The following is a 54,073-nucleotide window of genomic DNA, read 5'->3' as shown; positions in this document are numbered from 1 at the left end:
AACAGCAACTCGAAGCCTCTGGTGCATAGGTTGATCTTGGTCGACAACCCTTCTACCAGGGGCTTCTTTCTTTGTCGATCAGATGCCGCACGCCGTACCGCTTCCATGACCTGCGGCTTCAGGTTGAAAAAGGCTCAGTACTGGGAGCAGCAGGGCCACTACATCGAGGGTGTCTCTCCGAACGGCCTCAACATTTCAGGCCGTTCCCGTCCCGACGACTTCCTGCTTTCCCTTGCGTCCACCGGGCCCGACGACAACGTCGTATTGAGTTTGGGAGCCTCGTCGTACTGCATATGGCCGAACGGGACGCCCGAGCCCTCCTCCACTTCCTGACCCGTCGAGCGGGCCTGGTGGGTCGAGGTCGACTTCGCCGAGCGGTTCGTTGCGGGCGTCGCCGACCTCGGCACGCGCGGCGCCGGTCAGGCGACTTCCGGTGGCGTGCCCGCGCGGCCCGTAGCGGGTTGGATGAGGTTGAAGACCGTGTGAGGATCGTGCCCGCCGAAGAGCAGTGAGATCACGATCGCGGCCATGGCCTCCAAATGGTGCGCATGACGCAGGTCGCCGACCGGCAGCGGTTCGCACCCCAGGTCGGTGATCAGGCGTTTGGCCCTCTCGCAGGCGGCGGCGTGGTCACCGCAGTAGGGCACGACCAGGCGGCGGCCGTCGAACACAGGCGGGCGCATCTCCCAGACCCGGGCGTGGCACAGGTTGAACGCCTTGACCACGTGGCCGCCGGTGGCCCGCGCGATGTCCTGTGCCATCGACCGGCCCGCATCGGTGACCAGCGTGAAGTGCGCTGTCTCGACCGGGTTGTTGCAGTCGATGATCGCCTTGCTGCGCAGTCCATCGCCGATCCCGGTCAGCACGCTCGCAATGTCCTGGTGAAGGACCGCGATCAGAGCCACCTCGGCGAACTCCGCGACCTCGGCGACATCGCCGGCGCGGGCGCCCCACCTGTCGGCCAGGGCCCTCGCCTTGGCCGGCGTCCTGCCCGTGATCATCAACTCGTGGCCGGCGGCGGCCCACTGGGTACCGAGTGCGTCGGCCATCGCCCCGGCGCCGAAGATTCCAATTCTCATGGCCAGGACGGTAGGGAGACGTGGGGAACCCCTCGGTGCCTCACACGGTGTCAGCCGTCGTCGCCCCCTAGCTCGTCGGCGTGTTTCTCGGCCCACCGGGCGAGCACCGAAACCGGCTCCAGCAGGCTCCGCCCGAGGCCGGTCAGCCGGTATTCCACGCCTGGCGGTGCGGTGGCCAGCGGCCGCCGTTCGACGAGGCGTCCGCGCTCCAGCCTGCGCAGGGTCTGGGTCAGCACCTTGTTGCTGATTCCGCCGATCCGGTCGCGCAGGTCGCTGTAGCGCAGCGGGCCGGGCCCCAGGCCGTACACCACGACGACCGACCAGGTGTCGGCGATCAGCTCCAGTGTGGTGCGAGCGGGACAGTCGGCCAGGAACACGTCGAACTCACTCAAGCGCTGCTCCACGGGGGCGTCGTCACGACCTCAGTGTGCCGCGCTTCGGGCGACGCGAGCCCGCCGGAGGTCGCGTGGGCCGTCGCCGGGGTGCGGGCGGTGAGAGAAAGGCGCCACGAACGAGAAGGGCGAGGGCACGGACTGAAGCTCGGCCATGAGCCTTGTGAGGGCTATTTATTACGTGGCACGATATACCGTGGCACGTAATAAGGATGGTGAGCGGATGGACCTTGATGGACTCGGGCGATTCGCCGATCCGGCGGTGCTGATCCTGAGCAGTCTGGCCGGTGGCGACAAACACGGATACGCGCTGCTGCGCGACATCGAGGAGTTCGCCGGTGTGAGGCTGGGACCCGGCACCCTGTACGGCGCGCTGACCCGGTTGGAGCAGCGGGGGCTGGTCCAGCCGCTGGCGGCGGAGCAGCGCCGCCGCCCCTACCGGATGACCGAGGCCGGGACCGCCGCGTTGCGGGAGTATCTCCAGCATGCCCGTGCCGTGACCGAGATCGGCCTGTTCCGTCTGGCGACGGACACATGAACGGCGGGACACGCGGGCGCCTGCTGCTCTTCCTGGCCGGGCTCTATCCCCGCTGGTGGCGACGGCGCTACGGCGAGGAGTTCACCGACCTGGTCACCGAGCTGGCCGACGACCGCGGGCAACGTACTTTCCCCCTGGCCCTCGACCTCGTCGCGGGCCTGATCGATGCCTACCTGGTCAGGAGACATGTGATGACAGTGTTCTCAGCCGACGGCGCCTTACGTCGGGGAGCCGGTGACGGACTTCTCGTCGGCGGTCTCGTCGCGATCGTGGCCTTCCTCACCAACGTGCTGTTCCCCGGCGGCCCCGACGACAGTGACGGGGATCTCGGCAACGAGATCCTGATCCTGGGGATGTATCTGCTCATCGGGATCCTGCTGGCCGTGATCGGAGGGCGTGGCCGTCGCCGTGCGAACACCAGGAACGCCGGGGCCAAGAGCGGGGCGGTGGCGGGACTGGTCATCGGCGTCACGATCACGGTGACGTTCCTCGCCATCGACAACCTGTTCTTCGGCCTGGTCAGCCAGCAGCACGACAAGGTCGTGGCGTTCGCCTCCAGTGGCTGGTCCTCCATGCGTTCGTACATGAACGTCAGTCTCCTGACAGGGGCGGCCGTCCTCCTTCCCGTCCTCACCGTCGTCGGCGGGGTGCTCGGGTTCCTCGGTGGTCGGGTCGCCTCACGCGGGCGCGAGCTGTCCGTCTGACCGTGTCCCGGTCACTCGTGCGAGCTCCGAGTACGGCCGCATGCCAGGAAGCGAGCGGCAGTCGTCATCACCGGTCCGCCTTCACCACGTCCGTCTCCCCGCATCGATCAGCTTGGCGGCGTCTCGTCAGGAACTGATGACCTGTTTCACCCGTGTTGAGGCGCTGCTGGTGCCGGTCGTGTGAAGCGGGCGCCGTGAGGCGGTGTCCGGGCCGATCGATGACAGCGGCCGGACACCGCCTCACGGTCCGCTCAGGCGGGGGTGCTGGTGATGACGGCGAAGCGGGCGCCGTGGGGGTCGGAGAGGATGGCGAAGCGGCCGACATCGGGGATGTCCGTCGCGGGAACGAGGACGACGCCGCCGAGCTCCTGGGCCAGGGCGACGGTCGCGTCGGCGTCGGGGACCTCGAAGTAGGGCAGCCAGTGCGGCCTGTCGCCCTCCTGGAGAGGCATGAGGCCACCCTGGTCGGCGTTCTCCCCCTCGGCGGCCGAGAACATGATGTAGGTCGCGTCGCCGAACGGCATGTCCCGAGTCTTCCAGTCGAAGACCGACTGGTAGAAGGAGCGGACGGCGTCCGGGTTCGGGACGTACAGCTCGGTCCAGGCCAGCGAGCCGGGGGCGGTGACGAGGTCCAGGCCCGTGGTCGTGCCGGGCTGCCAGACGGCGAACTCGGCGCCGCCGGGGTCGGTGAACCCGGCCATCCTGCCGTTGGTGAAGACGTCGAACGGTGTGAAGCGCACGGTGCCACCCGCCTGCTCGACGGCCTTCGTGGTGGCGTCGGCGTCGGCGGTCTGGAAGTAGAGCGTCCAGGCGGAGGTCGCCCCCTCGTCGAGCGGCCCGACGGCGGCGACCGTCTTACCGTCGAACTGGAAGAAGCCGTAGCCTCCCGCCTCGGGGCCGGCCGACTGGAAGCTCCAGCCGAACAGGGGGCCGTAGAAGGCGGTCGCGGCCTCGATGTCGGGCGATCCCAGGTCGATCCAGTTGGGGGCGCCGGAGACGTAGTCGGTGGTGAGCATGACGTGCTCCTGGAGAGGTTCGTGTGATCGGTGGCTCGCCGTCCGGGCTGGGGTGTCTCCAGAGGAGACGTCACCCGTCGGGCTGTCCGCTCAGCGTGGCAGGGCCCACCGACAATTTCCGGTCACCGAGGTATCGGGATCCGGACAGTCCGGTGACCGGGCTGTCCGGCGAGTCGTGCCGTGTGCGACCGGCCCGCGTTCCGTCTCACGCTGTCTCACGCCGTCTCGTGCCGTCTCGTGCCGTCTCACGCCGTTTCCCCCGGCCGTCCGCCGTCCGGGTCTCATTCGCCCATCCGCCGTCCGGCCGGCTCGCCCGGGGAACGCGAGCCGGCCGGAGGGGAACCGCGCAGGGGCGCGGTCGTCCAAGGGGCCGGCGCGCGAAGCTCCTGGACGGCAGGGGTGCTCTTGATCGAGACTCCGTTCGCCGGGAACTCCGCGCGCCGTACAACCGATCACTCTCGCCGGGCCGTCTCACCGTCGAGCCCGGGGGCGGGCCGGAGAGGGGGCCACGGCCCGTGTGGTGCCGAAGAACGGTGCACCCTCATGGAGGCGAGAGCGACGAGGCCGGGCTCAGCCGGTCAGCAGCCGCTGTACCAGCCGTGCGACTGGCCGTTGTCGTTGGCGCCGGCGTTGTAGCTGATCTTCTGGCCGGGGCCGATGCAGAGGTTCTGGGAACCCTGCTGGAAGTTCAGCGAGTAGACCCTGACCCAGGCCGGCACGCCGGGGCCCTGGATGCCGTTGTTGGACCAGGAGGAGTCCTCATTCCAGATGAAGCTCGGCCAGATGGAGTCGCTGCCGGCCCAGGTGGCGCCCGCGCCGTCGTAGTTGGCGTCGACCCACGCACAGAAGTAGCCCCTGGCGCAGTTGCCCGTGCCGGCGGAGGCGGCGTTCGGCGCGGAGACCACCAGTGCTCCGGCGAGTGCCGCGACGGAGGCGGCCAGAACCTTCATACGCATCTTCATGTTGATCTGTTCCTTTCTCGGTGATTTCGTGTCCGGCTGGACCGAGGGGGACGGGCGCGCATTGCGCCGTGATCAGCCGTTTGCCAGCGCCTGCGCACGGGAGAGTGCGGAGCGCTGCATGGCGCGATATCTGTTCACCGTTCCGGAGTGCTTCTCGAACACCTCCCTGGTGTAGGTTTCCTGCACCTCCCGGCCCACTGTGCTCAGCTGCGTGGAATTCACGCACCGAGCTTCCGTGACCGCGAGTTTCCGTTCCAGGCGCGTCGCCGCAGCCTCCGTCAGCCGCGCCTTCTCGGCGACGAAGGCGGCTCGGAACGCCTGGATGCTTTCGGTCGGATGACCGGCGTCCGCCATACACCGGGCCCACTGCTGCTGCCGGGCTTTGAATCGTGGGTCGGCGAGCACTTTCGGCATCACTTCGGCCTTCAGGTTGCCTGTGATGGTCTGGTTGTTGAACCATGTGCGGAAATCGCCGTACAGCTTTTCCTGGGCGTCCGCCTGGCAGCCTTCCGCGCTGGCGCTTATGGTGTGTCCCGACGGCAGCCTGACCGCGACACGTCGCGATTTCGCGTCGCCGTAGAGAGCTTTCATGAATTCCGACTGACGTGCCGTGGAAAGGCTTTCGAAGTAGCGGGCGTTGGGGTTTTTCTCCTGCTTCAGATCGCCCTCCTGCACGTCCGGCTGGGCGAATCCATGTGCTTTCGCCCACGCGATGTCGTCCACGCCGAAGACGAAATGGCGACTGTCGGCTTCGCCGGCGGCCGCCGGGGGCGTTCCGGTGTCGAAACGGAAGCCGTGAGCCTCCATGCACCGGCCCGTCAGCACGAGTTCCGTCTGGGCGAGACGGGCTGTTTCGGCCGCCGAGAGTGGGGCGACGGCACGCTCAGCGGAGCCGCCCGCGCAGCCGGCCGCCGACAGCGCGGCGACCGCCAGGCAGGCGGCTGAGGCCAGCAGCCGGGCGCGCCCGGTGAAATCCGCACCGCTTGCCCCGGCTTTCGGGGCGCGTAGGCATCGCTGCGTGAGCATGGGGTGAAACCCTTTCTTGGCCCGGCTCCTGCGGCCGTCGCCCGGGTCGCTTCCCGGCGTTTCGGTTCGAGTCGCCTCCGCCGGTGCCGGCGGCGTCCGCCACGGCGGTGGACGGACTCCTTCATAGCCGCCGGTTTTTGTTCACGGTCGGAGCGTCAGCGCCGTATAAACAACTGCGGACAACCAGGCCGACCGGACAACGCCGAACAACTAAACCGAACAACCGTGCAGGGCCTTGAGGGAGAAGAGCGCTTCCCCGTCACGAGGCGGCGTGCGCCGCCTTCAGCCGGTTGACGAACTCGCACGCGAAGTGCCACCGATGCCCGACGAAGACATGCTCGGGGGCGCCGGCAGGGAACTGTATGGTCAGCTGGACGCACAGCCCCCGCGGACCGTCCCGAACGCGTGCATGATGCGCGTTATCTCGGTGCCGTCGCCCAGCCTGCCCGTTGCGCCGATGCGGACGGGGTAATCCTCGTGGCCCTCGTCCGCGATGTCGACGCCTTCGTGGAAGTTGAGGAAGAAGCGGAGCGGTCCCGAGCCGATGACCTCGACCGTCCCGTTCTCCGAGTGGGCGAGACAGCGGTCAGGATCGCCTCCGCCGGTGAGCCCGGCGATCCCGCCTCGGCTGAACCGCTGCCGCCCTGTGCCGTGGATCCGGTACGGCGTACCGCCTCACCACGTTTCTCCAGCATGGATGCCCCCGGGGCGGGGAGGAAATGCGGAACGGTCCCTCGTGGTGTTCTCCGGATGTTCTCTGCGGGGCTCGCTCCGGTGATGGGGTCGGCGATAACCAAGCCGACATCGCACGACCGCCCCAGGGCATGGGGGGCAGCGCGGGGAGCCCTCCAGCCGCCGGGCCGGGCTGTGAACCGCGAACCACCCGGTTTCGGCCGGGAATCCCGGCCTTTCTGGGGCCGGGAGGATGTCAATCGAGAAGACGGAGAAACGATGGGGGGACGTGGTCGGTGAGCCAGACGCCGTTGGCGCTGAGCCGGAACTCGTGCCCGGCGGCGCGCATCGCGGCGGCGTCCACGACGAGGACGACCGGGACGCCTCTACGGGCTCCGACGCGGGTGGCTGTCTCCCGATCGGGGGAGAGATGGACGTGGTGGCGGTTCATCGGCCGCAGCCCCTCGGCGCGGATCGCCGCCACGTTCCGGGCCACGGTGCCGTGATAGAGGAAAGTGGGCGGCTCGGCCACCGGGAGATCGAGGTCGACGGCCACCGAGTGGCCCTGACTGGCCCGGATGCGGTCTCCGTCGATCACGTATCTCCGCTTGTCGTTGTCCGCCACGACCCGCTCGAGCTCGGCGCGGGAGACGGGGAAGCCGTGCGCGGCGGCGGCGGCCAGAAGTGTGTCGATCCCGACCCAGCCGTGGGCGTCCAGCGTGATCCCGATCCGCTCCGGCTGGTGCCGCAGATGCTTGGCGAGGTATTTGGAGATCCGCACCATGCGCCGCTCGTCCATCACGTCCTCCCCGCCGCGACCGGGCGGCTCTGACATTCGGGTCACCGGATTCGGTTCCCGGAATTCCGCGAATTGTCGCGCGTCGGCGCGGCGGGGGCCAACATGTTTTCCCTCCCGGCCAGCGCCTCCAGGGCCGTTCGCCGCCCCATGAAATCACGTGTCAGGTACAGAACGGTCACCGTGGGGCTCCGCGCCGAACTCCGGGACGCCGTCTTTCGTCGGAAGAGGCATGACACGTCATCGCGTTCGCGTTCTCGCCGCCCTCGTGCTCCCCACCGTCATGCTCGCCGCCGGATGCGGCGCAACCTCCCCTCCTGAGGACGCCGCCGTGTCCGCGGCCTCGGGAGGGCCGGGCCCGGCAGGCGCGGCAGGAGAACCACGGCAATCGGGGTTACAGGCGGGGAGCGTCGATGACAACGCGGTGTTCTCCGACTATCTCCGCTACCGCAAGGAGTTCGCCGGTCGCGGCCTGCCCGTGCACGACGTCGACGTGAGTGGGCGCCGGATCGTCACCGTCGTCGACCGGAACACGAGGCCGGTGTTCGGCGCCGTCGTTCGCGCGGGCGACCAGGAGATGCGAACCCACGCCGACGGGCGGGCGATGTTGCTCACGCGTCCGTCCGGCGAGATCACCGTCACCTACGGCGGGACCACGGCCGTCGCCAAGGGCGATCCGCCGCAGGCGGTGCTCCCAATCGTCCGCCCGGAGGGGCGCGCGAAGCTTCAGGTGCTCTTCCTCATCGACACGACCAGCTCGATGAGCGATGAGATCGACCGGTTGAAGTCGAGCGTGGACTCGGTGGCCGAGCGCATCGGCAAGCTGGAGTCGAATCCCGAACTCCAGGTCGGCATGACGCTCTACCGGGACCGGGGTGACGCCTACCTCACCCGGACCACCGACTTCACCTCTGACGTGGGAGCCTTCCGCCGGGCTCTGGTCGAGGTCGGCGCCGATGGCGGGGGCGACGGCCCCGAGGACCTGAGCACCGCCCTGCACGAGGCTCTGAACAAGCCCTCCTGGGACAACGGCGCCGTCAAGCTCGTGTTCCTCATCGCCGACGCGCCGCCCCACCTCGACTACCAGGACGCGCCGGACTACGCCGCCGACGCGCTCCAGGCCGCCCAGCGCGGGATCAAGGTCGAGCCGATCGCCTCCTCCGGGCTCGACGAGCAGGGCGAGTACGTGTTCCGGCAGCTCGCTCAGCTCACGATGGGACGTTTCACCTTCCTCACCTACGGTGCAGGCGGTGCAGGCGGTGCCTCCCCGGGAGGCGGCAACCAGTATCACGTCTCCGAGTACGCCGTCCTCGCGCTGGACGACCTGGTCGTGCGGCTGGTGAGCGATGAGCTACGTCGCCTCTCCTAGCCGGACAGGGGCGCATCCGTGAGGGAAAACGCGAATCGCGGGTCAGAGGCATGCGCTCTGACCCGCGACAGGTGATGGTGGACGATACAGGGATTGAACCTGTGACCTCTTCCGTGTCAGGGAAGCGCTCTCCCGCTGAGCTAATCGTCCTCATGAAACACGAGAGGTGGAGACGGGATTTGAACCCGTGTACACGGCTTTGCAGGCCGTTGCCTCGCCTCTCGGCCACTCCACCGGAGTGAGAGCCCGAAGACCCTTCGAGCGGAAGACGGGATTCGAACCCGCGACCCTCACCTTGGCAAGGTGATGCTCTACCACTGAGCCACTTCCGCGTGTTTTCGCCGGGTGTTTCCCCTGCGGCAACGAGAGAACTCTAGCGGGTTTTCCGGATGCTTGCGTAACCGCTGTCAGCCGGGCCGGTGAAGCCTCCTGGCCACGCCGCGCTCAACGGCGGGCAGGGTGAGGAAGATCTCCAGGATGCGGGTGAGACGGTGCACCTCGACGCGGTGGAAGGCGGGACCGTCCGCACGGGCCAGCAACAGGGTCAGGGCCAGCGGCGGGAGCGGGGCGGTGATCACGTGAAGACCGGAGTCGAAGGTGGCCGCCGTCGGGCGGCCCGGGGTTTCCCGGGGGAAGGGGACCTCGGAAGGGGCACGCCAGCTGGAGTGGACGAGCGCGCGTGGATCGTCCTCGGTTCCCACCGCCGCCCAGTCGGCGCTGAACAGCACCGGCATGGAGTCGATCAGTGTGGCCAGCGCGCGGTCTCCCGCCGTGGTGATGTATTTGAGGATCTCCAGCTCGGGATAGGTGCCCGGCGCCTCACGCGTGCCCCACACGCCCTCAACGGTCACCCCGGGCACGCTCGCAAGGCTGTCAGCCAGAAGCTCCCTCGGAGAGGAGTCCGGCCAGAAGACGGTGACGTCGTCGATCGCCTGACCCCCGCCGCGCTCCAGTACGACGATCTGGGTGATGTCGGCCCCGGCGGTGCCGAGGGCACGGGTGACGTTTCCCAGCGACCCCGGCTGGTCGGGCAGTGCGATCCGCACTCGCAGGAGCATCCACGTCCTCCGCTGTCACGTGTGACGTACGCCAGGGTCACCCTATCCGCGGATGATTCGTCCCACCGAGCCCGGTGCGGTAAAAACACCAGGTGGAGTCGTTGAAACTGGGATCGCTCGAGGTCTGGCCACCGGTGGTTCTCGCACCCATGGCCGGGATCACCAACGCGCCCTTCCGTACCCTTTGCCGGGAGCAGGGCGGAGGGCTGTTCGTCTGCGAGATGATCACCACGCGGGCACTGGTCGAGCGCAACGCCAAGACGCTCAAGATGATCCGGTTCGACCCGGCTGAGAAGCCCCGCAGCATCCAGCTCTACGGCGTCGACCCGGTGACCGTCGGAAGGGCCGTCCGCATGATCGCCGAGGAGGACCTGGCCGATCACGTGGACCTCAACTTCGGCTGCCCCGTGCCCAAGGTGACCAGGCGGGGCGGTGGGTCCGCTCTGCCGTACAAGCGGAACCTGCTGCGGGCCATCCTGCGTGAAGCGGTGCGCAACGCGGGCACGCTGCCGGTGACGATGAAGATGCGCAAGGGGATCGACGACGACCACCTCACCTATCTGGACGCGGGGCGGATCGCCGTCGAGGAGGGGATCTCGGCGGTCGCGCTACACGGTCGTACGGCGGTGCAGCACTACGGCGGGACCGCCGACTGGCAGGCCATCGCACGGCTCAAGGAGGCGGTGACCGAGATCCCGGTGCTCGGCAACGGCGATATCTGGAGCGCCGCCGACGCGCTGCGGATGATGGCGCAGACCGGATGCGACGGCGTCGTCGTCGGCAGGGGCTGCCTCGGGCGTCCCTGGCTGTTCGCGGACCTGGCGGCGGCGTGCGCCCTCGGAAGAGGCGACGGGGAGAGCGACGGGGCCGGCGACGGCCGGCTCGCCAGGCCGACGCTGGGCCAGGTCGCCGCGACGATGGACCGGCACGCCACGCTGCTGGCCGAGTGCTTCGGCAGCGAGCAGCACGCCGTGGCCGACTTCCGCAAACACGTCGGCTGGTACCTCAAGGGCTTCACCGTCGGCGCCGACCTTCGCCGCCGCCTGGCCACCTCGGAGACCCTCACGGGCCTCAGGGAGGGCCTCGCGGAACTGGACCCCCTGCAACCCTGGCCGGAGGGTGTCGACGCGCCGAGAGGCAAAACCCACCCGCGTGACCGCGTTCACCTGCCCGCCGGGTGGCTGGACGACCCCTACGAGGTCGTCGTCCCCGGCGCCGACGCCGAGCTGGAGACCTCGGGCGGCTGACAGCGCCCCGGACCCTGCCGCGTGTTTCCCGGCAGGGGCTCCGGCGCCGGTTTCCTGCCGGGACTCGCGCCGCCCGCCTCTCGCGCGGGTCTCCGCCGTCCAGCTCTCGGCCGCTCGCTTGTCCGGCGTTTTGCGAAGGTCATCAGAGGTCAATATCGGAGCGTCGATGACGCGGGACGGCCGCCCCGATAACCATCCTGATCTTGACCGGTCTCACCTCGTGACGGAATCGCAGGTCGACGAGGTGCGGATCGGTGAACGCGCCCGGAGAGGGAACCCGGGCCGCGGGTCAGGACGGTTCTCGCGAAGGGGAAGACCACATGAAGCTTTTTGCGCGTGTCGGGCGGTGGCTGGCCGTGGCCGCCGTCCTGCCGGTCGCCGGAGCGGTGCTCGCCGCGCCCGCCGACGCCGGGGCGGTGGCGCCGGGACGGCCTGAGGATCCGGTGACGACCGGCGCTCCATCCCGGAACGCCCCTCCGACCTTCTGCCTGGACGCGCATCTGGCCGACGTTGGCTGGCAGGGATGGCGCTGCGCGACCGGCTCGTGGGTCACCGCCGGCACGACCGGGCAGAGCCGCGCCATGGAGGCACTCAGGATCCGGTTCACCAACGCCGGTTTCATGTGCGCGGAGGCGCACCTGGCGGGCATCGGCTGGCAGGGGTGGCGCTGCGGATACGCGGGCGACGTCATCGAGGTGGGAACCACCGGCCAGGCGCGCAGGATGGAGGCCCTGCGGATCTACACGTCCACGGCCAACATCTGCCTGGACGCGCACCTGGCCGACATCGGCTGGCAGGGGGGAACCTGCGCGGTGGCGCCGGGATCGGTCGAACGCGGCACCACGGGGGAGTCCAGGCGGATGGAGGCCGTCTCCGTCCTGGCCTGGTAGGGCGAGGACGCGGACTCCCGCCGTACCGGCGCGGGGCGGGTCTCCGGGGCCAGCCGTCCTCCAGAACCATGTGCCGCCCCCCGGACCCGGCAGCGGGATCGCGTCCTCGTCCTGTCGAGGGCGCGGCGGCGTGTCAGCCCCTCGGGTCGACCGGTCCGCCGCTGCGCCAGTAGACGTTGTTCTCCCGGCTCAGCAGCCCGTCGTCGACCAGGTAGCGGCGCAGCGCCGCATAGTCGTCGTGGAAGGCGCGCAGCGCGACGTCCACCTCCTTCTCCGGGTAGCGGATCCCGGGTTCGAAGACCTGGACGATGTAGTTGAGCACGACCAGCTGCTTCTCTCGTCTAGTGGGGATCGCCCTGAGCCGCCCCTCGACGAGGAAGGCCTGCAGGACCTTCTCCTCGGGGGAGACCGAGGGGGTGGCGGGTCTGGCCGTGGCGTGCAGCAGCTCACGGAACCGTTCCCGCCGCACCTCCCAGCGCCCTTCCTCACCCCGTACGGCGAGCCCGCCGCGTTCCAGCCGGTCAAGCGCCCGCCGTACGGCTTCCCTGCCGAGCCCTGACTCCTCGGGACCACCGGCCAGGACCAGCGCGGACAGCACACGCAGGGTGTCCTCCTGGTAGAGCAGGCCCAGCACCTGCCTGATCTGATCGTCGCTCATGCCCTCATTCTTGTCGGTCCCATCTGATACCTCTGCCTGATGAACAGTCGTGGAGTGAGCCCCGAGGAGTTCCTGCGGATCGCGTCGGGGCTTCCGGAGGTCCAGCTGGCCCAGCACAGCGAGGAGTGGGTCGGGCTCAGGGTCAGGGGCAAGGGGTTCGGCTACCTGTCGGAGGCCAAGCAGAGCGCGCAGCTCAAGGCGACCCTGGCCGAGCGGGCGGCGATGGTCGGGGAGAACCCGGAGGTCTACGGGCTCTCCTGGACCAGCGGTCAGTTCGGCTGGGTGGAGGTTCAGCTGGCGAAGGTCGATCCGGAGGAGCTGGTCGAGGTGGTCACCGAGGCCTGGTGCCTGACCGCCCCGCGCCGCCTGGCCGCCGACTACGAGGCGCGCCTCGGCCTCGCCCCGCTGGCCGGAGACCTCACGGACGACTGAGGCGCCGAAACACGATCACAACCTGTTCAGGCCGATGACGTGGACCACGGCGCGGCCCTCCTCGTCCGAGGCGGCCAGGTCGACCTGGGCGTCGATGCCCCAGTCGCCGTCGCCCGCCGGGTCGGCGATGACCTGGCGGACCCGCCAGAGCTCCTTCTCCTCCTCGATGCGGAGCAGGCCGGGGCCGCGGGCGTCGGGGCCGGTGCCGATCTCTTCGTGGTCGTCGTAGTAGGCGTCGAGCGCGGCACCCCAGTCGACGTCGGGGGCCAGCTCGGCCAGCTCCTCCTCCCTCTCGATCGCGGCCAGCTCGACCAGCCGGAACATCGCGTTGCGGACCAGCACCCTGAAGGCGCGGCTGTTGGCGGTGACCGGCTTGGTCTTCTCCTCCAGGGAGGGCGCCTCCAGCTCGCCGGTCGGGTTCTGCAGCTGCTCCCACTCGTCGAGGAGGCTCGAGTCGACCTGGCGGACCAGCTCGCCGAGCCACTCGATGAGGTCGATGAGATCCTCGGTCTTGAGGTGCTCGGGGATGGTTCGCGACAGGGTGCGGTAGGCGTCGGCGAGATAGCGCAGGACGGTGCCCTCCGACCTGGCCAGCTCGTAGAACTGGACATAGTCGGCGAAGGTCATCGCCCGCTCGAACATGTCCCTGACGACCGACTTGGGGCTGACGGTGTAGTCGCCGACCCAGGGGTGGCCGCGGCGGTAGGTCTCGTAGGCGCCCAGCAACAGGTCGGCGAGCGGCATCGGGTAGGTGACCTCGTTGAGGAGCTCCATCCGCTCCTCGTACTCGATGCCGTCGGCCTTCATCTGCGCGACGGCCTCTCCGCGCGCCTTGTTGAGCTGCGCCGACAGGATCTGCCTCGGGTCGTCGAGGATGGACTCGATGATCGAGACCATGTCCAGGGCGTAGGCGGGCGACTCCATGTCCAGCAGCTCGAGGGTCGCGAGCGCGAAGGTGGACAGCGCCTGGTTCAGTGCGAAGTCCTCCTGCAGGTCAACGGTCAGCCGGGCCATCCGGCCCTGCTCGTCCGGCTCGGCCAGCTTCTCGACCACGCCGCCCGCCAGCAGCGAGCGGTAGATCGCGATGGCCTGGCTGATGTGCCGCCGCTGCGACTTGCGCTCCTCGTGGTTGTCGGTGAGCAGGTGCCTCATCGCGGCGTAGCAGTCGCCGGGGCGGTTGATCACCGCAAGGAGCATCGCGTTGCTGACCTTGAACCGGGAGGTCAGCGGTTCGGGCTCGGCGCTCTGCAGCTTCTCGAAGGTCTCCTCGCTCCAGCCGACGAATCCCTCCGGCGGCTTCTTACGGGCGTAGCCGCGCCGCCGCTTGGGGTCGTCGCCGATCTTCGCCAGTGCCCGCTCGTTCTCTACGACGTGCTCGGGGGCCTGACAGGCGACGTAGCCGATGGTGTCGAAGCCCGCCCTGCCCGCCCGTCCGGCGATCTGGTGGAACTCGCGGGCGCGCAGCCGCCGTACCTTGTTGCCGTCGTACTTGCTCAACGCGGTGAACAGCACGGTCCTGATCGGCACGTTGACGCCGACGCCGAGGGTGTCCGTGCCGCAGATGACCTTCAGCAGGCCCGCCTGGGCGAGCCGCTCGACCAGCCTGCGGTACTTGGGGAGCATTCCCGCGTGGTGGACGCCGATGCCGTGCCGTACGAGGCGTGACAGGGCGCGGCCGAAGCGCGTGGTGAAGCGGAAGTTGCCGATCATGGCGGAGATGGCCTCCTTCTCCGCCTTGGTCGACATGTTGATGCTCATCAGCGCCTGTGCCCGCTCCATGGCCGCGGCCTGGGTGAAGTGCACCACGTAGACCGGGTACTGGTTGGTGGTGAGCATCTCCTCCAGGGTCTCGTGGAGGGGGGTGAGCCGGTAGGAGTAGACCAGGGGGACCGGGCGCTCGGCGTTCTTGACCACCGCCGTCGGCCTGTCGGTGCGGCGGGTGAGGTCCTGCTCGAACCTGGTGACGTCGCCCAGCGTCGCCGACATCAGGATGAACTGCACATTGGGCAGTTCGAGTAGCGGCACCTGCCAGGCCCAGCCCCGGTCGGGCTCGGCGTAGAAGTGGAACTCGTCCATCACGACCTGGCCGATGTCGGCCTGGGCGCCGTCGCGGAGCGCGACGTTGGCGAGGATCTCCGCGGTGCAGCAGATGATCGGGGCGCCGGGGTTCACGCTGGCGTCCCCGGTCATCATGCCGACGTTCTCGGTGCCGAACACCGCGCACAGGTCGAAGAACTTCTCCGAGACCAGGGCCTTGATCGGCGCGGTGTAGAAGGTGCGCACGTCCCGGGTGAGCGCGGTGAAGTGCGCTCCGGCCGCGACCAGGCTCTTCCCCGAGCCGGTCGGGGTCGCCAGGATCAGGTTGTTCCCCGAGACGACCTCGATCAGCGCCTCCTCCTGAGCGGGATAGAGGGTGAGCCCCCGCTCGGCGTTCCATCCGACGAAGGCGTCGAAGATGGTGTCGGGGTCGGCGTCGATCTCTTCTGGCAGGCGATCTACAAGGCTCACGGTTCAATACTGCCGAAGAACTGGAGGTGGTCGGACCGGCTCGGGCGATGGAGGGGGTTACATCGTGAGGAAAATACCGAACCTGCAGTCACTGAATCCTGTCAAATCACACTAAAAGATGATGAAGTGGACGGGGCGGGGGCAGGAGGGTACGACCGGCCCAGAACCAGACCCGTCAGGAGCATGCCCACTCCGGCCAGGGGCAACGGTCCGGGAACGAAGCCCATCACCGTGAAGATCAGCAGGCCCGCCCCGGCGAGCGCCGTGGCCACCACGATTCTGGCCATCCCTCCCCGGTACGGCGAGGCGGCAGAAGGTGCCTCGAACCGGGCGAAGAGCCGCAGCAGCGGCCACAGCGCCAGGGTGAGCATGAGCAGCCAGTGCGGCCACCCGGAAAGCCAGGCCGACGTCCCCGGCTCGGGAGTCGAGACGCCGAGGCCGACCACGACCACCGCGGTCACCACGAACAGCGCGCTCATGTGCCAGAGGTAGACGGTCATCATCTTGGTACCGGCCCAGCGGAGCGTTCTGGCGACCCCGGGCCACCGCGCGAACTCCGTGATCCACGGGCGCAGTGCCATGGCCAGCCCGATCTGGCCGATGCCGACCGCCAGCAGGGCGACCGTCGGCGGCGCCATGTTCGAAACGGCCGCGCCCGGCATCCCGATCATGCTGCCCGGATACGGGCCGAAGGCCACCAGCGCCGCGGCCGTGCCGTACCCGGCGAGCGCCAGGGTCCAGGGGCGGCCGAGGCGGCCGTCGGCGTAGAGGAAGCCGAGCTGGTGCACCGCGAGCCAGACCAGCCCGATGTTGAGGAACCCGGCGACCTCGAGCCCGGTGGCGAAGCGCACGACGTCGACGACGACGGCCCCGGCGGCCAGCGCCACGGGCACGCGCCAGCCGTACACCGTGTTGAGCCTGAGCATCCGCGGAGTCACCGCGACCACGACCAGGTAGATCGCCAGGAACCACAGCAGCTGCCCGGCCAGGCGCGAGGCCGTGTCCACCGGCTGCTGCGGTATGCCCAGTGCCAGCAGCAGGTGGGGCAACGGGATCCAGACGGCGGCCAGCGGCACCACCGGCAGGGCCAGGCGGCGCAGCCGTACCGCCAGCCAGGCGGGGATCGTCTCGCCGCGCCGTACCGAGCCGCGCCAGCTGATCGCGTTGGCCGCGCCTCCCGCGAAGAACACCAGCGGCATCACCTGGCTGATCCAGGTGATCGCCCATGCCCAGCCCGTCGACAGTGCGTTCCCCGTGGAGATCCGTCCTTCGGCGAAGGACAGCACCGGCATGCTCCAGTGCTGCAGTACGACCAAAGCCATGCCGAAAACGCGCAGCAGGTCGATGAACGGGTCGCGTCCCGGTGGTGGCGGCGCGGTGCGGGCCGCGGAGCGGGTGACGAGGACGGTCACGGGGATCTCGATTCTTAACGGAGGGGAGCGTGCTACGACCCTCCCGCGCCGCCCCTGGCCGGCGCAGTAACGCCCGCATCCGTCTTGCCTTCACCATCACCCCCCTCCCGGGGGTAGGGACAGCCCTACCCCCGGACGCGGGTGCACAGGGTCGATCCGCACCTCCGGCGCTCATACCGTTGGCGTCATGAGAACCGTCTTGCGCCGCATCGGCACCGACACCAGATACCTGCTCGTCGGTTTCCCCGTGTCCGTCATCTTCTTCTCCCTGGCGTTGACGGGTTTCGCCGCGGGCATCGGGACCGTGGTCGTCTGGATCGGCGTGCCGATCCTCGCGACCACACTGCTGGTGGCGCGGGGCATGGCCGACGTGGAACGGCGGATGCTGCCCGAGGTGCTCGGCCGCCCCGTGCCCCACCCCCGCTACAGGCCCGCGCCGGAGAACGCGGGGTGGTTCCGCCGCATGGTGAACCCGCTGACCAGCGGGCAGTCGTGGCTCGACCTGCTCTACGGCATCGTGGCCTTCCCGATCTCCGTCGTGACGTTCGTCGTCGCGGTGGTCTGGTGGGCCGGGACGATCCTCGGCCTGACCTATCCGATCTACGGGTGGATCGTCGCCCGGATCCCGGACAACCACGGTCTCGCCGAGCTGCTCGGGTTCGGCGACAGCGTCCTGATGGAGGTGGTGTTCAACACCGTCATCGGCCTGCTGTTCGCCCTCACCCTGCCGGTGATGCTCCGCGGTGCCGCGCTGATCCAGGCCGGTCTCGGCCGCGCAATGCTGACCGGTGTCGCCGAGCTGCACGAGCGGATCGACGACCTGGCCCAGGGCAGGGCCGCGGCGGTCTCCGCGGAGGCGAACGCCCTGCGCCGCCTCGAGCGTGACATCCACGACGGGCCGCAGCAGCGCCTGGTCTCCCTGGCCATGGACCTGTCGCGGGCCCAGCGTCAGCTCAAGCGCGACCCGCAGGCGGTCGAGGAGATGCTCAGCCAGGCCATCACCTCGACCAGGGAAACCCTGGACGAGCTGCGCGCCCTCTCCCGGGGTATCGCCCCGCCCATCCTGACCGACCGAGGCCTGGCCCCCGCGCTCGCGGCGCTGGCCGGCCGCTGCACGATCCCGGTCGAGCTCGACATCCAGACGACCGGTCGTTTCGCCGCCGCGATCGAGAACACCGTCTACTTCGTGGTGGCCGAGTCCCTGACCAACGTGGCCAAGCACAGCCACGCGACCATCTGCACGGTGACCCTGAGCAAGGCCGGTGGCGTCCTGTTGCTCACCATCGGGGATGATGGGGTCGGCGGTGCGCACACCGCCAAGGGACATGGCCTGTCCGGTCTCGTCGACCGTCTGAAGGCGGTCGACGGATCGCTGGCGGTGGATTCACCGATGGGCGGGCCGACGGTGATCGTAGCGGAGGTTCCGTGCGGGTAGTCGTGGCCGACGACGCGGTTCTGATCAGGGAGGGCCTGATCAGGCTGCTCGAGGAGTTCGGGTGCGAGGTGGTCGCCGCCGTCGGCGACGGCGACCGCCTGGTCGAGGCCGTCGTCGAGCACAGGCCGGACGTCTCGGTGGTGGACGTCCGGATGCCGCCGAGCTTCACCGACGAGGGCCTGCGGGCGGCGGTCGAGGCGCGTAGGCGGGTGCCGGGCGCCCCGGTGCTGATCCTGTCCCAGTACGTGGAGGTGTCCTATGCGGACGATCTGCTCGCCGACGCCAGAGGCGCGGTCGGCTACCTGCTCAAGGACCGGGTGGTCGACGTCGACGACTTCCTGGGAGGCCTGCGCACGGTCGCGGCGGGCGGTACGGTCTTCGACCCGCAGGTGGTGGCGCAGCTGATGGTACGGCGCCGCCGCGACGACCCGCTCGCCCAGCTCACCCCGCGAGAGCGCGAGGTCCTCGGCCTGATGGCGGAGGGCAGGTCCAACCCGGCCATCGGGCGCCAGCTCGTGATCAGCGACGGCGCGGTCGAAAAGCACATCCGCAGCATCTTCGCCAAGCTCGGCCTGTACGCCGAGGACGGCGACCAGCATCGCCGCGTCCTCGCCGTCCTCGCCTACCTGCGCTCCTGAGGCCCGTCCCGCCCGCCTGCGCCTCCGAGGCCCAGGTCAGGCGTTTCCGAGGCGACACGAAGATCCGTTTTCCGGTCGCCGCGGAGGGCGAGATCGCCCGATCCTCACCGCCTACGCCCTGTCCCAGAGGGCGGCTGCTGCCTCGGCGCAGGCCACATCCTGGGCCACGGTTCCGCCGCTGACGCCGACGGCGCCCACGATCCGGCCGCTCTCACCCTGCTCCCTGAGCGGAATCCCGCCACCGAAGCACACGTAACGGTCTCCGGCGAGGCCGTACAGCGCCCCGCCGGGCGCGACCAGTGGCGCGAGGTCGGCGGTGGACATCCGGTGCGCGACCGAGGTGTAGGCCTTGCCTGAGGCGAGGTCCGGGCCTGAGATCTCCGCGTCGTCCATCCGCTGGAAGGCGACCAGGTGCCCGCCCGCATCGACCACGGCCACCGAGACGAGAGTCCCCTCCCGTACGGCCTGTTTCACCGCGGCCTCACACATGCGCAGCGCGAGTTCGAGGTTCACCGGGCTCCTCACTCACCCTCGACACATCCGAAGTGGACAATCTGCTTTGTATCCATGCCGGGAGGCGGGATGCAAGATCCCACGGTGGATCGGAAGTCCCAAGCGCTCATACGGAGGATCCATGCAGGCCCACGACCTGTCCGCAGGAGGCGACGTGCTGGCTCGCGTACACGGCACCGCTCGTGACGCGGTCCGTCTTCACGGCCTGCCGGACGCGGAGGTCACGCTGATCAACGTGTCGGAGAACGCCACCTACCGGGTCGACGACCCGGCCACCGGGAGGCGGTTCATCCTGCGGGTGCACCGGTTGGGCTACCACTCGACCCCGGCGATCCTGTCCGAGCTGGCCTGGCTGGAGGCGCTCAGGTGCGAGGCCGGAGTCAGGACCCCCGAGGTGCTCCCGGCCCCCGGAGGGCGGCGGGTGCTGACCGTCCCGGGCGCGCAGCCCCGCGACTGTGTGATGTTCGAGTTCCTGCCCGGTGTGGAACCGCCGCGGAACCGGCTTGTGCCCGGGTTCGAGCGGCTCGGCGCGCTCACCGCCCGGATGCACCGGCACGCGCGCGGCTGGCGGCCCCCGTCCTGGTTCACCCGCTTCCGCTGGGACCACGACGCCGCTCTCGGCGCCGAGTCGCGCTGGGGCCGCTGGCGAGACGGGGCAGGTGTGGACCGGGAGGCCCTCGCCGTACTCGAACGGCTCGACAAGGAGTTGCGGGAACGGCTGCACCGGTTCGGCCGCGGCCCTGGGCGCTACGGCCTGATCCATGCCGATCTGCGCCTGGCCAACCTGCTGGTGACGGACGACAGGGCGCCCAGCGTGATCGACTTCGACGACTGCGGCTTCGGCTGGTACCTCTACGACCTGGCGGCGGCGGTCAGCTTCATCGAGCACGACCCCCGGGTCCCGGAGATGGTCGACTCGTGGCTGCGGGGCTACCGCGCGGTGCTCGACCTGCCGTCCGAGGACGAGGCCGAGATCTGGACGTTCATCATGTTCCGCCGCCTGCTGCTGGTCGCCTGGATCGGCACGCACACCGGCGTGGACATCGCCGCCGAGCTCGGCGCGGGGTACACGGAGGGCACCTGCGAGCTCGCGGAGCGCTATCTGTCCGGAGCCCTCCGGCGGCCCTGACGTCCTCGGGTCAGCTCAGGCAGCGCTCGCATCCCTCGCCTTCGGCGTGCTCGCCGTACTCGCCGAAGACGAGTTGGTCGGGCGCGATCAGGTTGACCCCGTGGATGAAGTTCGCGCAGATCTCGGGGACGCCGGTGACGATCCTGACGACCGCGTTCGCGACCAGGTGGCCGGAGATCCCGGCCGAGGCGGCCGTCACACCGGGGCCGCCGAGGTCGACGGACAGACCCCGGGAGTCGGCGTGCAGGGGAGACTCCCGGGACCTGCGCCGTTCCTGCGCCCCGATGACGCACTCGTAGCAGAGTCCGCGGCCGGGCAGGAAGACGCCCACGGTGACGAAGGGGCCGTTGTAGCCTCCGCCGACCCACGGCAGTCCCGCGGCCGCGCACGCCCTGCTCGTCCACACCCTGATCCCGCCGGGCCCGCTTGGCTCGTCGGCGCACAGCGCCACGACGTCGTAACCGGCCAGGAGCCCGGCCAGGTCCTCCTGGGACGTGGTGCGCGCCCTCTCGCCGGTGACCCGCACGTCGGAGTTGAGGGCGCGGAGCCGTTCCAGGGCGGCCTCGGCCTTCGGCCTGCCCACGTCCCGCTCCGAGTAGAGGACCTGCCGGTTGAGGTTCGACAGCTCGACCAGGTCGGCGTCGACGCAGTGCAGGGTCCCGACACCCGAGGCCACCAGAGCCTGCGCCGCCGTCGCCCCCGTCCCGCCGAGGCCGAGCAGGAGGACCCGGGCCCTGCGCAGGCGGAGCTGGGCCTCCCAGCCGTGTTCCCTCGGGGTGAGGTCCGCCCAGCGGAAGAACGCGTGGCTTCGGCTGTAGCGCTCCCGTTCACGCGGGGTCAGCTCGTCGGGTACGGTCGCGCCCGCGTCCTCGACATGGCCGGACCGCATCAGCTCACCGACCAGCTCGGCCGCCTCGGAGGGGGGAACGCCGGTCAGGCGTTCGGCGATCTCCTCAGGGGTGCGGGTGCCGTCCATCGCCCGCAGCGCCTCCCACACCAGGCCGTCCGGGTCCTCGATCTCCTCCGCCACGCCGTAGATCTGGCCGCCGATCCGGATCCTGCCGTCCGCGAGCCGGTAGGCGGCGTGTTCCCTCTTCACTCTTGGCAGCCGCACGGCGTCTCCTGGGCCGGTCCGGTGTCACGGGGGCACCGGACCGGCGAAACCCTCGGCGTCAGTTGCCGCTGGAGTTGCTGGCGACGTTGCCGGCCATCTCAATCTTGCCGAGCTTGCGGATGCGGATCCTGGTCTTGGTCTCGGCAGTAACCTCGGTGGGCTGCTGGCTCTTGTCGTTTCCGGCCATCACGCACTCCATCCGAATCGGTGGTGCTGGTCTTTCCTTCGAGCTGTCCCGCCTTACTGATGATCATAATGGGAGGCGAAGGAAACGACTTCAACCCTTTCTTCGGCATTAGTGGGATTTGGACGGTATTTACTTCTGAAGTATGTCGTGCCTGAAGTGAGGAGCGCCGTCAATGGCAGGGCGACGCCCGCGAGGCCGGACAGCACAAGCACCGGCACGACCCCCAGCGCCGAGGCCGCGGGACCGGTCAGGACCAGGCCGAGAGGGGTCAGCGCCGAGGCGGCGATCCAGTCCAGCGAGACGACACGGGCCAGCCGCTCTGCGGGCACCTCGCGCTGGAGCGAGACCACCCACTGCACGGCGAAGATCTCGAGCCCGAACCCGGCCAGGGCGAAGCAGGAGTAGACGGCCCACGGGGCCTGCGAAAGGCAGAGGGCCGGTGGCACCAGCCCGTACGCCATCAGCCCCGCGATCGCCGCGAGGCCGGCCCGCCGGGGCTTCCAGGCCATGCTGACGACCCCTCCCGCGAGGCCGCCGACCGACAGCAGGGCGAGGCTGGTCCCGTAGAAGGCGGAACCGCCGAAGTCCTCCCTGGCCAGGACGGGGAGCAGGACCTGGCTCGGAGCGATCGTGAGCATCGACTGCAGGGCGGTCACCACGATGATCGTGCCGATCCAGCGCCGCCGCCAGACCTCACGCACGCCCTCGGCGATCTCCAGCCAGGCCGAGGCGCGGGCCGTGCGGGCCACCACCGGCTCCTTTAGGGGGAGCAGGACACACAGGCTGACCACGAAGGCCCCCAGGGCCGCCAGGAAGGCCGTCCTGACCGGGGCGGCCGACACGAGGAACGCGCCCAGGCCGGGGCCGGCGATCGCGCCGACGCGCCACGAGACGGCGTTCAGCGCCGCGCCCGCGGGCCGCTGCTCCGGGGTGAGCACAGACCCCAGGCACGCCTGGAAGGCGGGGCGGAAGAACGACTCGGCCGCGCCGGCGAGGAAGACCATCCCGCCGAGCACCCAGGCCGACGTCACGCCCGACAGGCCGACCACGACCACGCAGCACAGGAACGCCTGGGAGGCGAGCATGACGTGCCGCCTGGGCAGCCGGTCGGCCCACACGCCGCCGAAGAGCCCGAAGAGGACCAGGGCGGCCCAGCGCGAGGCGAGCACCATGCCGACCGCCGTGGCGTCGCCGTCCGCGTCCAGCAGCGAGACGACCACCGCGACGGGGAAGATCTGGTCTCCGGCGACGGAGGCGATCAGACTTATCCAAAGAGTCCGGAATTGGCGGTTACCCATCACCGAGCCGGCGAGCCACTGCCGTGTCAAACTTCGGAGGGCGCTCATGCTGGTGAATGATGCGCTATTTCCCCGGGGGTAACAAGGTTGTCAAGGGTGGTGTAGCGCCCCCCGGATCTCATCGTCGTCGGGGGAGAGGTCCAGCGCCCGCGTGAGATCGGCCACCGCCTCCTCCTCACGCCCCGCGGCGCGCAGCGCCATCGCCCGGTTGAACAGCAGCACCGGGTCCGCGCCCGGCTCGAGGGCGCGGGTGAGGTCGGCGACCGCACCCTCAGGATCGCCTGTCTCGAAGGCCAGCATCCCCCGGCTGGCCCAGGCCGCCGCCAGTGATGGGGAGATCTCCAGCGCCCTGTCGAAGGCCGCTCCGGCCCGCTCGGGGCGGCCCTCCGCCATCTCGACCTGGCCGAGCGCGCACAGCAGATACGGGTTGAGCGGGTCGAGGGCGAGCCCCGCCTCCGTGTCCGCCCTGGCCCTGCCGTACTCGCCGAGCGCGACCAGCAGCCCCGCCCGGTTGGCCAGCCCGTCCACGAACTCCGGGTCCAGCGCGAGCGCATGGTCCAGGTCGGCGAGCGCCCCCTGGTGGTCACCGGTGGAGAAACGGATCTCGGCCCGGTTGTAGTACGGCTCGGGGAAGGGCGGGCCGACCCGCATCGCCGTCTCGTAGTCCGCGACCGCCGGCTCCAGCCTTCCCAGCCGGTGGAGCAGGTTTCCCCGGTCGATGTAGTAGTCGGGGTAGCCGGGATCGATCGCGATCACGGTGTCCAGATTCTCCAGCGCCTCGTCGGGACGGCCCAGCATGACGGCGAGCTGCGCCTTGTTGGCCAGCAGCACCATCCGGTGGATGGGATGGGCACCCGGCGGCAGGTCCCGCTCCGCCAGGTCGATCGCCTCCTGGACGAGTTCGAGCGCCTTGCCGGGGCGGCCGAGGCGCACCTCGACCAGAGCCCGGCCGTTGAGGTCGAACCCCAGCTTGAACGCCCGCTCACGCGGATCGGGCAGCAGGGTGGAGATGGCGATCGCCTGGTTCACCCAGGCCAGCGCGGCGTCGAGGTCGCGCAGCGCCGGGTCGTGGTTGCGGACCTTGAGCATGGCCGTGGTGTAGGCGGCGGCGGCGTGCGTGGCGGGGGAGACGCTCTCCCGCCTGGCCCGATCGAACAGGGCCTCCGCCTCGGACTCGCGGTGCAGCGCGCCCAGCGCGGTCGCGGTGCTGTGCAGCAGCCGCCACCAGGTCTCCGGCTCGGTGTCCCGAGGGTCCGCCAGGGCCAACGCGCGTGTGCCCAGCTCGGCGACCGCGTCGTGGCAGCCCGCTTCCAGGCACCACTCGACAGCGAAGCGGAACGCCTCGACCGCCTTGCGCGGATCGGTGCCGTGCTCGCGGTGGTAGGGGATCGCGCCGAGCCGTGCCCCGACCGTCCCCTCCCGCTCCAACTCGTCGGCGAGCGCGTCGTGCGTCTCCGGGCTGAGGGGTTCCTCCGGGACGGCGTGTTCACCGGTCACCACGGTCAGCAGCTCGGGGCCGATCCGCCGGCGCAGCACCGCCAGCAGTTCCCGGTCGGTCGGGTCGGCCTCGTGGAGGTTCTCGACGACGAGTGTCCTGGCCCCGGTTTCGGACAGGTACTCGCGGACGAACTCGGCGATCCCGTTCGACAGGCGCAGGGTACGGCGGGGCGCGTGGACCAGGATGCGTTCCGCCTTCGGCAGCAGACCGGCGATCGACTGGCGCCTGACCGGGATCAGTCCGTGCATGTCGGGCGCCACCGCCCGCAGTTCTATGTCGTAGCGGGCCACGAGTTCGGGCTGCGCGACGGGTGCGAGGGCCGAGACGATCGCGCTCGCGACCGTGTACGGCCCGCGCAGGCGCCGGTCGGCGTCCACGGGGGACAGGAGCAGGGGGGCGAGGGGGCGGTTCTCCGGGGGGAACGATCCCAGACTCACCAGTCTCCTTTATGTCGCTTATGTGTTCGGGGGGCCGGCGCCCATCGCTGGGCGCCGGTTCTGTGGGTTCGACGTCAGCCGACGTGCTTGGGGCTGGCGGCTCCGCTGAGCGTAATCGTGCCGGGCTTGTGAACAATTACTCGCTTCATCGCGATGCCTCTCCCAGAAATAAGAACAAATCGCAAGTATTCGCAATAATCACTCAGATTGAAAGATCTATTTCTGAGAGTGGCCGAATCAGGACAAGGCTCTGGACAAACCACTTCAAAGGGCATATTTCTGGCGGGGCCGTACCGGGCTGGGGATGGTCAGGGGATGAACTTCACCTCCGGGTAGCGCCCGTCGGGGCCGTTGAAGAGGTGGGTGGAGCGTCCCTTCAGGTGCAGATCGAAGAACGCGGCAACGTACGCGCGCTGGGCCGCCACCGAACGCCCCGGGTCGATCGTTCCGATGAGCTCGGCGGTGGCCGGGTTCTTCGGCGCGCCGGGGAGCTGGGGAAGCAGCGCCTGCAGGTCGGTGAACGAGCCGTGCTGGGCTCCGGTGAGGCGCAGTTCACGCTTCCATCCGGTCGACCTGCCCCAGAAGGACTTCCAGGTGGGCTCGTTCTCCCGGGTGTGCGTTTCCGACGCCATCTGCAGGAACGGCTTGTCGACCCCGGTCCTGGCGACCGGCCCGACGTACATTCCGTCAAGGTTGACCCCGGCGGCGATACGGGAGTCGTCGTGCAGGAGTTGCGCGGACACGGAACCCCCCAGAGACTGGCCGAGCATTCCTATCCGGGTTCGGTCCGCGGATCCGGCCAGTCCGTCCGGCAGCGGGGTGGACTCCGCGTCGGGGTTGTGTCCTTGATCGAGACTCGCGAGCTGGTCGAGAACGAACTTCATGTCCGCGATGCGCGCCTGCGTGTGCTTCCTGATCAGGCGGGCGAGGACCTTCTTGGTCAGCTTCTCCGGCAGCGGTACGGCACGCTCGACCCGGCCACCGGGGAACTCGACCTGGTCGGCCTCGTAGGTGTGATCGACGCTGACCACGAGGTAGCCGCGGCTGGCCAGCTCTTCGACCAGCACGGTGCCGAGCGTGCGCGGACCGCCGTCTCCCGAAGCGAACACCACGACCGGGAGACCCCCGGCCGGTCGGTCGACCGGTGCGCCGACCCGGGCGTGCGTCGGCGTGGCGGCCCAGTCGACCTCACCGGGCTTGACGCCCAGCGCGGGCGCCGAGTTCTTGTCCCAGTCGGCGGCGGCCCCCGGTGACATCTGCGGCGCGAGGGGGAGATCCGGCGCCTTCCCGGCCGGATACCAGAAGCTCACCATGAGCTCGCGGTAGGGGCGTGACTTCACCAGAGGATCCGGGCGGCTCCGGTCCACCAGGTGCAGGGCGACCGTGCCGATCGGGCGGGTTCCCGTGGGGGCGGGAAAAGACAGCTTGACGCCCGTGCGAGCCGTGGCGGGGAGCTCGGCGGAAGTCGCGACGGGCACGGTCGCCGGATACGGCGTTGCGGCGGTGACGAGGGCAGTGGCGGCAAGAGCGGCGGTGGCGAGCCCCGGCCCGGCCATGGCCCACCGGCGATGGCGGGGACGGGGAAGGGGATCAGGTGTCGTGATGTGCATGCGGTCGCCTCCTCATGGGGTGGTCGGTGTACTCGAGGAGCCTTCCAGCGAGCTTCGTGCCCGGGCTAGCGGCCGAGGAGTGATCAGCAGGTAGGCCGCTGGGATGACAAGAGACGATCATCATCCGGCAGGATGACGTGGCCCTGCGTTCGGGGGCGCACGCACAGCCAGAGCGCCTCTGCCCTCGCGGGACGTCCACTAATGTGAGCGCCATGCACTGGACCGACCGTCCTGTGCCGGTAAGCGACGGCACCTCTGGCCGGGGCCGCAGCAGCACTGCGGCGACGAAGCGTCTCGAGGCCGCGGTGCGGCAGATAGAGGGCCTGCTGCGGCAAGGCCCCCGACTTCTGCCGCCCGTGGTGCTCGACGCGCTACTGGCGGCAGGCCTCTTCACCGTCACCTTCGGCCCGAGCCAGGTTCCGCGGGCCCATCCCTGGAGCGTGCTCTTCCAGGTGGGGCTGGTGCTTCCCCTGGTGTGGCGGCGCCGGGCGCCGCTCGCGACGTTCCTCGCGGTCGCCGTCGTGGCCGGTTTCCAGTGGCTCGCCGCTATCCAGCTCCCCGCCGATCTGGCGCTGCTGGTCGCCCTCTACACGGTCGCCGCGCACTCCACCTGGCGTCGCGCGCTGCTGGCCGGGGCCGTCCTGGAGGGCGGCATCCTGCTGGCCTCCTCTCGCTGGGCGCCCGATGGCGCATTCCTCCTGTCGGTGGTCGCGCTGACCGCCATTGCCGCCGCCACCGCCGTCGCCGGCATGAACATGCGCACCAGACGCGCCTACCTCGCCTCGCTGAAGGAGCGTGCCGCGCATCTGCAGCGCGAACGCGACCAGCGGGCGCAACTCGCGATCTCCGAGGAACGCGCCAGGATCGCCCGCGACGTGCACGACATCGTCACCCACAACCTGTCCGTCATGGTCGCGCTCGCCGACAGCGCGGTCTACGTCCGGCACCGCGCACCAGAGAAGGCGACCGCCGCCATGCAACAGATCTCCGGCACCGGGCGGCAGGCCCTCACCGACATGCGGCGCTCCCTCGGTGTACTGCGGGCCGACGAACCGGACGCGCTGCTACACCCGATGCCCGGCATCGCCCAGCTGAAGTCCCTGGCCGACCAGATGGGCGACGCCGGGCTGCCCACCCGCCTGGACGTGGAAGGCGACCCCGCCCCGATCCCCGCCGCCGCGCAACTCACGGTCTATCGCCTGGTACAGGAAGCCTTGACCAACACGCTCAAGCATGCCCCGTCCGGCACCCGAGCCGAGGTCCGGGTACGTCTGTCCCGGGAGGCCGTCACGATGGACGTCACCGATGACGGCCGAACCTCGCGAGCCACCGTCGGTGCCGCCCACGACAGCCAGATCGCGCGGTCTCGCGGCCCACGTTCCGGGCACGGGATCGCGGGCATGCGCGAGCGCGTGGCGGCGTACGGCGGGACCCTCGAGGCGGGCCCGTTCCCGGGCGGCGGCTGGCGAGTCTCGGCCAGGCTCGACCTCGGTGCGTCCGGGGACGGCGCCGCGTGACGATCCGCGTGCTGCTCGCCGATGACGAGTCGCTGCTCCGCATGGCGTTCAGCACGGTCCTGGACGTCCAGCCCGACATGGAGGTGGTCGGCGAGGCCGGGGACGGTGCCGAGGCCGTGCAGCTGGCGCGGCGGCTGCGCCCCGACGTCGTGCTGATGGACGTGCGCATGCCCGGCACCGGAGGGATCGAGGCGACCCGCCGGATCATCAGAGAATCCCCGCAGACCCGGGTGCTCATTCTGACCACCTTCGACCTCGACGAGTACGCCTTCGCCGGGCTGAAGGCCGGAGCGTCCGGCTTCCTCCTCAAGAACACCCGGCCCGAGGAACTGTTCGGGGCGATCAGGAGCGTTGCCGCGGGCGACGCCGTGGTCTCCCCACGGATCACCCGCCGCCTGCTGGAGAACTTCGCGCACCAGCTTCTCAGCGGCGGCGGTCCCGAGGAGGACGAGCGGCTGCGGCGGCTCAGCGCCCGCGAGCGGGAAGTGCTCATCCAGGTGGCCCGCGGCCTGTCGAACGCCGAGATCGCCGCTGCGATGCGACTGGCCGAGCCAACCGTGAAGACGCACGTGAGCCGGATCCTGCTCAAGCTGGAACTGCGCGACCGGGTGCAGGCCGTGGTCTTCGCCTACGAGACCCGGCTCGTCCGCCTGGCCTGATGACGCCCGCCCCGGAGTCCTCGCGGTCTCGGGGCCGACGGACCTCGCGGACCGGCACTGACGCGAGGCCCGGGCGGTGAGGTGTCAACCGGGGAGCGGGGAGGCGGTTCCGCAGGCTGCGGGGCGTCGAGGTGTTCGAGCCCCGAGGCGGTCAGGGCTGAGGCGGCCGGATACCCGGAGGTACGCGTGCCGAGGGGCTGGGCGCCGGGGCGGTGTGGATGCCGCGCCCGGTGCCCAGCCTGCCGGGGTTTTTCGGAATCACCCCGTATGGACGGGCTCCCGTGGGGAGACAGGAGCGGGCGAGGAACGACGGGGACGTCGGAAACGATCTTTGATGTCCTCGACGATCGTGTAGAGGGTCGGCAGCAGGATCAGGGTGAGGAGTGTCGAGCTGCTCAGGCCGCCGATGACGATCACAGCCAGGGGCCTGGAAAGGAAGCCTCCGTCGCCTGTCAGGCCCGTGGCCATGGGCATGAGCGCGCAGATGGTCGCGACCGCGGTCATGACGACCGGCCGGACCCGGTGCCTGCCACCCTCCACAACCGCCTCGCGGGCGCTCATGCCGCTCTCGCGGTACTGGCGGACCAGGTCGAGCAGCACGATCGCGTTGGTCACCACGATGCCGACCAGCATCAGCATGCCGATCAGGCTGGGCAGCCCCAGCGGGGTCCCGGTCGTGACCAGCAGGCCGAGGCCGCCGGTCGCCGCGAACGGGATCGAGATCAGCAGCATGAGCGGGTGCGCCAGGCTCCGGAACGTCGCCACCATGATCAGGTAGACGATCAGGATCGCCGCGCCGAGGGCCACGAACAAGCTGTTGAACGAGCTGGCCTGCTGCTCGCTGACCCCGCCGATCTCGGCCGTGGCCCCCGAGGGCAGCTTCAGCGCGTCAAGGCGCTTTTTGAGGGCGGCGGTCGCCGCGCCGAGATCCTGGCCGGAGAACTTGGCGCTCACCGTGGTTGCGCGTTCCCCGTCGATCCGTGTCAGCCGGGTGGGCGCCGTCACCGTCTCGATCGTGGCCACGTCGTCGAGCTTCACGGTCCGCCCGTCAGGGGTGGGGATCCGCAGGTCCCGCAGCGCGGCCACGTCGTCCGCCCTGGCGTCGACGTGCAGGGACATGTCGCGTTCCGTGCCGTCCAGGGTGACCTTGGCGACCTGCTCGCCCTGGGTGACCATGGCCACGGCCCGGGTGACCTGGCTTTCGGTGAGCCCGCGCGCGACAGCCGCCTTGCCGTCGATGCGCACGGCGATCTGCCGGGAGGTGCCCGCGATGCCAGCCTTGACCTCCGACGCGCCCTGCGTCTGCCGCACGGCCTCGCTGACCAGATCCGCCGAGCGCGCCAGCGAGGCGTCATCGGCGGCGGAGACGGTGACCGCGAGGTCGGTGGCGCCCAGGCCGCCCTGGTCGCCGAGGACGGTCACCTTGCCGAGCTTCGGGTCGGACGCGGTCAGCTTGGTGACCCTGGCCCGTGCGGTCTCTCTGAGGGCCTTCATGTCCGTGCCGGCCTTCGCGGTGATGGAGAAGGTCGCAACGTTGCGGGCCCCGCCCGCCTCACTGTTGTCGGGGCCGACGCTGACCTGGTACGAGGTGAGGCCGGGCAGCTTCTTGACCGTCTCCTCCACGGTGCGGGCCGCCTCGTCGGCCGTCCGCAGGCTCGTCCCCGCGGTCAGCTCCTGACGCACCTGGAAGGTGTTCTGCCCGGAGCTGCCCAGGAAGTCGGTCCTGATCTGGGCCCCCATGCCCACGGTCACCACGAGGATCGCGAAGGCGCCCAGGAGGGTCACCCAGCGGCGCCGTACGGCGAAGCGCACGACGGGGACATAGACGCGCTGGAGCACACCGTTGCGCTCCTTGGCCTCCGCGGCCTCACGGGTCACCCCGCCCTTGGCCGGCTTGAGGAACCAGTAGGCGAGCACCGGGATCACCGTCAGCGACACCAGCAGTGACGCCAGCAGCGCGATGGTGATGGTCAGGGCGAAGGTCGAGAACAGCGCACCGGTGATCCCGCCGGTGAAGGCGATGGGCAGGAACACCGCGACCGTGGTGAGTGTGGAGGCGGTGACCGCTCCCGCCACCTCGCCGGTGCCCGTCGTGACCGCGGTGAGCTTGGCCTCGCCGTAGCCCAGATGCCGTTTGATGTTCTCGATGACCACGATGGAGTCGTCGACGACCCGGCCGACGGCGATGGTCAGGGCGCCGAGCGTCAGCATGTTGATCGTGAAGCCGTTGGCCCACAGGCCGATGAGCGCGACCACCAGCGACAGGGGGATCGACAGCAGCGTCACGACGGTCGAACGGACCGAGAAGAGGAAGACCAGGATGACCAGGGCGGCGAAGCCGAGCCCGAGCAGACCCTCGGTGGTCAGGTCGCCGATGGACTCCTGGATGAACTCCGACTGGTCGAAGGAGACGGTCAGCGTGGTCGTGCCGCCGAGAGACCGGGTAAGGGCGGGCAGCCGCTTCTTCACCTCCTTCGCGATCGCCACGGTGTTTCCCGTCGGCTTGGCCATGACGGTCACGCTCAGGCTGGGCCTACCGTCGGTGCGGGTCAGCGACTCGGGGCTCTCCTCGACGACGCGGACGTCGGCGACGTCGCCGACGGTGACCTTCGGAGCCAGGTAGAGATCGCGCACGTCGGCGAGGGAGCCGAAGCTCTCACCGATCTGCAGGGCGAGCGACTCGCCGTTCGCGGTGAGGGTGCCCGCGGGCACGACGGACCCGCTGGAGCCGAGAGCGGCGGCGACCGCCTCGGCGGTCAGCCCATGCCTGCGCAGCCTGTTCTGGTCGAGGCGGACCTCGACGGACTGGCGTCGCTCGCCGCTGACCAGCACCTGGCTCACCCCGTCGATGCCGCCGAGCTCGTGGGGCACGATCTCGGCGAGTCTCCGGCCTAGCACGCGCTCGTCGTCACCCGCCGCCGCCAGGAAGAGGACGGGGAAATCGTTGGACATCCCCGGCGTGATCTGCGGAACCACGCGGGGTGGCAGCTGCGGCTGTATCCGGCCGATCCGCTGCTGCAGATCCTGGATCGCCCGGTCCAGATCGGTGCCGTACTCGTATTCGATGGAGATGCCCGCCAGGCCGTCACTGGAGAACGACGTGACCTTCTCCTGACCCGCCCCTCCCGTGACGGCCTCCTCAATCTTCTCGGTGACATTGCGCTCGACGATCTGTGGCGCGGCACCGGGGTAGACCGCCGTCACGCTCGCCGTCGGCACGGAGAACGGCGGAAGTAGCTCCTGCTTCAGGGATATCGCGGCGATCGCTCCGAATATGAGCACCGCGATCGCCAGAAGTGCCACCAACGCCCTGTTGGCGAGGCTTATCCGGGTAAGAACATTCAACGGAGGTCCCCCTCGGGAATTGTCATCCCGTACAGCGTTCGGGGGCCGTCCCTGCCCGCGATACCGGCCAAGGTTGCGGATTGAATCAACGAAAGTTGCACAGCTGTAGTCTTTGGTCGACAGTCTTCGCCTGGCATTGGTTGGGGCACGGGGCGCTGGATACCGTGACCGGGTGAGCTGGCAGCCATCCCGTGCGACCCTGGCCGATGTGACGTCCGCGGTCGTCATCGGCGGGCTGGGCGCTTCGGCGTTCTTCGCCGAGGCGGCCTCGCATCCGGCCCAGTCGCCGGTATCACGGGCCGCATGGATCGCGGGCGCGGCGCAGCTCGTCACCGGTCTGGCCCTCGTGGCCAGGCGACGCGCGCCCATCGCCGTGGTGATGCTGTGCGCCGTGCTGTGCGCCTTCACGGTGCCGCTCGCGACCCCCTTCGCCACCTACGCGGCCGCGGTCCACGGCAGAGGACGTGGCCGTGACTGGAGCGCCGTCATCTTCCTGTCGCTGCTCTTCGCCCGGCCGTGGACCCGTCCGGGGTCGCTGTGGGACATCCTGCTGAGCGCCGTGACCACCTCGCTCGTGGGCATCGCCCCCGCGCTGTTCGGCATGTGGCGCGCCTCCAGGCAGAGGCTGTTACAGGCTCTGGCCGACAGAGCCGAGCGGGCGGAGCGGGAGCAGGAGCTCATGGCGGAGCAGGCCAGGTCCGAGGAGCGGGCCAGGCTCGCGGGGGAGATGCACGACGTCATCACCCACCGGGTCAGCCTCATGGTGCTGCGCGCGGGCGCGCTGCGCACCGTCGCCCGTGACGAGGCCGTCCGCGAGGCGGCCGAGGAGTTGCGGCAGGTCGGCTGCCAGGCTCTGGAGGAGCTGCGCGACCTGGTTGGCGTGCTGCGTTCCGAGAAGACCTTCGGTTCGGCCCGCACCGCGGAACCCGTCGTGCTGGACCTGTCGGGCCTGGTCTCCGAGTCACGGGCGGCGGGGATCGAGATCGAGCTCCGCACCGACGGCGAACCGCTCGCCACGCCGCCCGTCATCGCCAGGACGGCCTACCGGGTCGTCCAGGAGGCGCTGACCAACGTGCACAAGCACGCCCCTGGGGCGCGGGTGGCCGTGAGGGTCGGCTACACCGGCGGGCTGCTCCGCGTCAGCGTGCGCAACGGCGCACCCGAGGGGGTGGGCCCGATCAGTCTGGGAGAGGGCGGCACCGGTCTGTCCGGCCTGCGCCAGCGCGTCGAGCTGGTCCACGGCTCGTTCACGGCGGAGTCATCGGGTGAAGGAGGGTTCGAGGTGACGGTGTCACTGCCGTTGTCCCCTGGGGAGAGCACGGGGCGGGAGCCCCTGCGGGAGGGCGCGGGAGACTCCCCGGGAGGCAGGGGCGTGTCCGGCTTCGCCAGCAGGAGCAAGAGCCGGGCACGGGCGTCCTCGTGATCCGGGTGCTCATCGTCGACGACGAGCGGATGGTCTGCGCCCAGCTGCGGACCATCCTGTCCGCGGCCGACGACCTGACAGTGGTCGCCGAGGCCTACGACGGAGCCGAGGCGGTCGAGGCCGTCGTTCGGCACCGGCCCCACGTCGTGCTGATGGACCTGCACATGCCCGGGGTCGACGGGCTGGCGGCGATCGAGCACATCGCGGGCTTCCCCTCACCACCGAAGGTGGTGGTGCTGACGACCTTCGATCGCGACGGTTACGTGCTGCGGGCCATGAACCTGGGTGCGGCCGGATTCCTGCTCAAGGACACCCCGCCCGAGGATCTGATCGGGCTGGTGCGGGTGGCCGCGGACGGGCATACCGTGCTCTCCCCGGCCGCCACACGGCGCCTGCTCACCGCCTCCGCCGGGCGTGACGCGGTCAGGGAGCGAGCCCTCGCCCGGATCGAATACCTCAGTGACCGGGAGGTCGAGGTGCTGACCTGTCTCGGCGAGGGCCTGTCCAACGCGGCGATCGCCCGCAGGCTCTATCTGTCCGAGGCCACGATCAAGAGCTACGTCTCCCGGATGCTGGTGAAACTCGGTTTCTCCAACCGGACGCAGGCCGGGCTCCTCGCCTCGGAGGCCGGGCTCACCGAAAGAGCCGGGCTCACCGAAAGAGAGGAGAGGGTCTGAGACGGAGACGACCTCGCGGAGGGTTTTTTCGTCACGTGCGATGAATGCGCCGCCCGCTGATTTCGACGGGGGTGATCCGGATGTAGAGCTCCCGCTCACCTCCCGCCCACGGGTCGACGTCCACGGTCGTCACGGCCGCTCGTTCGCGCTCGGAGGAGATGTGGTGGGCGGCGCCCCGGATGAGCACGCTCCAGCCCTGCCGTCTCGCCTCGTCGATGTGATCGACCTCGAAGGCGACCTTGAAATCGACGCCTTCGACGCCGGTGCGCAGGTTCCTGTCCAGCGGACCGCCGAACGCGGTGCGCAGCAGTACGGCTCCGTCGTGCATCACGTAGTTGACCGGCAGGATCAGCGGCCCTGTGGGACTGTCAAAGGCCACCCGGCCGACACCGCCGGGTGAGACCAGGCGCACGCACTCGTCGGCGTCCAGTTTCTCCAGCCGCGGGGGCGCGGGGACGCGGCTGTGTTCCGGGGACGGCTCAACGGCGGCGCCGAGCAGTTCCTCGCTGCTGGTCTCGAGCGCGGCGGCCAGCCGATCCACGGTTCCCGCGCTGGGAGAGGCGGCGTTCTCCTCCAGATAGCCGAGATAGCCGGAGTCGATTCTGGCCCGTCCGGCCAACTGCTCCCGGGACAGGCCGAGAGACTCGCGCCGTTGGGCGATCCGGCGGCCCAGATCGCCAGGTGTCCTGGTGTGGTCGGTCATGAAAGTCCCCTTTGTGCCAGCGCGTCCCCTACCCCGCAAACCGGCTGATCACTCGGTTCGCGGCGGTCGTCGAGGGCGCCGAGCGGGCCTCAGTGCGGCAGCGGGGCCCGCTCTCCGGAGACGTCCGGGCCCGGGCGGGGACGGGGCTTGCGGCGGAACGGGATCCCGGGAAGGGCGACGTTGATGAAGGCCTCCGCCTGGAGGGCCGATATGCCGATGCGAGGCAGGTCGCGGGCCGCGGGGTAGACCACGAACCGGGGGATCCACACGGGATGGAACTTCGCGTTGAACCTGTACAGCGACTCGATCTGGAACCACCGGGAGAGGAAGACCAGGACGGCGTGCCAGGCTCGCAGTACCGGGCCCGCGCCCAGCCGCTCGCCTCTGGCCAGCACCGCGCGGAACATCGCGAAGTTGAGCGAGACCCTGTTCACGCCGAGGTCGGGGGCCGCCTGCAGGGCTTTGACGATCAGTAGTTCGTTGAGCCCGGGATCGGCGTCGCGGTCACGGCGCATCAGGTCCAGGGAGATGCCGTCCTCCCCCCACGGGACGAAGTGCAGGACGGCCCGGATGTCCTCGCCGGGCGGCGCCGTACCCTCCTCGGGGGCCTTGTGCGCGGTGACGACCACGCAGCCGCCGTCAGCCGGGTCGCCGAAGCGGCCGAGCGCCATGGAGAAGCCCCGCTCCGTCTCCGTGCCACGCCACGAGTCCGCGGCGTGCCGGATCAGCTCCTTCTCCTTCTCCGTGAGGTCCCCGACCCGCCGTACCCGGCAGGTGTAGCCCGTGCGTTCCGTACGGTTCACCATCTGCCGGACGTTGCGCATGGCCCTGCCCTGGAGGGTGAAGCCCGCGACCTCGACGACGGCCTCGTCGCCGATCTCCAGAGCGGACAGGCCGCCCTCCCTCGTCCAGACCTCGCCCCCTGTCTCGCTGCATCCGATTACGGCGGGTACCCAGGCGTGCCGTCTCGCCTCCTCCAGGAACCGCCTGATCGCACCCGGCCACGCCTCGATGTCGCCGACCGGGTCACCGCTGGCCAGCATGACCCCGGCGACCACGCGGTAGGCGATCGCCGCCTTGCCCGTGGGAGAGAAGATCACGCTCTTGTCGCGGCGCAGCGCGAAGTAGCCGAGCGAGTCACGGGCGCCGTGCCGGGTGAGCATGGCCCGTACGGTCTCCTCCTGCTCGGGGCTCAGCTCGGCGACCGGCTTCTCGGGACGCAACGCCAGGTAGAGGGTCGTCACCGCGGTGAGCAGCCCGAGTCCGGTGAGGGAGAAGTAGACCAGGTCGGCGGTTCTCTCCGAGGAGTAGACGACCGGGCCCTCCAGGCCGACGAGCCCCAGCAGTACGTGCTGGAGCCGGTCGCTGAGACTGGGATCCCCGACGATGGTGTGTGGGTGGGCGTTGACCACCACCCAGCCGATGGCGACGTCCAGGACGAGCAGGAGCAGGAAGTTCCACAGCGCTCGCCAGCGGGTTCTGGGATCGGAGAGGGCGTGGAACTCGCGGCGGTTGATCAGGAGCACCGCGAAGACCAGCATGCTGATCGCGGCGCTGACGGGCCTGCGCATGTGGATGAGCTCGATGAGGGCGCTCAGCGGCAGCAGCAGGATCACGGCCCGCCATGCCCGCACCTTCCTGCGCTTGAGCCCGTGCGCGATCATGACGAGCAGGATGCCCATGACGAGCGACGCCGCCTGGGCGATCGAGGTGATCGTTCCCGGCAGAAAACCCGCGATCTCGCTCACTCGGGTTCCCCTGAACGGGGGGAAGACCGCCTTGGCGATGTCCAGGATTCCGATCGTCAAGGACGCGTAGCCCGCGGCGGCGGGCACCCAAGGGCGGGAGATAGGTGGACGATCCCTCATGAGAGGACATTAAACGGTGATGGCTATCGCCTCGTGCAAGCCCGGCCAACGCAACATTAACTGTGCCCTTACCTCGCTTGAGTAAGTTGGATCTGTAGATCCAGAAGGACTCGGAAACCGGATGAGGGGCGGCATGGGACTCACGGCTGTCGAACTGCAGCTTCTTTCCGGTCTTCTCGCTCTCGCGGCCCTCGCCGGGTCGATCTGGGCGTGGCCGCTGCTGAGCGGGCGGACCTGGCGGTCCGTGCTCGGCCGGATCGGGGTACTTGTCGGCAACCAGGTTCTCACGCTGGTCGCGCTGGGCCTGGTGGTGAACGCCTACTTCGGGTTCTACGGTTCCTGGAGCGACCTGCTCGGCACCGATGGCGGCGGCACGTCGCCCATCGTCGTCAGCGACGACAAGCCCGCCGCGGTCGGGCACCCGGGGCGGGGGGTGACCGTGGAGGGGAAGGTGTCCCTACCTCCCGGTACGGCAGGCAAGCTGGAGGAGGTGGTCATCCCGGGGGGCGAGTCCAGGATCACCTCCTCCGCGTACGTCTACCTGCCGCGCCAGTACTTCGAAAAGAAGTATGCCGAACGACGCTTTCCGGTGATCCTCGCCCTGACCGGCTATCCGGGAGACGCGAGAAACCTGATCACCAGGCTGAACCTCCCGGCCACGGAGTCCAGGGCGGTCGAGGCGAAGCAGATGCCTCCCACGGTCATGGTGCTGATGCGCCCGACCGTTGTCCCGCCCCGGGACACCGAATGCATGGACGTTCCCGGCGGTCCCCAGGTGGAAACGTACTTCACCAAGGACGTGCGGCTGGCCATGGCCGCCTCATACCGGGTCGGCCTCGACGCGCAGAGCTGGGGTGTCTTCGGCGGATCCACCGGCGGTTACTGCGCGCTGAAGCTGTCCATGCGCCACCCGGAGTCCTTCTCCGCCGCGGTGTCCCTGTCCGGCTACTTCCGCTCGGCCGTCGACATGACCACGGGCGACCTGTTCGGTGGTAGCGCGAAGCTGCAGAGCGAGAACGACCTGATGTGGCGGCTCGGCAACCTGCCGGTCCCGCCCGTCTCCGTGCTGGTCACCAGCAGCCAGCAGGGCGAGAGCGACTACGCGGAAACCCGCAGGTTCCTCGGAATGGTCAGGGAGCCCATGCGGGCCGCGTCAATGATCCTGCCGAGCGGTGGCCACAACTTCAACACGTGGAACCGTGAGATCCCCCAGGTCCTGCCCTGGCTGGGAAGGCAGTTGCACACACCCTCGAGCCTGACGCCCGGCGTCCCCGGCAACCGCCTCGCCGCGCCGCGGGAAGGGCACGCGGGACTCGGAGGACGCCTCACCGGGCTGGAGGGAAAGCCCGTCGACTCTCGGGACCGCCTCACCGAGCAGCACGCGCGGACGGCGCGGAAACAGTGATCCCCCCAGGTCGGTGACCTGGGGGGATCATGAGATGGTGGACGATACAGGGATTGAACCTGTGACCTCTTCCGTGTCAGGGAAGCGCTCTCCCGCTGAGCTAATCGTCCTCGCCGAAGACAAGAGGTGGAGACGGGATTTGAACCCGTGTACACGGCTTTGCAGGCCGTTGCCTCGCCTCTCGGCCACTCCACCGAGTGGGGGCCGCAGCCCCTTCGAGCGGAAGACGGGATTCGAACCCGCGACCCTCACCTTGGCAAGGTGATGCTCTACCACTGAGCCACTTCCGCGTGTGTTTCCGGGCCGACCCGGTCTCACGGATAGAACTCTAGCGAATACTCGCCGACTACCCAAACCGGAGCATGCGTCCTCGTCGGCGGGGCAGGGGATCCGGGCCGTCGGGCCGGTGCATTCCCGGCGGGCCGGAGGCGGCGAATCCGGCTCTCGCGGCGGTGGGTCGGCTCCTGGCCGCGTGGCCGTACGGAGTTCTCTGCGCCTGTGGCGGCGTCCCCACAGCGTCCCCACAGCGTCCCCGAGGCGTCCCCACAGTGTCCGCCAGGACGCTTCGACGTTGGGCGAAAGGTGTCTGGGTTAACGTCGGAATATGGTTGCCGAACATGTCGCGGCCGACGCCGCCATCGCTCCTGTCGCCGCGCTCATCGCCGATCCCACCAGGGCCGCCATGCTGACAGCGCTGCTGGACGGCCGCGCGCTGGCGGCGGGGGAGCTGGCCGGGCTCGCGGGGGTGAGCCCCGCGACCGCCAGCGCCCACCTGACCAGGCTCCTGGACGGCGGGATGGTCACCGTGGTCTCCCAGGGCAGGCACCGCTACTACCGGCTGGCCGGTCCCGAGGTGGCCGAGGTGCTCGAGGTCCTGGCCAGGGTCGGCGGCCGTCCCGAGATACGTTCCCTGCGCCAGTCCCGCCAGGCGCGGCTGCTCGAGGAGGCGCGGACCTGCTACGACCACCTGGCCGGACGCGCGGGCGTTGAACTGCTCCGCGCGCTCCTCGCCGCCGAATACCTCGTCGGCGAGGAGGCCTTCGAGGTGACGGCGGAGGGGAGGGCCGGGCTCGGAAGACTCGGGGTGGACGTGGACGCCGCCAGGAGCGCGCGGCGCAGGTTCGCCCCCGCCTGTCTCGACTGGACCGAACGCCGGTCACATCTGGGGGGAGCCCTCGGCGCCGCTCTGACCTCCGCCCTCATGGACCGGGGGTGGTATCGGAAGGGGGCGGTGCGCCGGGTGGTCGAGGTCACGGAGTCGGGCAGGGAGGGAGTGGTGGCGATCCTCGAATGTAAGGAGCCAACATTGCATGCACTAGTTACATAACCCTATGTAAGGGGCTAACATCGCATGCACTAGTTACCTGTATGCAGCTGAACGCGAAAGAGTGACACCATGCGCGACAAACCGGTCGTGAACGTCGGGCCGGAGCCGTTGAGCTTCGACGAGGTCATCAGCGTGGCCCGGCACGGCGCCGAGGTGCGTCTCACCGACGACGCCGTGGCCGCCATGGCCGCGGCCAGGACCCGCGTGGACGAGCTCGCGGAGAGCCCGACCCCCGCCTACGGTGTCTCGACCGGGTTCGGCGCACTGGCCACCCGGCACATCGCCCCCGCGCTCCGCGCCCAGCTGCAGCGCTCGCTGGTCCGCTCCCACGCCGCCGGATCGGGCCCAGAGGTGGAGACCGAGGTCGTCAGGGCGCTGATGTTGCTGCGCCTGCACACCCTGGCGACCGGTCACACCGGTGTGCGCCCCAAGACGGCCAAGGTGCTCCAGAGCCTGCTCAACGCGTCGATCACTCCGGTGGTGCACGAGTACGGCAGCCTGGGCTGTTCGGGAGACCTCGCCCCGCTCTCCCACGTGGCTCTCACGATCATGGGCGAGGGTGTCGTCCGCGACGCCTCCGGTGACCTGGTCGACGCCGCAGAGGCGCTCAAGCAGGCGGGCATCGAGCCCGTCGAGCTGGCGGCCAAGGAGGGCCTGGCGCTGATCAACGGCACGGACGGCATGCTGGGCATGCTCATCCTGGCCATGGACGACCTCGGCCGCCTGTTCAGGACGGCCGACGTCGCCGCGGCCATGAGCGTCGAGGCGCTGCTCGGCACCGACCGCGTCTTCGCCGCAGACCTGCAGGCGCTGCGCCCCCACCCCGGCCAGGCGGCCAGTGCCGCCAACCTCAGGGCACTGCTCAAGGACTCCGGGATCATGGAGTCCCACCGGGATGGCACCTGTACCCGCGTCCAGGACGCCTACTCGCTGCGCTGCGCCCCGCAGGTCGCGGGGGCCGCCCGCGACACCCTCGCGCACGCCGCGACCGTCGCCGCGCGCGAGCTGGCCTCCGCGATCGACAACCCGGTGGTCCTGGCCGACGGCCGGGTCGAGTCGAACGGCAACTTCCACGGCGCCCCCGTCGGCTACGTGCTCGACTTCCTCGCCATCGCGGTCGCCGATGTGGCGAGCATCTCCGAGCGCCGTACCGACCGCATGCTCGACGTGGCCCGCAGCCACGGCCTGCCCCCCTTCCTCGCCGACGACCCCGGTGTCGACTCCGGGCACATGATCGCCCAGTACACCCAGGCCGCGGTCGTCTCCGAGCTCAAGCGTCTGGCGGTGCCCGCCAGCGTCGACTCCATCCCGAGCTCCGCGATGCAGGAGGACCATGTCTCCATGGGCTGGTCCGCTGCGCGCAAGCTGCGCCGCTCGGTCGACGGCCTGACTCGGGTACTGGCGGTGGAGATCCTGACCGCGGCCAGGGCGCTCGATCTGCGCGCGCCACACCGGCCCGCCCCCGCGACCGGGGCCGTTGTCGCCGCACTGCGTCAGGTGGTCGCCGGTCCTGGCCCCGACCGCTTCCTCGCCCCCGAGATCGAGGCGGTGGTCAGGCTCGTCGAGGGCAACGCGATCGTCGCCGCCGTCGAGCCCGTCACGGGGCCGCTGGAATAGCCGCGACCACCTCGATCTCGATCAGCAGCCCCGGCGTGAACAGCCGCGACACCTCGACGGTCGTGCTGGCCGGGGGCTCTCCGGTGAAGTAGCGCCCCCGGACATCCCCGTACTCCCGCAGCAGCGACATGTCGGTGAGGAACGTCCGGATGTGGGTCACGTCGTCGAACGAGCAGCCCTGGTCGGCGAGGATGCGTGCCAGCAGTTCCATCACATACTCCGACTGGCACGTCATGTCCCCCTCGCCGACCACCCGGCCCTCCGCATCCAGGGCGACCTGCCCGGAGACGAACAGCAGGTTCCCGGTTCTGGCCGCATGGGAGTAGTACCCGTTGGTCGCGGGGACCGAGGTCGGGTTCAGCTTCCGCACCCCGGTACGGCCCGCGGTCCCCGCGTACCCGAAGACGGCCGTCAGGTCTTGCCCGCCGAGCCCGGCGGAGACCGCTTCTGTCAGCCTGTCCCTGGCCGCCGCCGCGAGTGTCTGGGTCCCGTGCGAGGCGAGCAACAGGTCCTTGGCCGCGAGCCCGAGGGCGTAGCGCGTCTCCGGCGGCCCGTGCTCGATGGCGGGGCGGACCCGCTCGACGAGGGATCCGAGCGGGGTCTCGCCGAGCACGTCCAGCAGCGCCCCGGTGTCCACACCGGTCGCCCCGGCGGAGGCGAGGGTCTCCGCGAGCAGCACCTGGGCGGGGACGAGCGCGCTCATCACCGCCAGCTTCATCGCCGCCCCCGCGCCCGGGCCGCCGACCTCCCGCACCTGCCCGAAGACCTCCAGCACCGCACGGCAGCGCGCCAGGTCCCCGGGCAGCCCACCGGCCAGCACCGTCAACGTTCCGTCCGCCGCGGGCCCGACGCTGCCGAGCACCGGCGCGTCGACCAGCCCGACCTGGGCCGGGAGCCGGTCACGGACCTCGGCGACCGCCTCGGGCCCGATCGTGGACATCTCGACGACCAGTGCTTCCCGCCGCAGCCCCGGGGCCGCGTCCGAGAGCACCCGCTTCACCGCCGCGGGGTCGCTGAGCATCGTGATCACAAGATCCGCCTCCGCCACGGCCTCCGCGACGGAGGACGCGGTCGCGGCTCCCTCGATCACGCAGGGGGTGCGGTTCCAGACCGTGACCTTGTGCCCCGCCGTTACAAGCCGTCGCGCCATCGGGGCGCCCATGCGTCCCAGGCCAAGAAAGGAAATCATGCCCGTCACGCTATGAGGGCGGCAGGCATTCCACCAACGACTAGATTTCATGTATTCCATGCGAAGGAGGAATGTGTTCGACACCGACTCACTGCGCCTGCTGGAGGCCGTCGCCAGGACCGGGTCGTTCACCGGGGCCGCGGCCCTGCTCAACTACACCCAGTCCGCGGTCTCCCGGCGCATCGCCTCCCTGGAGCAGCGGGCGGGCGGCCCGCTGTTCGAGCGGCTTCCCCGCGGCGTACGGCTCACGCCCGCCGGTGAGGCGCTCAGCCTGCACGCGCGGGCCGTGCTGAACCGGCTGGCCATGGCCGAGGAGGAGCTGGCCGGCATCCACGGCGGCCATGGCGGACGGCTTCGCCTCGGCGCCTTCGCGACCGCGAACGTCGCGCTGGTTCCCCATGCCCTGCGGGCCTTTCGGGGGGAGTTCCCCGGCGTCGGATTCACCATGACCGAGGGGCCCAGCGGTGGCCTGCTGCGCCGGATGCGCGAGGGGGCTCTCGACGTCGCCGTGATCAGCGACTATCCGTCGGGCCTGCCGTACGAGGAGGAGGTCGAGACCGTTGAGCTGGTCGAGGACGAGCTGCTGATCGCGCTGCCCCACGACCATCCACTGGCGGGGAGGGGTGAGGTCGACCTACGCGAGCTGCGGGAGGAGACCTGGATCGAGGCGCCCCCGCCGGGAGGGACGACCATGCTTGACACGGCCTGCGCCAGGGCCGGGTTCAGCCCCCGCGCCAAGCTCAGGATCGCCGAGTGGACCGGCAAGTTCGGCTTCGTCGCCGCCGGGCTCGGCGTCACGCTGGTCCCCGCCATCGCCGTGCAGGCGGTGCCCGGTGACCTCGTCCTGCGCTCCCTGGGCGACCTCGCTCCGCGCAGGACCGTCTACGCGGCCCTGCCGCGTACCACCCCGCCGACGGCCCTGCCCGCGGCCCGCGCGCTGGTGCGGTTCCTGGCCGGGGCGGCGAGACAATAGTGGGGTGAACCACTCATTTGCTCATGTAGGGGGCAAACTGGCCACGCGACTCCGTGACGTCACCACCGACCTGGCCGCCCTGGACGGTCAGGGATGGTGGGCCGTGGTCGTCGACTACGAGGGCAAGGTCACATGCGCCAGGTTCGACGACGTCAGGCCCGCGCCGCTGCCCGCGCCGCGCGCTCCCTGGCGCGGGCCACATCCCTCCTCATGGCGCAGTTCGCTGGACCGGGCCGCCTACGAGGACGGTGTGCGCCGCATCCGCGGCCACATCGAGCGGGGCGAGGTGTACCAGGCCAACCTGTGCCGGGTGCTGACCGCGCCACTGCCCGGAGATCTCGATCCGCTGGCGCTGGCCGTACGGCTGGCGGAGGGCAACCCGGCCCCCTACGCCGCCACGGTGAGCCTGCCCGGACTGAGCGTCGTCTCCGCCTCCCCGGAGCTCTACCTGTCCAGGGACGGCGACGTGATCGAGTCCAGGCCGATCAAGGGAACCGGAGTCACCGCGGAGGACCTGCTGGAGAAGGACTACGCGGAGAACGTGATGATCGTGGATCTGGTCCGCAACGACCTGGGCCGAGTGGCTGCGGTCGGCTCGGTGAGCGTGCCCGCGCTGTGCGAGGTCGAGGAGCATCCGGGCCTGGTCCACCTGGTCTCCACGGTCAGGGCCAGGCTCGAGCCCGGGGCCGGCTGGCCCGAGCTGTTCTCCGCGACCTTTCCCCCGGGGTCGGTGACCGGCGCGCCCAAGGCCTCCGCCCTGCGCGTCATCAGCGAGATCGAACCCGAGCCGCGCGGGCCGTACTGCGGAGCCGTCGGCTGGGTGAACGCCGATCGGGGCCAGGCCTCGCTGGCCGTGGGGATCCGCACTTTCTGGCTTTCCGCCGAAGAGATCCACTTTGGCACCGGCGCGGGCATAACCTGGGGCAGCGATCCGCGCGGAGAGTGGAGTGAGACCGAGTTGAAGGCCTCCCGGCTCATAGCGCTCGCTTCCACATCAGATCCAGCAGTCTCAGGAGGAACACGATGAACGTCCCTGTGTGGGTCAACGGGCAGCTCATACCGTCTGAACAGGCGACCGTCTCGGTGTTCGACCACGGCCTGCTGGTCGGCGACGGCGTGTTCGAGACCGTCAAGTTCGTCAAGGGCGCCCCCTTCGCGCTCACCCGCCACCTCGACAGGCTCCGGGTCTCGGCCGAGCGCATGGGTCTGCCGGAGCCCGACGTCGACGCGATCGCCGAGGGCGTGCGAGCCTGCCTGGCGGAGGCGCCCCCGTGGCCGCTCGGCCGGATCCGCGTCACCTACACCAGCGGTCCCGGCCCGCTGGGCTCGGACCGGGGTCCCGAGGGGGGCACGGCCATCGTGATCGTCGCCGAGCAGTCGCCGTTCCCCGCGACCGCGGACGTCACCGTCGTGCCGTGGCCCCGCAACGAGCGCGGCGTGCTCGCCGGGGTCAAGACGACCTCGTACGGCGACAACGCCATGGCGCTCTTCTACGCCAAGGCCAGGGGCGGCGGCGAGGCGATCTTCGGGAACGTGGCGGGCAACCTGTGCGAGGGCACCGGAAGCAACGTCTTCGTCGTCCGCGACGGGCGTCTCGTCACCCCCACGCTCGCCTCCGGCTGCCTGGCCGGGGTCACCAGGGCGCTCACCCTGGAATGGTGCGGAGGCTCGGAGGAGGACGTCCCGCTCTCGGCCCTCTACGAGGCGGAGGAGGCGTTCCTGACCTCGACGACCCGTGACATCCAGCCGATCCGGGCGGTCGACCAGACCGTTCTTCCGGCCGCGCCGGGTCCGATCACCGCCAAGGCGATGCAGATCTTCGCGGAGCGGAGTGCGGCCGACATCGACCCGTGACGGCCGGCCTGTGACGGAGATCCGCAGCCGCCTTGCGCGGCGGGCCCCGTGACGGGGCCCGCCGCGGGTCGTGTCACTCCTGGTAGGAGACCTGGCTCTGGGCGTTCAGCACCTTCATCCTGACCTTCTTGGCCGGATCGGTCAGCGGGTCGTCGATCCTCAGCACGTCCAGGCCCCTGGTGATGTCACTCGAGTAGATGTGGCCGTTGTAGTAGTAGGCCGACCACGAACCCGCAGCTGCGTCGACCGGCCCGCGCTCGAAGAAGCCGATCTCTTTCGGGCTGGCCGCGTCGGTGAAGTCCCAGACAGAGACCCCGCCCTGGTACCACGACTGGACCATGATGTCCCTGCCGGGGACCGGCAGCAGCGCCCCGTTGTGCGCGACGCAGTTCTCTTCGGGCTCCTGTTCCCTCGGAATCTTGAAGTAGCCGCGAAGTGTGAGCCTGCGGTCCTCACCCAGGTCGTAGACGGCGTCCGCCCCTTGAGTCCTCGGAGTGCCCGAGTCGCACGTCGCGCTCATGCCGCCGCCGAGCTCGTCGCTGAAGACGACCTTGGTCGCGGCGTTGTTGAACGTGGCCGAGTGCCAGATCGAGAAGTTCTCCTCGTCGCGCACGTGCTGGATCACCGTGGGGTTCACCCGGTCGGAGATGTCCAGCAGGATCCCGTCACCGAAACAGGCCGCGGCCGCCAGCTCCTTCTCGGGATAGACCGTGATGTCGTGGCAGCCGCCCTCGCGGCCCCCCTCGGCCGACAGCACCGGCCGCGAGACCACCCTGGCCGCCGCGGGGTTCTCCGTGGGCACCTCGACCACGGAGAAGTTGTCGTGCGGAGCCGGGCAGGTTGGTTCTTCCGGCACGGGGCCCGCGGAGGAGACGTAGAGGTAGAGCGTGCCCTTGTCCCGCCCGGGGACGAGGGTGTGGGTGTGAGAGCCGCACTCCGTGCCGACCGCGGAGACGAACGTGGGATGGGCCTTGTCGGTGATGTCGAAGATCCGGATGCCCTCCCAGCCCGTGCCCTGGCCCTCCTCTCTCGGGACACTCCCGCACTCCGGGCCGCCGCGAGGGGTGTCGACGGACAGGAACAGCAGGTTCCCGCTCACCGAGACGTCGTTCTGCTCGCCTGGGCACAGTACCCGGCTGACCACGGAGGGCTTGGCCGGGTTGGAGATGTCGAGCACCGTGAAGCCGTCGAAGTTGCCGACGAACGCGTTGTCGCCCTGGAAGGCCAGGTCGGTGCCCCACGACTGAGGCCCGTTGAGCGGCGCTCCCGGGGGGACGTTCGCCAGGTGTGTGATGTTGGCGCTGTGCAGGGCGTCTCCCGTGGTCCTCACGTCCGAGGGCGTGGAGAGGGCGGCCCGGGGGAGAGGCGGTCCGGGATCGGCACCGCATCCGGCCGCCAGAAGTAGCACCGCCAGGCCGAAAGCCGGAATCGATCGCACTGAGCCCCCAATTTCGGAAAGGTTCCTTGCCCCATTATTGAAGGTGTGCGAAGGATGCCCGCCCTGTATGGGGTTGTTGTGATAATCGCCGCGGCGACGGTCCTCTCCGGCTGCGCCGCGCCTTCGACCGATGGACGGGCCCCGCTGGTTGCAGGGACGGGCGCACCGGTGATCATCCCCGGTGGTCCGGGGGACGCGGGCCGTACGGCGGCGCCGGGAGAGCGGCTCGGCGAGTCGGAGGCTCGTGTGACGGCGGCCGACGTGCGGTTCGCCGAGGGCATGATCCCGCACCACCGGCAGGCGCTTGAGATGGCCGCGCTGGTCCCGGTCCGATCATCGTCGCGGGCGCTGCTGCGGCTCGCCGAGCGGATCACCGCCGCGCAGCGCCCCGAGATCGCGGCGATGACGTCATGGCTGAGGTCGGTGGGCAGGGTCCCGCCCGCCCACGGCAATCATGGCGTCCATGACGACCACGCGGTCACGCCGGACCAGATGAGCCGGCTTAGGGCCGCCAGGGGCGCGACCTTCGACGAGCTCTTCCTGAACCTGATGATCGTCCACCATGAGGCGGCGGTCCGGATGGCCGGGCGGCAGCTCAGAGAGGGCGCGGACAGGACCATGCTGGCCACCGCCAAGGACGTCGTCTCCGGGCAGGGCGTGGAGATCGCCCGGATGCGGGAACTCCTCGCGGAGTAGGCGCGGAGTCAGGAACTCCAGAGCATGTTGCTGAGCTCGGCGTCGAGGTCCATGAAGTCGGTCTCGCGACCGGCGGGGACCAGTTCGTATGTCCTGTGCAGGAACTCTGTGAGCGGTGCCAGGGGCACCTCGAACAGGGCCTGCCCGAACGGCGACGTGAGACTGATGTGCAGCGTGCGCTCGCCGTCGGCGCGCGCGGGCCACACCTGGACGTCTCCGTCACCGACTCGCCGCACGATGCCGACAGTCAGCAACTCGCGGGCGAAGATCCACTCGACCGGCTCGTCGTTCCCCACATGGAAGGCCATTCTGATCGCGTAGGGATCATCGGCCGTGTAGCTGAGTCCGGCGAGCAGGGGGACGGTGGTACGGTCGGGGACCACAAGCCGAAGGCCCAGCTCGGCAGAGACGGTGGAGCTGTTCATCGTCAGCCAAACCTTTTTCGTCGTCGGTCCCCTCTGCGGGGCTTTCACTGCTCTGGCGGACTCTCTTCGTCCCGAGCTATGACGCGGAACGAAGAAACCTGTAGGAAAGATTCCGCCTCCGGGCCCTTCTGTAACACACATCACAGCGCGACATTTGGGCGTCTACCTGGCTAAACATCACCAACAGGGCCATATTTGCAAGGGTTTTGCGTATCGTTTTGGTCACCGTCGACTCCCCCCTGGGGGCGTCTCGGGCGATAGAGGTCGAGCCTGGGTCGTACGGTGCTTCTACGGATCAGGATGATGCTATGACACCGTAGCCCCCTGCTGGACGCATCCCCGGACCTTTGGTTCTCGTCCGTGTCGCGCCTCAAGATCATTTCCTCCCCGGCGCCGCTTCGCCAGCGCTCCCGGATTGCTGTATGGTTTTCCACGTCGGCACCGCGAGGAGCCGGACAGGGCGGGCGATTAGCTCAGCGGGAGAGCGCTTCGTTCACACCGAAGAGGTCACTGGTTCGATCCCAGTATCGCCCACACAGATGTGACGCAGGTCAGAGCCCGTCGGTTGACACCAACCGGCGGGTTTTTTTCTGCCCGGCGGCGCCCGTGGGAGATTTTTGGGAGAACAAGATCGTTACCTTCGCCCGGCGCCTGCTGGCCCGCAGCGCCGCGTCCAGCGCCGGCACCGCCGAGCGCGGATGGGCTCGGTAGCGCTCGCCGACCCCGCTGTGCCACAGCGCCTGCAGCAGGTTCAGCAGATCGGTCACCATCTGCGGCGCGACATGCCCGTAGAGCTCGGACATGTCGCCCTGATCCTCATGTCCCATCCGGTCCTTCTTCAGGGCCTCCTTGATGCCGCCGTCATCCATCCAGGTCTGGTGTCCGTGACGCAGCCCGTGAACTGTCAGGCTTTCCCGGATGGGCCGCCAGCTCACCAGGTGCGGCTGCTCCTCCAGCGGCCACGTAGGCCACGCAGGGCGCCCACGGCCCGATGGAGGCACGAACTCCTGTCCGCACTCGGCGTACGGCCAGGGCCAGTACACAGGCCGTCCTGGGTAGGTGTAGTGGCCCGCCTCAGCGTGGCCCCGCCGCCCGGGCCTCGGCGGCGGCCCGTAGGAGGCGACGTCGGCCAGCACCGGCCGCGGCGGCCGCGCCCGGGCCCCTGTCCGCCCGGGGTAGACGCCGTCAGCGGCCGGACGCATGATGTGCGTTCCGAAATTGCCCCGCTGGTAGTGGGCGCTGGCGGGGGTGAGGAACAGGTACCGGCGCCCGGCACACCACTCGACGAACTCCTCGCCGTCCACCGGTGGTAGGTTCTCGCGGCGGCCGGTGCAGGTGCATCGGCGCGCTCGTCCGGCGGCCTCGCGCAGCAGCTCCAGGAGGAACGGCGGCAGGTGGATGATCCGCAGGCTCCCGTCCTTGGGGTGGTTGATGTAGAACCCCTTGAGCTCATAGAGCTTCTGGCGGATGTCGAGCCGTCCGTCGGGCAGCAGCATATCGGGCTCCAGCCCGATCGCCTCTGCCCAGCGCAGCCCAGTGAACGCGACGGTGATCAGCAGCAGGAACACGTCGTCGTTCTCGGCCAGGAGCGCGGCTCGCTCAGCGATCGCTATGGCCTCGCCGGGGGAGGCCCACACCGCCCGCCGACGCCGGGCCCGCTCGATCCGCTTCAGGCCCTTGCGCCCAGTGCCCCGCCGCCTCGAGGCCGGGTTGTGGTCCAGGTATCGGGGGACCGCCGCGTTCAAAATCGTGATCATCTGATCTCTGGCGTCCTGTGCAGTGCGAGGGGCATACCCGGCGCGAACGATCGAGCGCTCCCAGGGGTTCATCTCTTCCGGTTTCAGGTCGTCCAGGGGGCGGTGCTCGAAGGCCGGCAGCAGGTGCCCCTGCAGCATCGTGCGGTACTTGGTCATGGTGGTGGGCTCTAGGGCCAGGCCGCTATACCAGATGCCCGCCCACGCTCCGAAGGTGATCGTCCCCTGCTTCTGCTGGCGCAGACCGAGACGGATCAGTGTCTCCTGATCCCGGCCGTACTGGTGCGCCTCCTCCTCGCTGGTGAACTTTTCGCCGGTCTCCAGGTTGACGGTTGTGCCCCCGGTGTACGTGCCATCTGCCTTTTTCCATCGAACTCGCCATGAATTCTTGCGTTCTTCGACATAGGGCATCACATCCTCCTATATCCGTTTGGGCTCGAAGTGCCGCAGCTGATCGGTGCCGATGGCGCTGATCTCGGCTGCCAAGTGTTCCGTGATCAGGCCGCGTGGGACGGGGAAATAGAGACCGATGTCGGTCATGTTCCAGCCCTTCATCTCGTCGACCGAGATGTCTTCGCGTCCGATGATCAGTTGCCCCCATCGGCCGGGGTGCGGCCCACTACGGGGAACAAGCAGGCCGCTTGCCTCCGATCCGTGCGTCCCGAGGTGGTCGAGGATGCGCCCGTCGACCTTGTCCTCATCGAGGAACCAGTCGGCCCCTTCGTCGTGGAGGACACTGACGGCGAGACCCCTGTGACCAGGAATTTCTGAGCGAGAAACGGCGTGGAATCGGACAGCGTTGTCCTGGCCGGGGTGCATGGTGCTGCTCTTTCCTTGGTGCCTTGTGCCATGTGATGCGGCGCATGTCAGAGGGATAGGATGGCCCTCGGTGACCAAACCATGCAATCCGTGCCGAAAGTGACGCCTTCGGGAACAGGGCATTAATAACACCTGTCACAAAAGGTGACAAGAATATGCTCTTTTAGGTAAGCCTAACTATCTGCTATCGCCAGGTTGCCCGCGGTGGATTCGTTCCGCCATCTCCTCCGCCCACCGCCGAATGGCCTCACGGTCTTCGTCTGAGAGCCCGGGCGGCACGGTAAACCACACACGCCCACGGTCGAGCTCGAGCGACTCTACCTCTGGGGTGGGGCCCTGCATCTCCGTCAGGACGGCGGCCGCGTCTGCGCGCCCAACCCTCTCCAGGTCGGCCGGGGTGATGCCGACCGCATAGGCCATGTGGGCGACCGTTGCGCTGGTTCCCACTACGGGGGTGGGGTCTTGGCCGCCCTTGGTGGTGCGGTAGCCCCTCTCGATGTTCCCCCACGTGGCCTCGGAGACCTCGGCCAGCTTGGCCGCGGCCGGGATTGACAGCCGCGGGCGCAGGCTCTCGCGAACTCGCCTGATTAGCGCCCCCTCGGGAGTGGGGGCAGGTGGGGTTGGTGTAGGTGGCGGCAGGGCCCTCGCCATGGCCTGTCGTCCCCTTCGCTGAAGTCGAGGAAAGTCCAGTGGATTACAGGCACAGCGTGGCCTAACTGTGGCATCGACTGCAAGTCACTCCAATGGTGTAGATGAAAATCCATCTGCACGCCTTGCGTAACGCTCTACTTTGCTCTACTTTCCTCTACATGCAGACGATACGCACACGGCGGCGCCCCCTGGCTCAGAACCCCGCCGCCGTACGCAAGCACCGCCTGCTCAAGGGCTTTGAGCAGGCGGAACTCGCCGAACTCGCCGGTATTTCACCGAGCCACATGTCCAAGATCGAGACCGGCAAAGCGTCCGCCGGCGTCAGAGTCCTCCATGGCCTCGCAGGCGCGCTGGACTGCGAGGTCAAGGAGCTGATGGCCAAGTGACCGACACCCCCGCCTACCGGCTCTACACCAGCAAGCAGGCCGCCGGGCGCGCCGGGGGAGGGCTCACCGAGAGCCTCTTCGACCGCCTCGCCGCCTCCGGCGAGGTCGAGGCGACCTACATCGGCGGAAAGCTCCGCTGGACGGACGCCCAGATCGCGGGCGCTATCGCCCACCACGCCCGCGGCGGCTCGCCGGCCACTTCGCAGCCGTTCGCCGTGCCGCCTAGCCAGCCGACTCGCGCCTCCCGGCAGCAGAAGCCGACGCCCCGGGCCGCCGCCAGCGGTGTGACACCCCTCAGGGCCAAGCCTGGCGGACGGTACGCCACCTCCTGACATGCCGCAGGGCCCAGCCACTGCCCGGCCAGGCCCCGCTCGACCCCCGCACCTCTACCGAGAGGACGTGACGTCTTGACCACCATCATCCCCGACTTCGGCCTGGCGGCCTACCTCGACCGCCAGACCACCACGCCCCCCGCCCCGGCCATCGCCACTGCGCAGGAGATCGTCGCCCAGACCGCTCGGCTGGTCAGCTTGCCCATCGCCGCCGCCGACCGGCGCGAGGTGCTCGGTCTCCTGCAGCAGGCCGGCCAGCACCTGTTCGACATCGCATTCGGCGTCAGCCTCCAGGCGGACGCGGAGGCTCCGGCCGGAGCGACCCTCGACGACCAGCCGTGGGGACGCCTCGTCGACGGCGCATCCGAGGCCGGGCTCGCCTTCGCCGCGGGCCGCGACCACCTCGCCGGGGCCATCACGGCCGTCGACGACCTCGCCGTCGAGCAGGCCCGCCAGGCCGCACAGGACGGGGGCGAGAAGTGACCGCCCCCGCTGTCGAGCAGCCGTCTCTCATCATCCGCACCGCTGCGGACCTGCTGGTGGGCGACTGGGTGACCCGCGCCGACGACTCGCAGATGATGGTGACCCACCTCAACCCGCCTACCCGCGCTGAGGCGCTGGAGTGCGGCAGGCGCGAGGTGTGGTCCTACACCTCCTGCATGGCGCTGGACGCTGGCGACCCGGTGCAGGCGCAGGCCGGGGAGTACCGGCTCGCCCTCGTCGCGCAGGCTGCGGCCGGTCAGGCGGTGGCGCTGTGACCACCATGACTGTGACCGGCGCCCTGGTCGAGGCCCGTCCGACCGCTACTGAGGTCGCCATCGTCTACGTCCCTGCGGGCTCGGTGGTGCGCGTTCACCACCAGGCTGAGGTACAGGAGTACGCGCTGCCGCTGCTCGAGGTGCCGTGGTACGCGGTCATCCCAGGCGACCGGGACGTCATTGGGTGGGGTGCGGTGCCGTGCTGGTACGGCTCCCTGGCCGGCGTCCGCAACGGCCACCACCAGCTGGACCGGAAGGCGTGGCCCGCCGCGGCACGGGCGCTCGCCTCCTGCGGCGTGGTCTACGTCCAGTACCAGCGCATCGACCACCACGGCAAGCAGCGGTGGACCGCTGTCAGCCACCGGGTCGAGGCCGTCTCTCTGTCCTCCGCTGAGCTCGAGGTGTCGGCATGAGCAAGCAGTCGCCCGTCGAGTCCGCCCTGTGGGGTGGGGCCCTCGCCATCATCGCTGGGCTGCCGAAGGAGACCTCCAACACCACGCGGACCGTTGCTGAGTTCACTGAGGACAGCAGCGGCACCAACACGGTGCGGACGTCCTACGAGGTCGAACAGCTGGACGGCTCGAACAAGGTCTACGCCCTGGCTCTGACCGTCCAGGAGTCCACGGACGATCGGGACTCGTTCTGGGGTCCTGGCAGCGCTGTGGATAAGGCGGACCCGGAGCGGCGGGTCGTCGTGGATGGCGAGCACTACCTGATTGGCGACGGCGCCGACTCGTTCCGTGGGTTCGGTGGCCGCCGCCACGACATCGAGTTCTTCGACGGCCGCACCGTCACCACTCGGGACCTGTGGCATCAGGGGACGGTCCCGCCGAAGTGGCGGGAGCGGTACCCGGACAACGCCAAGTGGGCCGTCAAGGCTGAGCAGTCCTCTCCCACTCCGGGGGGTGAGGAGTGATGCTGGTCAGGCCGCTCGAGCTCCGTTGGGAGGCTCCTCCGCCGGTCCTGCGCACCTACACGTTGGGTCCCAAGGTGGACTGGGCTGGTGTCGCCGCGGGGCTTAAACGGCGGCGCAGGGAGTGGGCGATCGTCACGACCTGTCCGGATCAGGCGCTCGCATCACAAACCGCGTGGCGGATCCGCCAAGGCGTGATCGGCACACTGGCCATGCACGGCGAATTCGAGGCCGCAGCCCGCACTGTGGGCGGCGAGCACCGTGTGTACGCCCGCTACATGGGCGGTGAGCTGTGACGACGTTCAACCAGGCCCACCACGGCGACAAGGTCCGCATCTGCCTCCCGAACGGGCTGCTCACGCAGCCTCTCCGGCTGCTGGTCGACCCGGCCCCCTGCTCGGACTCCTGCTGTCTGGCCCTGCACGCGCGGGGCGTGGACCGCATGGGGTGGATCGAGCCGATCCAGGCGTACGCGGACACGGAAATCACCGTGCTGGAGCTGGGGCCTGCGTCGTCCCCCTCGGAGTGCCCCACCCCTGGTGGTGACGCGGTAGCCGAGCACGTGGACACCGAAGACACCATGTCCGCCCACCTCGCCGCACAGGCCGACGAGCCGGAGGCGTGGCCCATCCCTCGAGACCCGGCGAACCCCGCCGAAGCCGAGATGACCGAAGAAGACGAAGCCCAGTACGAGCAGGAGAAGCGCACGTGAGCACCCGCATGGTC

General features: G+C 69.6%; 52 protein-coding genes, 7 tRNA genes and 1 pseudogene. 30 read left to right on the top strand and 30 right to left on the bottom strand.

Translation table 11 applies throughout. From position 1 onward, the window contains the following. Nucleotides 1–333: pseudogene (locus AB0395_RS33020) on the top strand (hypothetical protein); the annotation flags it as partial. Nucleotides 334–419: 86 nt separating this feature from the next. Here the strand turns inward: AB0395_RS33020 and AB0395_RS33015 are convergent. Continuing rightward, the gene (locus AB0395_RS33015) at nt 420–1,079 is read right to left on the bottom strand and encodes an NAD(P)-binding domain-containing protein (protein ID WP_366287891.1); all 660 of its coding nucleotides are present in this window, start codon (nt 1,077–1,079) and stop codon (nt 420–422) included. 50 nt (nt 1,080–1,129) lie between these two features. Further along, nucleotides 1,130–1,471 (bottom strand): helix-turn-helix domain-containing protein, encoded by a 342-nt coding sequence (locus AB0395_RS33010; RefSeq protein WP_366287889.1) that lies wholly within the window; start codon nt 1,469–1,471, stop codon nt 1,130–1,132. A 223-nt stretch (nt 1,472–1,694) separates the two neighbouring features. On the opposite strand from AB0395_RS33010, the gene AB0395_RS33005 reads away from it, so the two are divergent. Further along, nucleotides 1,695–2,009: a PadR family transcriptional regulator gene (locus tag AB0395_RS33005; protein ID WP_366287887.1), complete on the top strand. Its 315-nt coding sequence runs from the start codon at nt 1,695–1,697 to the stop codon at nt 2,007–2,009. Next, complete coding sequence (locus AB0395_RS33000; protein ID WP_366287885.1) at nt 2,006–2,713, top strand: hypothetical protein; 708 nt, start codon at nt 2,006–2,008, stop codon at nt 2,711–2,713. Before AB0395_RS33005 ends, AB0395_RS33000 begins: the two co-directional genes overlap by 4 nt. A 251-nt stretch (nt 2,714–2,964) precedes the next feature. Here AB0395_RS33000 and AB0395_RS32995 read toward each other — a convergent pair whose 3' ends face one another. The 4 genes from AB0395_RS32995 to AB0395_RS32980 all read right to left on the bottom strand — a co-directional run bounded on the left by AB0395_RS32995 (nt 2,965) and on the right by AB0395_RS32980 (nt 7,188). Next, a complete protein-coding gene (locus AB0395_RS32995) occupies nt 2,965–3,729 on the bottom strand; it encodes a VOC family protein (protein WP_366287883.1) in 765 nt (254 codons plus the stop codon). A gap of 578 nt (nt 3,730–4,307) precedes the next feature. Next, entirely contained in the window at nt 4,308–4,691 is a 384-nt protein-coding gene (locus AB0395_RS32990) for a peptidase inhibitor family I36 protein (protein ID WP_366287882.1), read from the bottom strand. Between the two features lie 72 nt (nt 4,692–4,763). Then, the gene (locus AB0395_RS32985; RefSeq protein WP_366287880.1) at nt 4,764–5,717 is read right to left on the bottom strand and encodes a hypothetical protein; all 954 of its coding nucleotides are present in this window, start codon (nt 5,715–5,717) and stop codon (nt 4,764–4,766) included. Between the two features lie 928 nt (nt 5,718–6,645). Further along, a complete protein-coding gene (locus AB0395_RS32980) occupies nt 6,646–7,188 on the bottom strand; it encodes an RNA 2'-phosphotransferase (protein ID WP_366287893.1) in 543 nt (180 codons plus the stop codon). Nucleotides 7,189–7,417: 229 nt separating this feature from the next. Between AB0395_RS32980 and AB0395_RS32975 the strand changes: the two genes are divergently transcribed. Then, nucleotides 7,418–8,554: a vWA domain-containing protein gene (locus AB0395_RS32975; RefSeq protein WP_366287879.1), complete on the top strand. Its 1,137-nt coding sequence runs from the start codon at nt 7,418–7,420 to the stop codon at nt 8,552–8,554. A gap of 75 nt (nt 8,555–8,629) precedes the next feature. Here AB0395_RS32975 and AB0395_RS32970 read toward each other — a convergent pair. The 4 genes from AB0395_RS32970 to AB0395_RS32955 form a co-directional block, all read right to left on the bottom strand. Next, nucleotides 8,630–8,704 (bottom strand) — tRNA-Val (locus AB0395_RS32970). Between the two features lie 14 nt (nt 8,705–8,718). After that, nucleotides 8,719–8,789, bottom strand: a tRNA-Cys gene (locus tag AB0395_RS32965). A gap of 25 nt (nt 8,790–8,814) precedes the next feature. Then, nucleotides 8,815–8,886: transfer RNA gene (locus tag AB0395_RS32960), tRNA-Gly, on the bottom strand. A gap of 75 nt (nt 8,887–8,961) precedes the next feature. Continuing rightward, a complete protein-coding gene (locus tag AB0395_RS32955; protein ID WP_366287878.1) occupies nt 8,962–9,612 on the bottom strand; it encodes an amino acid-binding protein in 651 nt (216 codons plus the stop codon). A 92-nt stretch (nt 9,613–9,704) separates the two neighbouring features. Between AB0395_RS32955 and dusB the strand changes: the two genes are divergently transcribed. Then, nucleotides 9,705–10,859: a tRNA dihydrouridine synthase DusB gene (dusB, locus tag AB0395_RS32950; RefSeq protein WP_366287876.1), complete on the top strand. Its 1,155-nt coding sequence runs from the start codon at nt 9,705–9,707 to the stop codon at nt 10,857–10,859. A 320-nt stretch (nt 10,860–11,179) separates the two neighbouring features. Continuing rightward, nucleotides 11,180–11,749 carry a hypothetical protein gene (locus AB0395_RS32945; RefSeq protein ID WP_366287874.1) on the top strand — a complete coding sequence of 190 codons (570 nt, stop codon included), beginning with the start codon at nt 11,180–11,182 and terminating at the stop codon, nt 11,747–11,749. Between the two features lie 133 nt (nt 11,750–11,882). Here AB0395_RS32945 and AB0395_RS32940 read toward each other — a convergent pair whose 3' ends face one another. Then, on the bottom strand, nt 11,883–12,407 hold the full coding sequence (locus AB0395_RS32940) for a DUF2087 domain-containing protein (protein ID WP_366287872.1): 525 nt from the start codon (nt 12,405–12,407) through the stop codon (nt 11,883–11,885). A gap of 39 nt (nt 12,408–12,446) precedes the next feature. Between AB0395_RS32940 and AB0395_RS32935 the strand changes: the two genes are divergently transcribed. Further along, the gene (locus tag AB0395_RS32935; protein ID WP_366287870.1) at nt 12,447–12,839 is read left to right on the top strand and encodes an MmcQ/YjbR family DNA-binding protein; all 393 of its coding nucleotides are present in this window, start codon (nt 12,447–12,449) and stop codon (nt 12,837–12,839) included. A 15-nt stretch (nt 12,840–12,854) separates the two neighbouring features. Here AB0395_RS32935 and AB0395_RS32930 read toward each other — a convergent pair whose 3' ends face one another. After that, complete coding sequence (locus AB0395_RS32930; RefSeq protein WP_366287868.1) at nt 12,855–15,347, bottom strand: DUF3516 domain-containing protein; 2,493 nt, start codon at nt 15,345–15,347, stop codon at nt 12,855–12,857. A gap of 101 nt (nt 15,348–15,448) precedes the next feature. Continuing rightward, nucleotides 15,449–16,759, bottom strand: a complete 1,311-nt coding sequence (locus tag AB0395_RS32925) for an acyltransferase (protein ID WP_366287866.1) — start codon at nt 16,757–16,759, stop codon at nt 15,449–15,451. Nucleotides 16,760–16,946: 187 nt separating this feature from the next. On the opposite strand from AB0395_RS32925, the gene AB0395_RS32920 reads away from it, so the two are divergent. Continuing rightward, nucleotides 16,947–18,194 (top strand): sensor domain-containing protein, encoded by a 1,248-nt coding sequence (locus AB0395_RS32920; protein ID WP_366287864.1) that lies wholly within the window; start codon nt 16,947–16,949, stop codon nt 18,192–18,194. Further along, nucleotides 18,185–18,832, top strand: a complete 648-nt coding sequence (locus tag AB0395_RS32915) for a response regulator transcription factor (RefSeq protein ID WP_366287862.1) — start codon at nt 18,185–18,187, stop codon at nt 18,830–18,832. The genes AB0395_RS32920 and AB0395_RS32915 overlap by 10 nt, the downstream gene beginning before the upstream one ends. 111 nt (nt 18,833–18,943) lie before the next feature. Here the strand turns inward: AB0395_RS32915 and AB0395_RS32910 are convergent, their stop codons facing one another. Then, complete coding sequence (locus tag AB0395_RS32910; RefSeq protein ID WP_366287860.1) at nt 18,944–19,345, bottom strand: heme-binding protein; 402 nt, start codon at nt 19,343–19,345, stop codon at nt 18,944–18,946. Between the two features lie 121 nt (nt 19,346–19,466). Here AB0395_RS32910 and AB0395_RS32905 point away from each other — a divergent pair, with 121 nt between their 5' ends. Continuing rightward, complete coding sequence (locus AB0395_RS32905) at nt 19,467–20,474, top strand: phosphotransferase (RefSeq protein ID WP_366287859.1); 1,008 nt, start codon at nt 19,467–19,469, stop codon at nt 20,472–20,474. Between the two features lie 10 nt (nt 20,475–20,484). Here AB0395_RS32905 and AB0395_RS32900 read toward each other — a convergent pair whose 3' ends face one another. The 5 genes from AB0395_RS32900 to AB0395_RS32880 all read right to left on the bottom strand — a co-directional run bounded on the left by AB0395_RS32900 (nt 20,485) and on the right by AB0395_RS32880 (nt 26,618). Next, nucleotides 20,485–21,588: a ThiF family adenylyltransferase gene (locus tag AB0395_RS32900; RefSeq protein WP_366287857.1), complete on the bottom strand. Its 1,104-nt coding sequence runs from the start codon at nt 21,586–21,588 to the stop codon at nt 20,485–20,487. Between the two features lie 58 nt (nt 21,589–21,646). Continuing rightward, the gene (locus tag AB0395_RS32895; protein WP_366287856.1) at nt 21,647–21,775 is read right to left on the bottom strand and encodes a hypothetical protein; all 129 of its coding nucleotides are present in this window, start codon (nt 21,773–21,775) and stop codon (nt 21,647–21,649) included. Nucleotides 21,776–21,828: 53 nt separating this feature from the next. Continuing rightward, nucleotides 21,829–23,121 carry an MFS transporter gene (locus tag AB0395_RS32890; RefSeq protein ID WP_366287854.1) on the bottom strand — a complete coding sequence of 431 codons (1,293 nt, stop codon included), beginning with the start codon at nt 23,119–23,121 and terminating at the stop codon, nt 21,829–21,831. A gap of 42 nt (nt 23,122–23,163) precedes the next feature. Continuing rightward, nucleotides 23,164–25,008, bottom strand: a complete 1,845-nt coding sequence (locus AB0395_RS32885) for a tetratricopeptide repeat protein (protein ID WP_366287853.1) — start codon at nt 25,006–25,008, stop codon at nt 23,164–23,166. Nucleotides 25,009–25,316: 308 nt separating this feature from the next. Beyond that, on the bottom strand, nt 25,317–26,618 hold the full coding sequence (locus tag AB0395_RS32880; protein WP_366287851.1) for a lipase: 1,302 nt from the start codon (nt 26,616–26,618) through the stop codon (nt 25,317–25,319). Between the two features lie 212 nt (nt 26,619–26,830). Between AB0395_RS32880 and AB0395_RS32875 the strand changes: the two genes are divergently transcribed. Together AB0395_RS32875 and AB0395_RS32870 are read left to right on the top strand one after the other, a co-directional pair. Then, the gene (locus AB0395_RS32875; protein ID WP_366287849.1) at nt 26,831–28,135 is read left to right on the top strand and encodes a histidine kinase; all 1,305 of its coding nucleotides are present in this window, start codon (nt 26,831–26,833) and stop codon (nt 28,133–28,135) included. After that, complete coding sequence (locus AB0395_RS32870) at nt 28,132–28,794, top strand: response regulator transcription factor (protein ID WP_366287847.1); 663 nt, start codon at nt 28,132–28,134, stop codon at nt 28,792–28,794. The genes AB0395_RS32875 and AB0395_RS32870 overlap by 4 nt, the downstream gene beginning before the upstream one ends. A 258-nt stretch (nt 28,795–29,052) precedes the next feature. Here the strand turns inward: AB0395_RS32870 and AB0395_RS32865 are convergent, their stop codons facing one another. Continuing rightward, nucleotides 29,053–32,139 (bottom strand): efflux RND transporter permease subunit, encoded by a 3,087-nt coding sequence (locus tag AB0395_RS32865; RefSeq protein ID WP_366287846.1) that lies wholly within the window; start codon nt 32,137–32,139, stop codon nt 29,053–29,055. A gap of 172 nt (nt 32,140–32,311) precedes the next feature. Between AB0395_RS32865 and AB0395_RS32860 the strand changes: the two genes are divergently transcribed. Beyond that, on the top strand, nt 32,312–33,562 hold the full coding sequence (locus AB0395_RS32860; protein ID WP_366287844.1) for a histidine kinase: 1,251 nt from the start codon (nt 32,312–32,314) through the stop codon (nt 33,560–33,562). Beyond that, nucleotides 33,559–34,239, top strand: coding sequence for a response regulator transcription factor (locus AB0395_RS32855; RefSeq protein WP_366287842.1), 681 nt, complete (start codon nt 33,559–33,561; stop codon nt 34,237–34,239). The genes AB0395_RS32860 and AB0395_RS32855 overlap by 4 nt, the downstream gene beginning before the upstream one ends. Before the next feature lie 31 nt (nt 34,240–34,270). Here AB0395_RS32855 and AB0395_RS32850 read toward each other — a convergent pair whose 3' ends face one another. Beyond that, nucleotides 34,271–34,942: a pyridoxamine 5'-phosphate oxidase family protein gene (locus AB0395_RS32850; RefSeq protein WP_366287840.1), complete on the bottom strand. Its 672-nt coding sequence runs from the start codon at nt 34,940–34,942 to the stop codon at nt 34,271–34,273. Nucleotides 34,943–35,031: 89 nt separating this feature from the next. Further along, nucleotides 35,032–36,810 carry a phosphatidylglycerol lysyltransferase domain-containing protein gene (locus tag AB0395_RS32845; RefSeq protein WP_366287838.1) on the bottom strand — a complete coding sequence of 593 codons (1,779 nt, stop codon included), beginning with the start codon at nt 36,808–36,810 and terminating at the stop codon, nt 35,032–35,034. A gap of 133 nt (nt 36,811–36,943) precedes the next feature. Between AB0395_RS32845 and AB0395_RS32840 the strand changes: the two genes are divergently transcribed. After that, entirely contained in the window at nt 36,944–38,215 is a 1,272-nt protein-coding gene (locus AB0395_RS32840) for an alpha/beta hydrolase-fold protein (RefSeq protein WP_366287836.1), read from the top strand. Nucleotides 38,216–38,250: 35 nt separating this feature from the next. Here the strand turns inward: AB0395_RS32840 and AB0395_RS32835 are convergent. The 3 genes from AB0395_RS32835 to AB0395_RS32825 all read right to left on the bottom strand — a co-directional run bounded on the left by AB0395_RS32835 (nt 38,251) and on the right by AB0395_RS32825 (nt 38,505). Further along, nucleotides 38,251–38,325 (bottom strand) — tRNA-Val (locus AB0395_RS32835). 14 nt (nt 38,326–38,339) lie between these two features. Continuing rightward, nucleotides 38,340–38,410: transfer RNA gene (locus AB0395_RS32830), tRNA-Cys, on the bottom strand. Between the two features lie 23 nt (nt 38,411–38,433). Next, nucleotides 38,434–38,505 (bottom strand) — tRNA-Gly (locus AB0395_RS32825). Nucleotides 38,506–38,819: 314 nt separating this feature from the next. Here AB0395_RS32825 and AB0395_RS32820 point away from each other — a divergent pair. Both AB0395_RS32820 and hutH read left to right on the top strand, forming a co-directional pair. Continuing rightward, a complete protein-coding gene (locus AB0395_RS32820) occupies nt 38,820–39,542 on the top strand; it encodes a winged helix-turn-helix domain-containing protein (RefSeq protein ID WP_366287835.1) in 723 nt (240 codons plus the stop codon). A 69-nt stretch (nt 39,543–39,611) separates the two neighbouring features. Beyond that, entirely contained in the window at nt 39,612–41,159 is a 1,548-nt protein-coding gene (hutH, locus tag AB0395_RS32815; protein WP_366287833.1) for a histidine ammonia-lyase, read from the top strand. Here the strand turns inward: hutH and AB0395_RS32810 are convergent. Then, the gene (locus AB0395_RS32810) at nt 41,140–42,348 is read right to left on the bottom strand and encodes an NAD(P)-binding domain-containing protein (protein WP_366287831.1); all 1,209 of its coding nucleotides are present in this window, start codon (nt 42,346–42,348) and stop codon (nt 41,140–41,142) included. The genes hutH and AB0395_RS32810 overlap by 20 nt on opposite strands. A 73-nt stretch (nt 42,349–42,421) precedes the next feature. Here AB0395_RS32810 and AB0395_RS32805 point away from each other — a divergent pair, with 73 nt between their 5' ends. From AB0395_RS32805 to AB0395_RS32795, 3 genes are read left to right on the top strand one after another with little or no spacing between them, the layout of a single operon-like run. Continuing rightward, on the top strand, nt 42,422–43,321 hold the full coding sequence (locus AB0395_RS32805) for a LysR family transcriptional regulator (protein WP_366287829.1): 900 nt from the start codon (nt 42,422–42,424) through the stop codon (nt 43,319–43,321). A gap of 4 nt (nt 43,322–43,325) precedes the next feature. Continuing rightward, on the top strand, nt 43,326–44,348 hold the full coding sequence (locus tag AB0395_RS32800) for a chorismate-binding protein (protein ID WP_366287827.1): 1,023 nt from the start codon (nt 43,326–43,328) through the stop codon (nt 44,346–44,348). Next, a complete protein-coding gene (locus AB0395_RS32795) occupies nt 44,345–45,175 on the top strand; it encodes an aminotransferase class IV (protein WP_366287825.1) in 831 nt (276 codons plus the stop codon). Before AB0395_RS32800 ends, AB0395_RS32795 begins: the two co-directional genes overlap by 4 nt. 73 nt (nt 45,176–45,248) lie before the next feature. Here AB0395_RS32795 and AB0395_RS32790 read toward each other — a convergent pair whose 3' ends face one another. Then, nucleotides 45,249–46,505 carry a hypothetical protein gene (locus AB0395_RS32790; RefSeq protein WP_366287823.1) on the bottom strand — a complete coding sequence of 419 codons (1,257 nt, stop codon included), beginning with the start codon at nt 46,503–46,505 and terminating at the stop codon, nt 45,249–45,251. Between the two features lie 162 nt (nt 46,506–46,667). On the opposite strand from AB0395_RS32790, the gene AB0395_RS32785 reads away from it, so the two are divergent. Next, entirely contained in the window at nt 46,668–47,309 is a 642-nt protein-coding gene (locus tag AB0395_RS32785) for a DUF305 domain-containing protein (RefSeq protein WP_366287821.1), read from the top strand. A gap of 8 nt (nt 47,310–47,317) precedes the next feature. Here the strand turns inward: AB0395_RS32785 and AB0395_RS32780 are convergent, their stop codons facing one another. Further along, nucleotides 47,318–47,734 carry an SsgA family sporulation/cell division regulator gene (locus AB0395_RS32780; protein ID WP_089210725.1) on the bottom strand — a complete coding sequence of 139 codons (417 nt, stop codon included), beginning with the start codon at nt 47,732–47,734 and terminating at the stop codon, nt 47,318–47,320. Nucleotides 47,735–48,196: 462 nt separating this feature from the next. Here AB0395_RS32780 and AB0395_RS32775 point away from each other — a divergent pair. Continuing rightward, nucleotides 48,197–48,268 (top strand) — tRNA-Val (locus tag AB0395_RS32775). Nucleotides 48,269–48,285: 17 nt separating this feature from the next. Here AB0395_RS32775 and AB0395_RS32770 read toward each other — a convergent pair. Both AB0395_RS32770 and AB0395_RS32765 read right to left on the bottom strand, forming a co-directional pair. After that, nucleotides 48,286–49,899, bottom strand: coding sequence for a hypothetical protein (locus tag AB0395_RS32770; RefSeq protein WP_366287819.1), 1,614 nt, complete (start codon nt 49,897–49,899; stop codon nt 48,286–48,288). Between the two features lie 9 nt (nt 49,900–49,908). Beyond that, nucleotides 49,909–50,307 (bottom strand): hypothetical protein, encoded by a 399-nt coding sequence (locus AB0395_RS32765; RefSeq protein WP_366287817.1) that lies wholly within the window; start codon nt 50,305–50,307, stop codon nt 49,909–49,911. Nucleotides 50,308–51,059: 752 nt separating this feature from the next. On the opposite strand from AB0395_RS32765, the gene AB0395_RS32760 reads away from it, so the two are divergent. The 8 genes from AB0395_RS32760 (at nt 51,060) to AB0395_RS32725 (ending at nt 54,059) form a co-directional block, all read left to right on the top strand. Beyond that, nucleotides 51,060–51,344, top strand: a complete 285-nt coding sequence (locus AB0395_RS32760; RefSeq protein ID WP_366287815.1) for a helix-turn-helix transcriptional regulator — start codon at nt 51,060–51,062, stop codon at nt 51,342–51,344. Next, complete coding sequence (locus AB0395_RS32755) at nt 51,341–51,676, top strand: hypothetical protein (RefSeq protein WP_366287813.1); 336 nt, start codon at nt 51,341–51,343, stop codon at nt 51,674–51,676. The genes AB0395_RS32760 and AB0395_RS32755 overlap by 4 nt, the downstream gene beginning before the upstream one ends. A gap of 75 nt (nt 51,677–51,751) precedes the next feature. Next, a complete protein-coding gene (locus AB0395_RS32750) occupies nt 51,752–52,159 on the top strand; it encodes a hypothetical protein (RefSeq protein WP_366287811.1) in 408 nt (135 codons plus the stop codon). Further along, nucleotides 52,156–52,434, top strand: a complete 279-nt coding sequence (locus tag AB0395_RS32745) for a hypothetical protein (RefSeq protein WP_366287809.1) — start codon at nt 52,156–52,158, stop codon at nt 52,432–52,434. The genes AB0395_RS32750 and AB0395_RS32745 overlap by 4 nt, the downstream gene beginning before the upstream one ends. Beyond that, a complete protein-coding gene (locus tag AB0395_RS32740) occupies nt 52,431–52,847 on the top strand; it encodes a hypothetical protein (RefSeq protein WP_366287807.1) in 417 nt (138 codons plus the stop codon). Before AB0395_RS32745 ends, AB0395_RS32740 begins: the two co-directional genes overlap by 4 nt. Next, the gene (locus AB0395_RS32735) at nt 52,844–53,350 is read left to right on the top strand and encodes a hypothetical protein (protein WP_366287805.1); all 507 of its coding nucleotides are present in this window, start codon (nt 52,844–52,846) and stop codon (nt 53,348–53,350) included. The genes AB0395_RS32740 and AB0395_RS32735 overlap by 4 nt, the downstream gene beginning before the upstream one ends. Further along, a complete protein-coding gene (locus AB0395_RS32730) occupies nt 53,350–53,643 on the top strand; it encodes a hypothetical protein (RefSeq protein ID WP_366287803.1) in 294 nt (97 codons plus the stop codon). Before AB0395_RS32735 ends, AB0395_RS32730 begins: the two co-directional genes overlap by 1 nt. After that, complete coding sequence (locus AB0395_RS32725; protein ID WP_366287801.1) at nt 53,640–54,059, top strand: hypothetical protein; 420 nt, start codon at nt 53,640–53,642, stop codon at nt 54,057–54,059. Before AB0395_RS32730 ends, AB0395_RS32725 begins: the two co-directional genes overlap by 4 nt. The last annotated feature ends 14 nt before the right edge of the window (nt 54,060–54,073 follow it).

Origin of the sequence: Streptosporangium sp. NPDC051023 (assembly GCF_040689595.1) — a bacterium.
Taxonomy (GTDB): Bacteria; Actinomycetota; Actinomycetes; order Streptosporangiales; family Streptosporangiaceae; genus Streptosporangium.
This window is presented reverse-complemented; position numbering and strand designations above follow the sequence as displayed.

Excerpts from the sequence above, each read along its gene's own strand:
- AB0395_RS32940 (WP_366287872.1), bottom strand. The coding sequence starts at position 12,407 with ATGAGCGACGATCAGATCAGGCAGGTGCTGGGCCTGCTCTACCAGGAG.
- AB0395_RS32795 (WP_366287825.1), top strand. The coding sequence starts at position 44,345 with ATGAACGTCCCTGTGTGGGTCAACGGGCAGCTCATACCGTCTGAACAG.
- AB0395_RS33005 (WP_366287887.1), top strand. The coding sequence starts at position 1,695 with ATGGACCTTGATGGACTCGGGCGATTCGCCGATCCGGCGGTGCTGATC.
- AB0395_RS32955 (WP_366287878.1), bottom strand. The coding sequence starts at position 9,612 with ATGCTCCTGCGAGTGCGGATCGCACTGCCCGACCAGCCGGGGTCGCTG.
- AB0395_RS32785 (WP_366287821.1), top strand. The coding sequence starts at position 46,668 with ATGCCCGCCCTGTATGGGGTTGTTGTGATAATCGCCGCGGCGACGGTC.
- AB0395_RS33015 (WP_366287891.1), bottom strand. The coding sequence starts at position 1,079 with ATGAGAATTGGAATCTTCGGCGCCGGGGCGATGGCCGACGCACTCGGT.
- AB0395_RS32760 (WP_366287815.1), top strand. The coding sequence starts at position 51,060 with ATGAAAATCCATCTGCACGCCTTGCGTAACGCTCTACTTTGCTCTACT.
- AB0395_RS32905 (WP_366287859.1), top strand. The coding sequence starts at position 19,467 with ATGCAGGCCCACGACCTGTCCGCAGGAGGCGACGTGCTGGCTCGCGTA.
- AB0395_RS32995 (WP_366287883.1), bottom strand. The coding sequence starts at position 3,729 with ATGCTCACCACCGACTACGTCTCCGGCGCCCCCAACTGGATCGACCTG.
- hutH (WP_366287833.1), top strand. The coding sequence starts at position 39,612 with ATGCGCGACAAACCGGTCGTGAACGTCGGGCCGGAGCCGTTGAGCTTC.
- AB0395_RS32735 (WP_366287805.1), top strand. The coding sequence starts at position 52,844 with ATGAGCAAGCAGTCGCCCGTCGAGTCCGCCCTGTGGGGTGGGGCCCTC.
- AB0395_RS32765 (WP_366287817.1), bottom strand. The coding sequence starts at position 50,307 with ATGCACCCCGGCCAGGACAACGCTGTCCGATTCCACGCCGTTTCTCGC.
- AB0395_RS32945 (WP_366287874.1), top strand. The coding sequence starts at position 11,180 with ATGAAGCTTTTTGCGCGTGTCGGGCGGTGGCTGGCCGTGGCCGCCGTC.
- AB0395_RS32985 (WP_366287880.1), bottom strand. The coding sequence starts at position 5,717 with ATGCTCACGCAGCGATGCCTACGCGCCCCGAAAGCCGGGGCAAGCGGT.
- AB0395_RS32895 (WP_366287856.1), bottom strand. The coding sequence starts at position 21,775 with ATGGCCGGAAACGACAAGAGCCAGCAGCCCACCGAGGTTACTGCCGAG.
- AB0395_RS32810 (WP_366287831.1), bottom strand. The coding sequence starts at position 42,348 with ATGATTTCCTTTCTTGGCCTGGGACGCATGGGCGCCCCGATGGCGCGA.
- AB0395_RS32890 (WP_366287854.1), bottom strand. The coding sequence starts at position 23,121 with ATGAGCGCCCTCCGAAGTTTGACACGGCAGTGGCTCGCCGGCTCGGTG.
- AB0395_RS32875 (WP_366287849.1), top strand. The coding sequence starts at position 26,831 with ATGCACTGGACCGACCGTCCTGTGCCGGTAAGCGACGGCACCTCTGGC.
- AB0395_RS32920 (WP_366287864.1), top strand. The coding sequence starts at position 16,947 with ATGAGAACCGTCTTGCGCCGCATCGGCACCGACACCAGATACCTGCTC.
- AB0395_RS32820 (WP_366287835.1), top strand. The coding sequence starts at position 38,820 with ATGGTTGCCGAACATGTCGCGGCCGACGCCGCCATCGCTCCTGTCGCC.
- AB0395_RS32980 (WP_366287893.1), bottom strand. The coding sequence starts at position 7,188 with ATGGACGAGCGGCGCATGGTGCGGATCTCCAAATACCTCGCCAAGCAT.
- AB0395_RS32975 (WP_366287879.1), top strand. The coding sequence starts at position 7,418 with ATGACACGTCATCGCGTTCGCGTTCTCGCCGCCCTCGTGCTCCCCACC.
- AB0395_RS32850 (WP_366287840.1), bottom strand. The coding sequence starts at position 34,942 with ATGACCGACCACACCAGGACACCTGGCGATCTGGGCCGCCGGATCGCC.
- AB0395_RS33000 (WP_366287885.1), top strand. The coding sequence starts at position 2,006 with ATGAACGGCGGGACACGCGGGCGCCTGCTGCTCTTCCTGGCCGGGCTC.
- AB0395_RS32880 (WP_366287851.1), bottom strand. The coding sequence starts at position 26,618 with ATGCACATCACGACACCTGATCCCCTTCCCCGTCCCCGCCATCGCCGG.
- AB0395_RS32770 (WP_366287819.1), bottom strand. The coding sequence starts at position 49,899 with ATGCCCTATGTCGAAGAACGCAAGAATTCATGGCGAGTTCGATGGAAA.
- AB0395_RS32840 (WP_366287836.1), top strand. The coding sequence starts at position 36,944 with ATGGGACTCACGGCTGTCGAACTGCAGCTTCTTTCCGGTCTTCTCGCT.
- AB0395_RS32845 (WP_366287838.1), bottom strand. The coding sequence starts at position 36,810 with ATGAGGGATCGTCCACCTATCTCCCGCCCTTGGGTGCCCGCCGCCGCG.
- AB0395_RS32935 (WP_366287870.1), top strand. The coding sequence starts at position 12,447 with ATGAACAGTCGTGGAGTGAGCCCCGAGGAGTTCCTGCGGATCGCGTCG.
- AB0395_RS32780 (WP_089210725.1), bottom strand. The coding sequence starts at position 47,734 with ATGAACAGCTCCACCGTCTCTGCCGAGCTGGGCCTTCGGCTTGTGGTC.
- AB0395_RS32990 (WP_366287882.1), bottom strand. The coding sequence starts at position 4,691 with ATGAAGATGCGTATGAAGGTTCTGGCCGCCTCCGTCGCGGCACTCGCC.
- AB0395_RS32730 (WP_366287803.1), top strand. The coding sequence starts at position 53,350 with ATGCTGGTCAGGCCGCTCGAGCTCCGTTGGGAGGCTCCTCCGCCGGTC.